The sequence below is a fragment of the Streptomyces sp. NPDC035033 genome (assembly GCF_040636735.1).
In the GTDB taxonomy this organism is placed as follows: domain Bacteria; phylum Actinomycetota; class Actinomycetes; order Streptomycetales; family Streptomycetaceae; genus Streptomyces.
Window position 1 is genome coordinate 1 of record NZ_JBEZUZ010000045.1, and the last position, 57671, is coordinate 57671.

A 57671-nucleotide genomic window follows, 5' to 3' on the forward strand; every position below is an offset into this window, starting at 1 on the left:
TATGCCATCTCGGCTGCGGTGACCGGCAGGGCCCAGAGGATGACGGGCGTCCGCGCGGGGCCGGGTGGTGCGGCGGCCGGGTCAGCCCTTCTCCGCCAGGTAGGCGGCGACAGCGGGCACCTCGGTGGCGTCCTGGACGGTCTTCAGGCCGCCCGGCACGCCCTCGGCGGGCTGCAGGACGTAGCTCTTGCGGTGCGGGGCCGCCGACGGGTCGGAGAAGTCCAGCACGCTGCCGAGGCCCTTGTCGAAGTCCTTCAGCGTCCGCAGACCCGCGGTGATGCCCTCACGGCTGAGGTCCTTCGCCTCGCAGGCCGCCTTCATCGCCTCGACGAGGACCGCCGCGTTGGTCGCCCCGATGTGGACGCCGACGTTGAGCTGCTCCTTCGGGTGCTTCTTCCGGTAGTCGGCGACCAGCTTCCGCACGCCGGGCAGCTCGCTGCTCAGGGCGGGCGTGCCGCCCGTGACGTAGAGCATCCGCAGCAGCGCCGGCTTCGCCGGCGTGTCGAGGAGCTGGGGGACGTACGCGGCGGCGTGGGCCAGGACCGGCACCTTGAGGCCGCCCGCGGCGGCCACCCCGACCAGGGAGGCGGTCTGCCCGGGTGTCCCCGCGAAGACGATGGCCTCGACCTTCGCCGCCGCGAGCGCGGTCACCTGCGCGGTCATGTCGGTCTCCGTGGGCTTCACCGTCTGGACGACGAGTTCGAGCCCGGCCTTCTTCGCGGCGAACCGCACCCCTTCGGCGGCGTTCTCCCCGAACTCGCCCGGCTGGTGGATCAGACCGACCTTCGCCTTCGGCTCGAGCCCCTTGGTCCTCACCAGCCAGTCGATGCCGTTGATCATGTCGATGTCGTAGGTGCTGTTCATGACCTGGACGTGCGGGTGGCCGAGGTTGGCGGCCGAGTTGCCGCCGACGAGGGTGAGCAGCCCGTCGCCCTCGATGCTGTCGAGCAGCGCCGCCGTCTGCGCGGAACCGACCAGCGAGCCGAGGGCCGCGACCTGCGGCTGGACCTGGGCGTAGGCGGCGACGGCCTTCTGCACGTCGTAGCCGTGGTCGCGGACGACCAGCTCCACCTTGCGGCCGCACACCCCGCCGGCCGCGTTGACCTCGTCCAGGTACAGCTGTTCGGCCTGCAGGCCGGGCTTGGCCAGCGGGGCCGCCGGGCCGGTGAGGTCGGTGATGACGCCGACCTTGATCACCGCGTCGGTGACGCCGGGGCCGGTCTTCACCCCGCCGCTGCCCTGCCCGTCCGAGGACGGTCCGGTCTTGGTGCTGCAACCCGTCAGGGCCAGGGCGAGCGAAACGGACACCGCCGTGGCGGCACCGAGCTGTCTGCGGTTCATGAGGTGTGCTCCTTGAGGGTGTTCCCGCCGGCGGTCTCGCCGGCGGAAGACTCGGGACCGGGCGGGGGCGTGCGGCGGACCGCGGCCCGCCACGCCCGCCGGATCCGCGACGGGCCGGGGCGGCGCTGTGCCAGGGAGACCAGGCCGCCGGGGAGGAAGAGCAGGGTCAGGACGAGGGCGGCGCCGTAGAGGAAGCGGGCGGCGTCCACGGACGCCAGGCCCGGCTCCGGGGAGCCCGGCGCGACCACCAGCGGCAGCTGGTCGGCGAAGTGCGTGAGCAGATGCGGGAGGACGGTGACGAAGACCGCGCCGGCGACCGCGCCGCCGACCGAGCCGAGTCCGCCGATCACCAGCATGGCCAGGAAGTCCATGGACAGGACCAGGCCGAAGGTGTCGGGGACGATCCGCTGGTACGCCAGCGCCAGCAGGGCTCCGCCGGCTCCCGCGTACATCGAGGAGACCGTGAAGGCGGCGGCGCGGAACCGGGCGGCGGGCACCCCCATCACCGCGGCGGCGACCTCGCTGTCGCGCAGCGCGCCCATCGCCCGGCCCGGACGGCCCCGCACCAGGTTGCGCGCCGCCAGCCAGGCGGCGGCCGTGAGCACCAGGCCGAGGTACCACAGCCGCTCCAGCCCCCCGAAGGGGACGCCGAGGACGACCAGGCCGTCGTCCGCGTCGGCGAACGAGAAGCCGAAGAGTTCCATCGGCGGGACGGAGCGGCCGTTGAATCCGCCGGTCACTCCGTGCGCGTTCACCAGCACGTGCTGGCCGATGAAGACCAGCGCGAGCGTCGCCACCCCCAGGTACATGCTGCGCAGGCGCCCGGAGATGGGGCTGAACAGCGCGCCGGCGAGACCGGCCAGCACCACGGCCGCGACGAGGGCGAGGACGGGAGGCAGGCCGAGCCCTGAGAGGGCCCGGTCCCCCGTGCCGCTGGGAGAGGCCGCGAACCAGGTGTACCCGTAGGCGCCGACCGCGAGGAAGAAGGCGTGGCCCAGCGAGAGCTGGCCCGCCGTCCCGGCCAGGAGGCCCAGCCCGATGGCGGCGATCACCGCGGCCATGGCGAACAGCCCCGTCTGCAGCCAGAAGGCGTCGACGTACAGCGGAGGGAGGAGCAGGAGGACGACCGCCCCGGCGGCGGTGAGGCGCCGCCGCGTCGAGCGGTCCACCGGAGACTTCCGGGCCGGCGAGGAGGCATCCGTGTCCGGGGCGGTTCCCGGCCGTTCGCGCACGAGGGAGGAGGAAGGGGCGTCAGACACGCGAGAGCTCCTTGGAACCGAGCAGGCCCTGCGGCCTGGCCATCAGGACCAGCACCATCACCAGGTACGGGACGATGTCGGCGAGTCCGCCGCCCAGCACGTCCAGGTGCTGCTGGTATCCGACGGCGGTCGCTTCGGCCATCCCCACCACGAGGCTGCCGAGCAGGGCGCCGCCGACGGAACCGAGGCCGCCGAGCACGGCCGCGGGGAAGGCGGCGAGCGCGATGTGGCCGGTGCCGCGGTCCAGTCCGGGGGTGGGGAAGGCGGCCAGGAACACGGCGGCCACCGTCGCCATCACGCCGGCCAGCGCCCAGGCGTGCGTCCGCAGCCGGTTGCCGCGCACGCCCATGAGGGCCGCCGCCTCCTCGTCGAGCGACAGGGCCCGGACGGCCAGGCCCCACCGTGACCAGCGGAACGCGGCGAGGAAGGCGCCCACCAGCACCAGGGTCACGACCAGGCAGGCGATCCGGGTCTCGGGGACGGTGATCCCCGCGAACGTGACGACGTCCGCGCCCCACGGGTCGCCGGACCGCAGCACTTCTCCGCCGATGCGGCGGGCGAGTTCGGTGAGGAGCAGGATGTCCACGCCGATCGTCAGGATCGTCGGCACGGCGGACGCCGAGCGCCGCAGCCGGCGCAGCACCAGGGCTTCGAGCACCGCCGCGGCGGCCGTACCGGCGAGGGCGACGAGCACCGCTCCGGCGAAGCCCAGGTCGTCGTGGAGGACGGTCACCAGGTAGCCGCCGAGCAGCAGGAGCGACCCGTGGGCGAAGTTGACGACGTGCGAGGCCTTGTGCACCAGGCTGAAGCCGAGGGCGATCAGCGCGTACACGCAGCCGAGGGCCAGCCCGTTGAAGAGGGTCTGCAGCAGGGTGGTCACGAGGACGCCTCTCCTTCCTCGTCGTGGTCGGAAAGGGCGGCACGCCCCTTGTCGGCGTCGTCGGCGTCGCCGGAGGTGCCGGTGCCCAGGTAGGCCCGGACGACCGCGGGGTCCTGCCGCACCCGCTCGGGTGTGCCTCCGCCGATGCGGCGGCCGAAGTCGAGGACGGTCACCTCGTCGGCGAGCTGCATGATCATCCCCATGTCGTGCTCCACGATCAGGATCGAGATGCCGAGCACGTCCCTGATCGCGGACACGGTCCGTGCCATGCCGACGCGTTCGCCGGTGTTCATGCCCGCCACCGGCTCGTCCAGGAGCAGCAGCCGGGGTTCCATGCAGAGCGCGCGGGCCAGCTCGACCCGTTTGCGGTCGCCGTACGGCAGGAGCGCCACCGGTGTGTCGAAGACGGCTCCGAGACCGGTGAACTCGGCGATCTCCCGGACGCGCTCACGGTGCCGCCGCTGCTCGCGGACGGTGCTCGGGAGGCGCAGCGCGGTGGCCGCGAAGCCGGCGCGGGTGAGGGTGTGCCGTCCCAGCATGAGGTTGTCGGCGACGGTGCCGGCGGTCAGCACGATGTTCTGGAAGGTGCGGGCCACGCCGAGCGCGGCGATCCGGTGCGGAGGGAGCGAGGTCAGCTCCGCGTCCCCGAACCGCACGCTGCCCTCGGCGGCGCGGTAGACCCCGGACAGCACGTTGAAGGCGGTGGACTTCCCCGCCCCGTTGGGGCCGATCAGGGCGTGCACGGAGCCCGGCGCCACCGAGAAGTCGAGCCCGTCCAGGGCGGTCAGTCCGGCGAAGCGCACCGTGACCCCCTCGACGGTGAGCGCCGGGGTCTTTGCCGCGTCCACCGGCGTGCGGGTGGAGCCACGGGACGTCAGGGGGCTCATCCGGCCCACCTGCTCAGGGTCCGCGGCGCGCCCGCGACCGGCTCGGTCACAGCCTCGGAGGCTTCGTCGACGGGGCGTTCGCCCAGGTACAGCCGGCGCACCTCGTCGGACCGGGAGAGCTCGTCGGCACTGCCGGACAGGCGTACCCGCCCGACCTCCAGGACGTAGGCGTCGTCGGCGAGTTCGAGGGCCAGCGCGGCGTTCTGCTCGACCAGCAGCACGCCGACGCCCTGCTCGTGGATGCGCCGGACGATGCCGGCGATCTGCTCGACCATCTGCGGGGCCAGCCCCAGGGACGGCTCGTCGAGGAGCAGCAGCCGCGGCCGGGCCATCAGGGCGCGGCCCAGGGCCAGCATCTGCTGCTCGCCCCCGGAGAGGAGCCCGGCGGCCTGGCGCCGCCGTTCGGCGAGGATCGGGAAGAGCGAGAAGACCTGCGGAAAGGCGTCCGGGGCATCGCCGCGGCGCCGCCGCGACAGACCGAGCCGGCCGGCCTTCAGGTTCTCCTCCACCGAGAGCGAGGCGAAGACCCTGCGGCCTTCCGGCACCTGCACCACACCGGCGGCGACGACGTCGGCGGCGTGCCGGCCGGTGAGGGGAGTGCCGTCGAGAACGACCGAACCCCGCTCGACCGCCCCCGAGTGCAGGGGCAGCGTTCCGGACACGGCGCGCAGCAGGGTCGACTTGCCCGCCCCGTTGGCCCCCAGCAGGGCGACGATGCCGCCGGCGGGGACCCGGAGCGAGACGCCGTCCAGGGCACGGACCGACCTCCCGTAGACCACGGTGAGGTCGTCGATCTCCAGTGCGCCGGAAGGCGGCGGAGGCTGGGGAGGGGCGGGGGAGGCGTTCATGGGCGCACACTTTCGGGTAGCGGCGGGAGCCGGGACGGCCGTTCCTCTGTTCGGGAAGGGCGGGAACTCCCGCGGACAGGGGAGGCGGGTCCCCGAAGGGCGGCGACGGCCGTACGCGGGAGGGGCGGCGGTCACGCGCGCTGCGGGGGAAGGGTTGCCGGTCCCGCCCCGTCACGGGGGCTGCCGGTGGCCTGGATTATGGAGATCCCGGAAAAGCGGAGTCCATAAGCCGTGAAGGACCAGATGACGCGGGGGACCGAGTGTGTGCCGGCGCACAGGAAAGCGCCGTCAACTCATTGACCCGGCACAGATCTGGAGGGTGCGGATCGTCCGTGGCCGGGGCGGCACGCCCCGGCCGTCACCCTGGTACGAGCGGTCACCGGCACCAACGCGTCGAGGCCCCCGAAGGGGCCTCGACGTGTCGTGCGTGCGGGGTTCGGTGGGGTCTCAGGGGACGACGTCGACGCGCGGGTCCAGCCTGACGTCGACGAGCAGGGGGCCGTCCAGGCTCCTGGTGCGCTCCCGCAGGACGTCGAGGTCCTCCGGACGGCGCACGGTCAGGCCCCGGCCCCCCATCGCCTCGGCGAGGGGGACCGGGTCGGGCCAGGCGGTCAGCGAACGGTCGGGATCCACTCCCAGACGGGCGAGCTTGACGTGCTCGGCCCCGTAGGCACCGTCGTTCAGGACCACCACCAGCAGCGGCAGCCGTTCCCGTACGGCGGTGGTGAACTCGCCCACGTTCATCATGAATCCGCCGTCCCCGACGACGAGGACGGTGAGGTCGTCGGGGCGGGCGACGGCGGCGCCGACGGCACCGGCCAGTCCCAGCCCGATCGAGCCGAAGCCGCCCATGCACAGGAAGTCGCGGGCGTCCGCGACCCGCAGGTGGGGCCAGACGCCCAGGGCGAACCGGCCGATGTCGCTGACCAGGACGCGCCGGCGGGGAAGGAGCCGGTCGAGCCGGAGGGCCGCCGTACGGACGTCGACGGTGCCGGCCGCGGCGTCCGTACGGTCCTGGTAGCCGTCGCCCGGGCGGTGGTCGCCGAGGCGGAGCCGTACTCCGGCCAGCCAGCTCTCGTCGGGGGTGTGGCCGGACTGCCACAGCGCCTCGCCCATCGCGGCGGCCACCGCCCTGGCGTCGCCGGGAACGGCCTCGTCGACCCGGGTGAACCAGCCGAACGCGCCGGGGTCGGCGTCGACCTGGACGACCTTCTTCCCCTTCAGCAGCGCGCCGTGCCCGGTCGTGTGGGCGTGGAGACCGGCGCCGAACGCGACCACGCAGTCGGCCTCGTCGATGACGGCCGCGGCGGCGCGGTGCGAGAGACCGCCGAACACGCCGAGGTCGCTCGGGTGGTCGCGGAACCAGTCCTTGGCCAGGAGGGTGGTGGCGAGGGGGGCGGCCAGCTTCTCCCCGAGCGCCACGAGCTCGTCGCGGGCGTCGGCGGCGACGGCGCCACGGCCGGCCAGGATCACCGGACGCCGGGCTTCGCTCATCAGCCGGAGCGCGGCGTCGAGCCGGTCCGACGGGGGGAGCGCCGCGGCCCGCGGTCGCGGGCGGGCCACGGACCGCGGGGCGTCGGCCTCCTGGCGGAGCAGGCCGAAGGGCAGGTCGAGGACGACGGGACGGTCCTCGGCGACCACCCGCTGCACGGCTCGGTCGAGCATCCTCACCAGGTCGCCGGGGCGGCCCACCCGCTCGTACCCCGCCCCCGCCGCGGCGGCCACCGCGGCCAGGTCGAGCCGCTGGAAGTGGGTGGGTTCCGCCGGGGTGTCGCCGGTGACGAGCAGCACCCGGCTGCGGCTGCGCACGGCTTCGGTCAGGGCGGTCATGGTGTTGGTGACGGCGGGCCCGTGGGTGACCGAGGCGACGCCGACGCGGCCGCCCGCGCGCGACCAGCCGTCCGCCATGCCCACGGCGCCGCCCTCGTGGACGGCCGGGACGAAGCGGCCCCCGCGTTCGGCGTAGTCGCAGAGGTACAGCATGTTGGCGTCGCCCATCAGCCCGAAGACGGTGTCGAACCCGTGCTCCAGCAGGGCTTCGGCGAAACGCTGGTAGACCTTCATGGAAATGTCCTCCCGGAGGTGCGCGCCGCTGCGGGCCCCGGGCGCGCGGTCACGACGGAACGCGGTGGCCCGGGGCCCGTGGAGGCGGCGCCGGTCGCGGCGCCACCGGAAGGCCGGTCGCCCGTCCCTACAGGCCGAGGTCCTTGGCGATGATGGTCTTCATGACCTCGTTGGAGCCGCCGTAGATGCGGTTGATCCGGACGTCCGTGTAGAGCCGGGCGATCGGGTACTCCAGCATGTAGCCGTAGCCGCCGTGCAGCTGGAGGCACTTGTCGACGACGCGGGCGCACACCTCGGTGGTGAACAGCTTGATCCGCGCGGCGTCGGCGGGGGTGAGTTCCCCGGTGTCCTCCAGGTCCATCGCCTTGTCGACCATGGCCTGGGCGGCCTCCACCTCCGCGGCGCACTCGGCCAGCACGAACTTGGTGTTCTGGAACGCCGCCACGGGCTGCCCGAAGACGATGCGCTCCTGGACGTACGCCTTCGCGAACGAGATCGCCGCGGCGGCGCGCGCGGTGGCGTCGACGCCGACCGCGAGCCGTTCGCGGACCAGCTTCTGCGTCAGGTACGTGAAGCCCTTGCCCTCCTCGCCGAGCAGGTTCTCGACCGGCACCTTGACGTCGGTGAACGACAGTTCGTTGGTGTCGCTGGAGCGCATGCCGATCTTCTCCAGCTTGCGGCCGAAGCCGAAGCCCTCGCTGTCGGTCGGCACCACCAGGAGGCTCAGGCCGGCCCTGCGGTTCTCGGGCGTGGCGGGGGAGGTGCGGGCGATGACGACGCAGAGTTCGGAGACCCGGGCGCCGGATATGAAGGTCTTGGCGCCGTTGAGGACGTAGTGCGTGCCGTCCTCGGAGAGCCGGGCGTGGGTGCGGGTGCCCGCGAGGTCGGAGCCGGAGCCGGGTTCGGTCATGCCGATGCACAGCATGATGTCGCCGCTCGCGATGCCGGGGAACCAGCGCTCCTTCTGCTCCTCGTTCGCCAGGTCGAGGAGGTACGGCAGGACCATGCCGGTGCTCAGCCCGTAGTGGCCCAGCATCACGCCGACCCGGGCGGCCTCCTCGGTGATGATCGCCTGGTACTTGTAGCTGGTCTCGCCGGGGCCGCCGTACTCCTCGGGGATGCCGAAGCCGGTGACGCCGAGGGCGCCGAGCTTGCGGAACAGGTCGCGGGGGACCAGGCCCTCGGCCTCCCATTGCTCGTAGTGCGGGAGGACCTCCTTGGCGATGAACTCGCGGATCATCTGCCGGAAGGCGTCCTGGTCCTGGTCGAAGACGGTGCGCTTCATGTCAGTGGTTCTCGTTTCTCTGCCGGGCGGGTGCGGGGGATCAGCCCTTGCGGGCGTCCCGCAGCTCCCGCTTGAGGATCTTGCCGACGGGGGACAGGGGCATCTCGTCGACGAACTCGACGGTGCGCGGTGCCTTGTAGCCGGCGATGAGGGTCTTCGTGTGGGCGCGGAGCTCCTCCGCCGTGGCGGTCGTGCCGGGACGCAGGACGATCACGGCGTGGACGCGCTCGCCCCAGTGCTCGTCGGGCACGCCGATCACGGCGCAGGAGGCCACCGACGGGTGGGCGGAGAGGGCGTTCTCCACCTCGGCGGAGTAGACGTTCTCCCCACCGGTGATGATCATGTCCTTCAGGCGGTCGACGACGAAGAGGTAGCCGTTCTCGTCGAGGTAGCCGCCGTCGCCGGTGTGCAGCCAGCCGCCGCGCATGGTCTCGGCGGTCAGTTCGGGCTTGCCCCAGTACCCGGCCATCACGTGGTCGCCGCGGGTCACGATCTCGCCCACCTCGCCGACCGGCAGCGGCCGGTCCTCCGGGTCGACGACCGCGATCTCGATCGCGGGCGTCGTCCGGCCCCCGGACCGGATCAGCTCCCCGCCCGCGACGTGCTCCTCGTGGGTGAGCGCGGTCAGCACGCCGGACTCGGTCTGGCCGAAGCCCTGGGTGAAGCGGGCGTTGGGGAACGCCTTCATCGCCTGGTGGAGCAGGCTCTCCGGGCTGCCGGCGCCGCCGTAGATGACCCGGTCGACACCGCTGAGGTCGTACGAGGCGAAGTCGGGGTGGTTGCAGACCATCTGCACCATGACCGGCACGAGCGTCACCGAGGTGACGCCGTGGTCCCGGACGGCCCGCAGGACGCCGTCCGGCGTGAAGGTGGGGAGGAAGACCAGGGTGCCGCCCACCAGGTTCTGGGCCTGCCAGCCCGCGACCGCGCCGAAGTGGAACAGCGGCGCCGTCACCAGCGACACGCCGCCGGGTCTCGCGGAGGAGCTGTAGAGGGCGGAACTCATCATGCCGGTGAGCAGCCCGCGGTGGGTGAGCATCACGCCCTTCGGGGTGCCGGTGGTGCCGCCGGTGTAGAGCAGGAGGCCCACGGTGTCGCCGCCGCGGCGGACGTCCGGGACCGGCTCGAAGCCGGTGACCAGCCGCTCGTAGTCGAGCATGCCGTCGGGTGCCGTTCCGTCGCCGCAGTAGACCAGCGTGTGGACGCCGGGGGCCCGTTCCCGCAGTTCGGCGGCGAGCGGGGCGAAGGCGTCGTCCACCAGGAGGACCCCGGTGCCGGAGTCGTTCAGCGCGTACGCCATCTCGGCGGGGGACCAGCGGGTGTTCACCGGGTGGGCGATGGCCCCCGTCCACCAGGAGGCGTAGAACCACTCGTGGTAGCGGTCGGAGTTCAGGGCCAGGATGCCGACGCGGTCGCCCGCCTCGACGCCGATCCCCTGGAAGGCCCCGGCCAGCCGGGCCACCCGGTCGGCCACCTGCCGGCCGGTGCGGATCCGGTCGCCGCAGATCGTCAGGGGACGGTCGGGGTACTGCTGGACGACGCGGTGCAGGAACTGGGTGAGGTACACGTCATTCTCCAAGGGGCGGGCCCGACGGCGTCGGCGGGCCAGGGCGGGGGCTCGGGAGAGGAAGTGCTCGTCGGTCGGGCGGCGGACGTCCCGACCCCCGGTGGGCGGGCCCGGGGAACCGGTGCCCGCCCGCCGGTCACTGCGCGGCGCCCTCGACCGGGACGAGCCGCTGGCGGTTCACCTGGACCGACTTGGGGAAGGAGTCGGCGCCCAGCTCGGTGGAGAGTTCCGCCACCGTCCACTGCCGGTCGGCGTCGATGCGGTGCTCGACCGACCAGCCCCCGAAGAGCCCGACGTGCCCGCCCGTCACCGAGAAGACCTGTCCCGTGAAGGGGCAGTCGGCCGAGGCGAGGTAGCCGACCAGGGGCGAGACGTTCTTCGGGTGGTAGCGGTCGAACGCCGTCTCGTCGCTCGGCGCGGCGACCGCGGCGCTGAAGCCCGGGTTGCCGGCCAGCATGGCGGTGCGGGCCATCGGCGCGACGGCGTTGGCGCGCACGCCGTAGCGGCCGAGCTCCAGGGCCGCGTTGACGGCCTGGATGGCGAGACCGGCCTTGGCGGCGGAGTAGTTCCACTGGCCGACGTTGCCGTGCAGGCCGGCGGAGGAGGTGGTGTTGACGATCGAGCGGTCGGTGGTGGTGCCGGCCTTGGCACGCTCGCGCCACAGCCGGGCCGCGGCCCGGGTCACCGAGAAGGCGCCCTTCAGGTGGACGTCGAGGACGAGGTCGAACTGCTCCTCGGTCATGTTCCACACCATGGCGTCGCGGACCACGCCCGCGTTGTTCACCACGACGTGCAGGTCGCCGAACGCCTCCACGGCGGCGGCCACCAGCCGCTCGCCGAGGGCCATGTCCGCGACGCTGCCCTCCACGGCGACGGCCTCTCCGCCGGCCTCGACGATCTCCTCGACGACGGCCTTGGGGTCGTTCAGGTCGTTCACCACGACCTTCGCGCCCTCCGCGGCGAGGAGGAGCGCGTGCTCACGGCCCAGGCCGCCGCCGGCGCCGGTGACCAGTGCCACGCGGCCTTCCAGGTGTCCCATGTGACTGCTCGCTTTCTAGCGGTGTACGAGGATTCTGTGCTGATGGGAGGGTCTGTTCCGCCCTTATCGCGGGTCGTGCCGCCGTAGTGCCGTCTCCTGGGCCACCGAGGCGACCAGCGTGCCGTCGCGCGTCCAGAAGTCACCCGTGTTGAAGCCGCGGCCGTCGCCCGCGGACGGGCTCCGCTGGGCGAAGAGCAGCCACTCGTCGGCCCTGACCGGCCGGTGGAACCAGATCGCGTGGTCGAGCGAGGCGAGGGACACCGTCGACGGGCCGGTCCGCAGGGGGTAGAGCGTTTCGAAGTCCAGCGCCGCCGTCGGTCCCAGACTGAGGTCCGAGAGGTACGTGAGGGCGCAGGCGTGCAGCAGCGGTTCGTCCGGCAGGGGCCGCAGCGCCCGGAACCACACGTTCTGCCGGGTCCCCCGCCGCCCCCCGCCGGGTGGGCCCGGTACGACGCGCATCGACACCACCTGTGCGTGCCCCGCCTCGCGGTGCTGCTCCGGGCTGCGGGCGGCCCACGCCTCGAAGGCGTCCGGCACGTCCTCGGGCGGCGGCACCACCGGCATGGCCGGAGCGCGCTCCACCCCCTCCGCGTCGGGCCGCTTGAAGGAGGCCGACAGGGTGAAGACCACCTCGCCGTTCTGGATCGCGGTGACCCGGCGGGAGCTGTACCGGCCTCCGTCGCGCAGCCGCTCGACCTCGTACGCGAGGGGGTCGCGCAGGCCGCCGGGGCGGACGAAGTACCCGTGGAGGGAGTGGACCGGCCGGCCGGCTTCGACCGTGTGCCCCGCCGCCGCCAGCGACTGGGCGACGACCTGGCCGCCGAACGCCTGCCCGGGCACGCCGGCGTGGCACCAGCCGAGGAACCGGTCGGCCTCCGTCCGCTCCAGGCGGAGGAAGTCGGCCAGATCGGGGGAGGGCGAGGGCGGCGCGGCCCCGGCGGGCGCGCGGACGTCCTCGGCGGACCTGCTTCGGTACACGGCACGAGACCCTTCGTTCGTCGGGGAGTACCTCCCGGACGCCATCAAGTTAATCGCGACTAGATCTGATGTCCATCCCTGTGTCGGCAGGGAATCTCGCCTCCGGGTGGTGGCCGTGCGGGAGGGCGGGCTGTGCGGGCCGGGTGCCGCCCAAGGTGGGAAAGGTAGGGAAAACCGCAGGTGGAATGGGGTTCGCCGAGGATTCGATCATCCCCGGGAGGGCGGCCTCGCCGGTGGTGCGCCACTTCGCCGCCGGTGGAGGCCGCTTGCCTCGATGTTCCGCCGGTGGTGCGTACGGAGGGTCGGCGCCGGCCTGTCGCGGAGCCGCCCGGTGGCTGCTCCCTAGGCTTCGAGTTGCCTGATCAACCCCGTGATCACGGGGATCTGCGGTGTCGCGGGGCGGCGCGCCCGGCGGATCGGGGTGGCGGTGCGCGACGTTCGGGGAGCCTGGACAGTGTGGCTAATTTAAATTAACTTCACTTCGCCCAGGCCCGTTCGCCGGGCCGCGAGAAAGGACGACGGACGTGCGTCGCACCGTGTTCAGCAAGGACCACGAGGCCTTCCGCGGCATGCTCCGCGACTTCATCGCCAAGGAGGTCGTCCCGCACTACCCCGACTGGGAACGTGACGGCCGCGTGCCCCGCGAGCTCTACCGCAAGCTGGGCGACCTCGGCGTCCTGGGCATCCAGGTCCCCGAGGAGTACGGCGGCGGAGGGGTGACCGACTTCCGGTACGAGGCGGTGCTCCGCGAGGAGATCGCCCGGGCCGGCGTCACCTTCGGCGCGCACGCGGTGCACACCTGCCTGGTCCTGCCCTACCTGCTGGAGTTCGGCAGCGAGGAGCAGAAGCGGCGCTGGCTGCCCGGCTTCATGTCCGGCGAGATGATGACCGCCATCGCCATGACCGAGCCGGGCACCGGCTCCGACCTGGCCGCCATCAGGACCACGGCCCGGCTCACCGACGACGGCACCCACTACGTCCTCAACGGCGCCAAGACCTTCATCACCGGCGGCGCCCAGGCCGACCTGGTCCTGGTGGTGGCCCGTACGTCCCCGTACGACCCCGAGGACCGCCGGGCGGGCCTGTCCATCCTGTGCGTGGACGCCTCGTCCCCCGGTTACGCGGTCGGCCGCAAGCTGGAGAAGATCGGCCTGCGCAGCCAGGACACCGCCGAGCTGTCCTTCACCGACGTCCTGGTCCCGGCCGGGAACCTGCTCGGGACGGAGGGCGAGGGCTTCGCCTACCTCACCCACAACCTCGCCGTCGAGCGGCTCGGCGCGGCCCTCGGCGGCTGCGCCACCGCCGCGGCGGCGGTGGACTTCGCGACGGAGTACGTCCGGGAGCGCACCGTCTTCGGACAGCCGGTGGCGGCGTTCCAGAACACGAAGTTCGTCCTGGCCGAGTGCGCCGCCGAGGTCGAGGCCGCCCGCGCGATGGCCGACCGGGCCCTCGAACTGCACGCCTCCGGGGGCCTGACGGCCGCCGACGCGGCCAAGGTCAAGCTCTTCTGCACCGAGACGGCCGGCCGCGTGATCGACCGGTGCCTCCAGCTGCACGGCGGCTACGGCTACATGCTGGAGTACCCCGTCGCCCGTCTCTACGCGGACACCCGCGTCACCCGCATCTACGCCGGGACCAGCGAGGTCCTGAAGACCATCATCGCCAAGGACCTCGGCCTGTAGGTCCCCGCACACGTCAAGCAAGGAGTAGCCATGCGCGACGCAGTCATCGTCGACGCCGTCCGTACCGCGGTCGGCAAGCGCAACGGATCGCTGTCGAGGCTGCACTCGGCCTCCGTCTCCGCCCACGTCCTCAAGGCCCTCGCCGAGCGCACCGGCCTCGACCCGGCCCTCGTCGACGACGTCATCTGGGGCTGCGCCGCCCCGGTGGGCATGCAGACCGGGTGCATCGGCCGGTCCGCGGTGCTCGCGGCCGGCTGGCCCGAGTCCGTCCCCGGCGTCACCATCGACCGGCAGTGCGGCTCGTCCCAGCAGGCCGTCCACTTCGCCGCCATGGGCGTCGTCTCCGGCCAGTACGACGTCGCCGTCGCCGGCGGCATCGAGATGATGAGCGCCGTCCCGCCGAGCCTCACCGGCCTCGGCGGCGAGTACGGCGAGCCGCACGGCCCCGACGTCTGGGACCGCTACGACGGCGTCCGCTTCCACCAGGGCATGGGCGCGCAGATGATCGCCGACGAGTACGGCATCACCCGTACCGAGATGGACCGGCACGGCCTGGACTCCCACGAGCGGGCCGCCCGGGCGATCGACGAGGGCCGTTTCAAGGGCCAGATCACGCCGCTCACGGTCACCGGCGAGGACGGGGCGGAGTACGTCTTCGACACCGACGAGGGCGTCCGGCGCGGTTCCACCCCGGAGAAGATGGCCGCGCTGAAGCCCGCCTTCGGCGAGGGCGGCTCCATCACGGCCGGCAACGCCTCCCAGATCTCCGACGGCGCCGGAGCGCTGCTGATCACGACGAGCGAGTTCGCCCGGGCGCAGGGATGGGTCCCGATGGCCCGCATCCACACCGCCGTCGTCGCGGGCACCGACCCCGTCACCATGCTGAAGGGGCCCATCCCCGCCACGGCCAAGGCGCTGAAGAAGGCCGGACTGACCCTGGACGACATCGGCGTCTACGAGATCAACGAGGCGTTCGCCTCGGTGACCCTGGCCTGGCTCCGGGAGACCGGCGCCGACTACGCGCGGATGAACCCCAACGGCGGCGCCATGGCGATCGGCCACCCGATCGGCGGCTCCGGCGCCCGCATCATGACCACCCTCGTCCACCACATGCGCGACCAGGGCATCCGCTACGGCCTCCAGTCGATGTGCGAGGGCGGCGGCATGGCCAACGCCACCATCCTCGAACTGCTGTAGCCGACGGTCCCCCCCCGAGCCCGAAGCCCCCGTCCATCGACGGGGGCTTGCGCGTACCGGCCCGAGGGGACGCGAAGGCGCCCCGCCGGCCTCCTCGGAGCGGCCGGCGGGGCGCCTTCGCAGATCAGCGGCTGCCCGCGTCCACGGTCAGCACCTGGCCCGAGACGTAATCGGAGTCCCGCGTGCAGAAGAGGTACACGGCGCCGGCGGCCTCGGCCGGGGTGCCCGGGCGCCCCAACGGGTTCGTCCGCTTGACGGCATCCATCGCGGCCTGGCTGACGCCCACCTTGATCCGGCGTCCCTCGATCTCCACCGTGGTGTCGCCGTCGGTCGCGACGGCCTCGGTCATCCGCGTGATGATGAACCCGAAGGCCACGGCGTTGACGTTGACCTTGTAGCGGCCCCACTCCTTGGCCAGGGTCTTGGTCATGCCGATGACGCCCGCCTTCGCCGAGGCGTAGTTGACCTGGCCGGCGTTGCCGTAGACGCCGGACACCGAGGACACGTTGACCACCTTGCGGTGGTACGGGGTCGGGTTGGCCCTGATGTAGGGCTGCGCGGCGCGCAGGATCCGGAACGGCGCCTTGAGGTGGACGTCGAGGATGGCGTCCCACTGCTCGTCGGTCATCTTCTGGATGACGGTGTCCCAGGTGTAGCCGGCGTTGTTGACGATGATGTCGAGCCCGCCGAAGGCGTCGACGGCGGTGCTCACGAACCGCTCGGCGAAGCCCTCGTCCACGACCGAGCCCACGCAGGCGACGGCCTGGCCGCCGGCGGCGGTGATGTCGGCGACGGTCCCGTCGGCGGGCTCCTTGTCGAGGTCGTTGACGACCACGCGGGCGCCTTCGGAGGCGAGCTTGAGGGCGATCTCGCGGCCGATGCCGCGGCCGGAGCCGGAGACGAGGGCGACCTTGCCGTCCAGGGTTCCCATGCTTCTTTCCTTACGGGTGTCAGTGGGCGGTGACGACCGCGGAGCCCTGGAGGGTCACGGTGCCGTCGGGGAGGGTGACCGCGAGGTCGAGGTGGGCGAGGCCGTCCTCGACCCGGGCGACCGCGCCGGTGCAGGTGGGGCGGCTGTTGACGGGTGTGATCGCGGAGAAGCGCACCTCGTAGGACTTCAGCCGCTCCTGGGGGAACCGGTCGGTGAGGAGCCGGCCCAGGTAGGCCATGGAGAGCATGCCGTGGGCGAAGACGTCGGGGATGCCGACGGCCTTGCAGGCGTCGATGTCGATGTGCACCGGGTTGTGGTCGCCGGAGGCTCCCGCGTACAGGGCGAGCGTGGTGCGGGTGATCTTCGGGCACTCGAGGGTGAGGGTGTCGCCCGGGTTCAGGGTGGTCGGCATTACTGGCCCGCCTTCGGGTCGCGCACGACGATGGTGCTGGTGAGGGTGGCGATCGGGGTCTCGCCGCGGGAGACGTGGGTGGCGCGGACGATGAACTCCAGCGCGCCGCCCTTCTTGCTGTAGACGTCCTCGACCTCGGTCCAGTACGTCAGCGTGTCCCCGGCGTAGGCCGGGCTGTGGTACTCGAACTTCTGTCCGCCGTGCAGGATCGTGCGGATGTCGATGCCCAGATCGGTGATCCAGGCGCTGCGCGCGGGGTTGTCCATCTCCAGGCAGAAGAAGAACGTGGGCGGCACCGGCAGGTCGCGGTGGCCGGCGGCCTTCGCGGCCTCGACGTCCGTGTAGACCGGGTCGTTCTGACCGGTGGCCTGGGCGAAGAAGCGGAGCCGGCCGCGTTCGGCCTGGGTGGTGAACTCCGCGGTGCGGGTGCCGATGAGGGCGGGGTCGACGGGCATGTTCAGGAGACCTTCTCGAAGAGGGTGACGACGCCGGCGGTGCCGAGGCCCAGGTTGTGCTGGAGGCCGAGGGTCACGCCCTCGACCTGACGGGCCCCGGCCTCGCCGCGCAGCTGCCAGGTGAGCTCGGCGGTCTGGGCCAGGCCGGTGGCGCCGAGCGGGTGGCCCTTGGAGAGCAGGCCGCCCGAGGGGTTGGTGACGACGCGGCCGCCGTAGGTGTTGTCGCCGTCGAGGACGAACTTCTCGGCGCCGCCCTCCTCGCACAGCCCGAGGCCCTCGTAGGAGAGGACCTCGTTGACGGTGAAGCAGTCGTGCAGTTCGACGACCCCGATGTCGCGGGGGTCGACGCCGGCCTTCTCGTAGACCTCGGCCGCCGCGGCCCGGGTGACGTCCGTGCCCACGAGCGACATGGCGCTACCCCGGTCGAAGACGTCGTCCGCGTCGGACCGCAGCGTCTGGGCGGCGATCGCCACCCGGGGCGCGATGCCGTGGGCGCGGGCGAAGTCCTCCGAGCAGACGATCGCCGCCGCCGCGCCGCAGGTCGGCGGGCAGCACTGCAGCCTGGTCAGGACGCCGGCCACCGTCGGCGAGCCGAGGACGTCGTCCACGCCGATGGGGTCGCGGAAGACCGCGTACGGGTTGTTCGCGGCGTGCGCGCGGGCCTTGACGGAGACCAGGGCGAGGGTCTCCGCCTTCATCCCGTACGCCGCCATGTACTCGGCTCCGGCGGCGGCGAAGTACTGGGGCGTCATCGGCAGCCCGGGGTGCACGGCGTAGACGTCCTTGAGCGCCGTGGCGAAGTCGGTGAGCGGGGTCGGCCGGTCGGTCCACTTGGCCCCGAGGGCCCCGGGAGGCATCTGCTCGAAGCCGACCGCCAGCGCGCAGTCGGTGGCGCCGCTCTCGACCGCCTGGCGCGCCAGCCACAGCGCGGACGAGCCGGAGGCGCAGTTGTTGTTGACGTTGATCACCGGAACGCGCGTCTTGCCGAACCCGTACACGACGCGCTGCCCACAGGTCGAATCGCCGTACACATAGCCCGCGTAGACCTGCTGGACCCGATCGTAGGGGAGGTCGGCGTCGGCCAGGGCCGATCTGACCGCCTCCGCCCCCATGACGTCGTATGTCTGAGCGGCGCTGGGTTTCGCGAAGGGGACCATGCCCACCCCTGCCACCAGCACTCTGCGGCTCATGAAGCCTCCTCTGTCGTGGCTAATCGCCATTCACTTTCGGCCTCGACCGGGAGCCGCGTCAAGGTCTGGGGGGTGATGAGGTGGCGAGCGTGCCCTGAAAGGTCTATGTGATCGATGATTAGGGCTGCCAAGAAGGTCTGTGGCAGGCAAAACCTCCGCACAGCCTTGACAGGATCGGCAAGAAGTTAACTATGGTTTGAATCGAAGAAGCGATCGGATGGGGCGGCGGCGCCTCACCCGTGCATCCAGGGAGAACCCATGGCCGACAGCACCGCAGCGCCCTCGTTCCCGATGGAACGGGCCGCCAGATGCCCCTTCGACCCGCCGCCGGCCCTGCGCGAGCGGCAGCGCACGGAGCCGATCGGCCGGGTGCGCATCTGGGACGGCAGCGAGCCCTGGCTGGTCACCCGGCACGAGGACATCCGTGCCGTGCTCAGCCACCCGGCGATCAGCTCCGACACCGACAACCCGGGCTACCCGCACCAGTCGGCCGCCATCCAGGCCCGCCGCAAGCGCGCCAAGAGCTTCTTCACCAGCGACGGCTCCGTGGAGCACGACGAGCCGCGCCGCGTCCTCGCCCGCGACTTCACCGCCAAGCGCACCCAGGCCCTCAAGGGCCACATCCAGGAGGTCGTCGACCGGCTCATCGACGACATGCTGGCCGGTCCGAAGCCCGTCGACCTGGTGGAGGCGTTCGCCCTGCCGGTTCCCTCGCTGATGATCTGCGAACTGCTCGGCGTGCCCTACGCCGAACAGGAGAGCTTCCACGGCCTCACCAAGGCCTTCGTCGACCGGGCGTCCACCCCCGAGGACACCCTGGCCGCCGCCGACACGATGCTCGCCCTGCTCGGCGACCTCATCGAGAAGAAGGTCACCGAACCCGCGGACGACCTCCTCAGCCGGCTCGCCCAGGAGCAGCTGAAGCCCGGCGTCCGGACCCGGGACGAACTGGCGAAGATGGCGCTGCTCCTGCTCACCGCCGGACACGAGACCTCGGCCAACATGATCGCCCTGGGCACGGCGGCCCTGCTCACCCACCCCGAGCAGCTCGCGAAGGTCCGCGACGGGGACGCCGCGCTGGTCGCCGGCGCCGTCGAGGAACTGCTCCGCTACCTCACCGTCGTCCACAGCGGTCTGCGCCGCGTGGCCGGCGAGGACATGGAGATCGGCGGGCAGCTCATCCGCAAGGGCGAGGGGATCATCCTCTCCGCCGACGCGGGCAACCGCGACCCGGACGCCTTCGAGACCGCGTCCACGCTGCCCGCCGACGAACTGGACGTCACCCGGCCCGCCCGCCACCACCTGGCGTTCAGCTTCGGCGTCCACCAGTGCCTGGGACAGCAGCTCGCCCGCGTCGAGCTCCAGGTCGTCTTCGGCACGCTCTTCCGCCGCATCCCCACCCTGGCCCTCGCCCAGCCCCTGGACGAGGTGCCCTTCAAGCACGACATGTCGATCTACGGAGCCCACTCGCTCCTGGTGACCTGGTAAGACCGAGAGGACTCCCACCCATGAAGATCCACATCGACGAGGCCAAGTGCGTCGGCGGCGGGCAGTGCGTGGTCGCCGCACCCGACGTCTTCGACCAGCGCGACGAGGACGGCGTGGCCTTCCTGCTGATCGAGGACCCCGGGCCGGAGCAGCACGCCGCGGTCCGCGAGGCCGCCCTGCTCTGTCCCGCCCTGGCCATCGAGGTGGACGAGCGATGACCTCGCCGACGCCCTCCCGGATCGTGGTCGTCGGCGCCTCGGCGGCCGGCCTGACCGCGGCCGAGACCCTGCGCCGCGAGGGCTTCACCGGCCGCCTCACGCTCGTCGGCGAGGAGCGGCACGCGCCGTACGACCGGCCCCCGCTCTCCAAGCAGGTCCTCAAGGGCGACTGGGAACCCGACCGCCTCGCCCTCCGCCCCCCGCGGGCGACCGAGGCCCTGGACGCCGCGTGGCTGCTCGGCCGCAGGGCCGTCGCCCTGGACGTGGGGGGCCGCGGCGTGGAGCTGTCGGACGGCACGCGGCTCCCGTACGACGGACTGGTCATCGCCACCGGCGTACGCCCGCGCCGCCTGCCGTTCGCGCACGAGCTCTCCGGCGTGCACGTGCTGCGGGACCTGGAGGACGCCCTGGCGCTCCGCGACGCCCTGTCGTCCACTCCGTCCGTGGTCGTCGTGGGCGCGGGCTTCCTCGGGGCCGAGGCCGCCGCGGTGGCCCGGGAGCTCGGCTGCGCCGTCACCCTCGTCGACCCGCTCGACGCCCCGATGGTCCGCCAGCTGGGCCCCGTCGTCGCCGCCCGGGTCGCGGCGCTGCACCGGGAGCACGGCGTCGACCTGCGCTGCGGGACCGGCGTGGCGGGCTTCACCGACGACCGCGGCAGGGTCGCCGGGGTGCGCCTGTCCGACGGGACCGAGGTCCGCGCCGAGGTCGTCCTCGTCGCGATCGGCTCCGCGCCCGCCGTCGACTGGCTCGCCGGCAGCGGACTCCCGCTCGGCGACGGCGTCCTCTGCGACGAGTTCTGCCAGGCCGCGCCCGGCGTCGTCGCCGCCGGCGACGTCGCCTCCTGGCTCCACCCGGTCCACGGCCGGATCCGCGTGGAGCACCGGATGAACGCCACGGAACAGGGCATGGCCGCCGCGCGGACCCTGCTCGGGCAGCGGGTGCCGTTCGCACCCGTGCCGTACTTCTGGACCGACCAGTACGACGTCAAGATCCAGGCGTACGGCCGCCCCTCCCAGGACGCCGACTTCGCCGTGACCACCGGCGACCCCGCCGAGGGTCCCTTCGCCGGCGTCTACGGCGAGGACGGCCGGACCACGGCCGCGGTCACCTGGAACATGCCGCGCGAGGCCCGCGCCCTGCGCGCCCGGGTCGTCGAGCGCGCCCCGTGGCCGCTCCCCGCCGCGGCGACGCGGGGCTGAACGCCCGCCGCCCGTCCGCCCCACGCCCTCCGAGCAGAAGGACACCCCATGACGGACACCGTCGTCTTCACCGTGGCCGATGGCGTCGCCACCATCGCGATGAACCGCCCCGAGCGCCGCAACTCCTTCACGGTCGAGATGGCCGACGGCCTGCTCGACTCCCTGGAGCGGGCCGAGAACGACCCGGCGGTGCGCGCCGTCGTCCTCACCAGCACCGGCGCCCACTGGGGCGTCGGCCGGGACAACGCCGACACCGCCCCGCCGCCGTACCCGCCGGGCGACCACCTCAAGGGCCGCACCTCCCTGCTGCGCTACACCCGCCTGGTCCACTTCCTGTACGACATGAACACGCCGACCATCGCGGAGCTCCGCGGCGGCATCGCCGGAGCGCACATGTCCTTCGCGATGGGCTGCGACTTCCGGTACGCCGACACCACCGCCGTGCTCAGCACCGCCTTCGTCAAGGTCGCCTTCGCCGGCGACCTCGGGTCCTGCTGGCACCTCACCCGGCTGGTGGGCCCCGCGAAGGCCAAGGAACTGATGCTGCTCTCGCCCAAGCTGAGGGGCCGTGAGATCGCCGACTGGGGGCTGGTCAACGCGGTGCTGCCGCCGGACGAGCTCTCGGCGGCGGTCCGCGACACGGCGGAGCGGCTCGCCGCCCTCTCCCCGAACGCCGTCGCGCTCACCCGGCGCAACCTCCAGGCCGCGCAGACCCTCTCGCTCGGCGACTACCTCCCCCTGGAGGCGGAGACCTACGCGCAGTGCGCCGCGTCCCCCGACGCCGAGGAGGCGCGCCGGGCGTTCGTCGAGAAGCGCGCCCCCCGCTTCGGCGCGACCGCCTGACCACCGGCCCCCCGCCCGACGCCGTCCCGGCCGGGCGCGGGGCCGGACCCCACCGGAACGAGGAACCCCACCATGAACCCCCCGACCCCGGCCCTCGACACCGACGGCCCGCTGACCGGCGTACGCGTCCTGGAACTGGGCGGCATCGGCCCCGGCCCGTACGCGGCCATGCTCCTCGGCGACCTCGGCGCGGACGTCATCCGCGTCGACCGCCCGCAGGACGACGGGCAGGACAACCCCGCCCCCGTCCTGCACCGCGGGCGCCGCTCCCTCACCCTCGACCTCAAGCACCCGGACAGCACCGCGATCGTGCTCGACCTCGCCGCCGAGTCGGACGTGGTCGTCGAGGGGTTCCGGCCCGGCGTCGCCGAACGGCTCGGCGTCGGCCCGGACACCCTGCTGGCCCGCAACCCGGCCCTCGTCTACGGCCGGATGACCGGCTGGGGCCAGGACGGCCCGCTGGCGAAGGAGCCGGGCCACGACATCAACTTCATCGCCCTCACCGGCGCCCTGCACGCCATCGGCCCGGCGGACACCCCGACCGTCCCGCTCAACCTCGTCGGCGACATGGGCGGCGGCCTGCTCCTCGCCTTCGGCGCGGTCAGCGCCCTGCTCAACGCCCGCGCCACCGGCCGCGGCCAGGTCGTCGACGCCGCCATGACCGACGCCTCGGCCTCGCTCCTCGCCATGGTGCACGGCTTCCTCGTCCAGGGCCGCTGGCAGGACGCCCGCGCCTCCAACAACATCGACGGAAGCCGCCCCTGGTACGGCGTCTACCGCTGCGCCGACGACCGCCACGTCGCCCTGGGCGTCGGCGACCGGCGGTCGTACGCCGCCCTCCTGGAGGGGCTCGGGCTCGCGGACGACCCCCTCTTCGCCGACCGGCACGACCGCACGGCCTGGCCGGCGATGCGCGCCGCCCTCGCCGCGGCCTTCGCGGGGCGTGAACGCGACGAGTGGGCCTCTGTCTTCGAGGGGCGGGGCGCCTGCGTCACCCCCGTCCTCTCCCTCGGCGAGGCCCCGCACCACCCGCACAACGCGGCCCGCGGCACCTTCCGCACGGGCGCGCACGGAGGGATCGAGCCCGCCCCCGTCCCCCGCTTCTCCGCCACCCCCGCCGCCGCACCGGAGCCCGCCCCGGTCGTCGGCGCCCACACCGACGAGGTCCTCGCCCAGATCGGCCTCGGTCCCGAGGCGATCACCGCCCTGCGCGCCGGGGGCGTCGTCGGCTGACGGGCCCGGCGCACCCGCCGTACCCCCCATCCACCCATGTCGGGAGACCCCATGCAGGAGACCCAGCACCCCCGCAGGACGGCCCTGGTGACCGGCGCCGCGCGCGGCATCGGCAGGGCGATCGCCCTGGAACTCGCCCGCGACGGGCACGACGTGGCCGTCGTCGACCTCGACTTCGACGGCTTCCGCGCCTTCGAGGACGACCAGACGGAGACCGTCGTCGCCGAACTGGAGGCCGCGGGCGCGCGGGTCGTCGCCGCCCGGGCGTCCACCACCGACGCCGCCGCGATGGCGGACGTCGTCGCCCGCGTCACCGAGGAGTGGGGCGCGCTCAACGCCCTGGTCTGCAACGCCGGCGGCGGCTCCGGCCCCCTGGACGGCAACCGCGGTTCCGCCGTCGACCTGGACCAGCTCGACGAGGTCATGCGGCGCAACCTCTACGGCACCGTCACCACGGTGCAGGCCGCCCTGCCCGCTCTGATCGGCGCCGACCGGCCGTCCATCGTGACGATGGGCTCGGTGACCGGCGTCAAGCCCAACGAGACGGGCACCTACGCCCACTACGGCATCAGCAAGGCCGCCGTCATGCACTACACCCGCTACCTCGCCGCCGACCTCGCGCCCCGCGGCGTCCGCGCCAACTGCGTCGCGCCCGGCCCCGTCGCCACCGGCCGCCTGCGGATGCGGGCCCGGGAGATCGGGGAGCGCGACGCCCGCCGCGCCGAGGCCCTCATGGCGAGCGTCGGCAGCGAGACCGACGTGGCCCGCGCCGTCCGCTACCTCGCCTCGCCCGAGTCGCAGTCCATGTCCGGGCACGTCCTCCACCTGTACCGCTGAGCGGCCGCGTCCGGCCCGGCCGCCGGAAGACGGGCCGGGCCGATACGATGCGAGCTTCGACGTGAGGGAAGAGAAGAGTGGAGAAGGCGACCGCGATGACCGAAGCCCGGCCCAGGACCACGCGCCCCCGGGACCGGAAGCAGCAGATCATCGCTGCCGCCTCCGAGCAGTTCCGCGCGTCCGGGTTCCACAACGTCGGGATCTCCGACATCGCCGAGGCGGTCGGCATCTCGGGACCGGCCCTCTACCGGCACTTCCGGGGCAAGCAGGAGCTCCTCTACGCCACCCTGGTCGACGCGATCGACAAGAACACCGCCGCCTTCCAGGGCGACCACGGCGACCTGTCCGGCATGCTCGACGCCGTCGCCGCGCCCATGCTGGAGCGGCGGCACGCCGGCGTGCTGTGGGAGCGCGAGCTCACGCACCTGCCGCGGGAACAGCGCCGCGAGCTGCGCGCCCGGTACGTCGCCACCATAGAGCCGCTGCGGGCCGCGATCGCCGCCTCCCGGCCGGACCTCCCGCCCGTCGGCGTGGAACTGCTGCTCAGGGCGGTCATCGCCGTCTTCGCGACGATGAGCCAGCACGTCGGGAAGGTCGAGCCCGCGCGGGTCAGGCGGCTGATGACGGACGTCGCCGCGGCCGTCTGCGGCTTCGACGGGCTGGCGGCACTCGTCGCGGACACGGGGGCGGAGGGCACGCGGCCGGTGGCACGCGGCCGGCTCCTGCCGGTGTCGCGGCGGGAGGCGGTCCTCACCGTCGCCACCCGGCTCTTCGCCGAGCGCGGCTACGAGGCCGTCGGCATGGAGGACATCGCCACCGCCGCCGCCGGCATGGCGGGTCCGAGCCTCTACCACCACTTCGCCGGCAAGTCGGCGATCCTCGTCGCGGCGCTCACGCGCTGCCTGGAGGCGATGCTCTTCGACCTGTCGGCGGCGCTGGAGTACGCGGAGGAGCCGGGGGAGGCGCTGGACGCGGCGCTGGGCTCCTTCGTGCGGATCAGCCTCCAGCACGGCGACGCCATGCGGGCGCTCCTCCACGAGATCGTCAACGTCCCCGCCGAAGAGCGCCAGAACGTCCGCAGGATGCAGCACGACTACGTGGCGGAGTGGACGGCCCTGGTCACCGGGCACCGGCCGGAGCTCTCCGCGCCGGAGGCGGAGCTGCTGGTGCACGCCGCGCACAGCCTCGTGAACACGCTGAGCCGCGACGGCGAGATCTGGACGAGGGCGGCCCGGCGCGACGAGATCGTCGCCCTGGGACGCGTCGTGCTGGGTCTGCCCTCCGGCGGGTCGCCCGCCGTCTGACACGCCTGCCCGACGAGAGGGCCGCCTTCCTCGACGGAGGCGGCCCTCTCGCGCATGCCCGCCTCCGGAGTGTGAAGTGATCGGCGATTCGCCCGATACCAGTGAAATGGCGTGGTGAGCGGATCTAAGTGAATCGTGGATAGACGTAAGCCTTGTGTCGGGGAAATTCAGGTGGTTCACTCCTGCCCAGCGGCGGACCTGTGACGCGCATCTCAGCGAGGGTCCCGAGCCGCGCTTCCCGCCTGGGCGCACCGGCCCACGGCACCCACCCCGCTCCCGTGAGGAAGGCCGCCCATGGCTGTCGACCGCATGACCTCCCCGCCGCCCGTCGGCACCCCCCGCCCCCCGTCCGCGCGCCGGGCCTGGCTCGTCGTGGCGGCGCTCTTCGTGTTCATGCTCCTGAACTACGCCGACAAGGCCGTCGTCGGCCTCGTGGGCGTCGACCTGCTCCGCGACCTCGACATCGACGAGAGCGAGTTCGGCCTGGTGCAGAGCGCCTTCTTCTGGCCCTACGCGGCCGGCGCCGTCATCGGCAGCCTGCTCGTCGGCCGGGTCCGGGCCCGCTGGCTGCTCAGCGGCGTCGCCGCCCTGTGGGTCCTGAGCCTCCTCCCCATGGTGTGGAGCTCCAGCTTCACCGTCCTGCTGGTCTCCCGGGTCCTCCTCGGCTTCGCCGAGGGGCCGGCCGTGGCGATGGCCTTCAGCGTCGCCCACAGCTGGTTCCCCGCCGAACGGCGCGCGCTGCCGTCCTCGTTCATCGCCTCCGGCGCCTCGGCGGGCCCGCTGGTCGCGGCCCCGGTCATCACCGCGGTGGTCTCCCGCTCCGACTGGCACGCCGCCTTCGCGGTGACGGCGCTCGCCGGCCTCGTCTGGGTGGCGTGCTGGCTGCTGATCGGGCGTGACGGCCCCGAGGAGGTCGGCCACGAGGGGACACCGGCCGCGCGGCTGCCCGAGCACGTCCCGTACCGCCGCCTGCTGACCTCGCCCACGATCGTGGGGCTCACCGTGCTCTTCCTCGTCGCCTACGCCAGCGCCGCCGTGAAGATCACCTGGCTCCCGCTGGCCCTGCGGCAGGGCCTCGGCTACGACGCCGGGGACGCCGGCTGGGTGATCTCGCTGACGTACCTCGCCACCGCCGTGCTGATGGTCGTCTCCGGCTTCGTCTCGCGGACGCTCACCCGGCGGGGTGCGAGCCTGCGCGTCGCCCGCGGTCTGCTCTCCTGCGGACTGGTGGCGGTCGGCGGCCTGTTCGTCATGGCGTGGCCACAGCTCGGCCGCGGGCCGGCGCAGATCGCCGCGCTCGCCGTCGGGACGTCGCTGGTCGTCGCGGCACAGGGCGCGTCCTTCGCGATGGTCTCGGACGTCGTGCCGGCCCGGCAGCGCGGCACCGTGCTCGGCGTGATGACCGGCTGCTACAGCCTGGGCGGCGTGCTGGCCCCGCTGGCCCTGGGGCGCCTGGTCGACGGCGCGGAGAGTCCCCTCGCCGGCTACCGGACCGGGTTCGCCGTCCTCGGCGTCGTCCTGCTCCTCGGCGCGGCCGTCGCCGCCTGGCTCATCCGGCCCGAGCGGGACGTCGCGGCGTTCGCCGCGGCCGCCCCGAAGAAGTCCTCCATTGACGGCTAGGTTAATCACCATTAGCCTCGATGGAGAGATAGAGACCCTCAAAGTCGAGCCTGATCCCGCAGTAAGTTTACGATGAATCGGTCGTCGCCACGGTTGATCGGCTCGGCGCAGCTTCTGGAAGAGGACTGCATGAACGCCACCGAGCGCTACTCCGGATACGAGCACCTGAGGTTCCACCACGAGGGCCACGTCCTCACCGTGCAGCTCCACCGCCCGGAGAACTACAACGCGGTCAACCTCGCGCTCCACGCCGAACTGGCCCGCGTCTTCGCGGAGATCCGCAAGGACGACGCCGTGCGGGCCGTGGTCCTCACCGGGGCCGGGAAGGCGTTCTCCGCGGGCGGCAACGTCCTCAAGGGCGAGCGGCCCAAGGCCGGCCCCGTCCTCGACGCCTTCTTCAAGGACGCCCGCAAGATCGTCACCGACCTCCTCGAAGTCCCCCAGCCGGTCATCGCCGCCGTCAACGGCCCCGCCGTCGGCCTGGGCGCCACCCTCACCCTGCTCTGCGACATCACCCTCATGTCCAGCACCGCGATCATCTCCGACCCGCACGTCACCGTCGGCGTCGTCGCCGGTGACGGCGGACTGATCGCCTGGCCCTGGCTGGTGGGCATGGGCCGGGCCAAGGAGTACCTGCTGACCGGCGACAAGCTCACGGCCGCCGAGGCCGAGCGGATCGGCCTGGTGAACCGCGTCGTCGAGCACGACCGGCTCCTGGAGGAGGCCCAGGCGCTGGCGGCGCGCATCGCCGCCGGCCCGGTCCGCGCCGTCCAGGGCACCAAGCAGGCGCTCAACCGGATCTGGCTCGACACCGCCAACCTCACGCTCGACGCGGCCCTCGCCGCCGAGAAGGAGTGCTTCGCGTCCGGCGACCACGCCCGCGCCGTGGAGGACTTCCGGAAGGCGTACGAGGAAGCGAAGGCGGCCAAGGCCGCGCAGGCCGCGGTCGGCGCGTCCGCCTGACGCGCCCCGCGCACCCACGCAGAGGAAGAACTCACGTGCCCGACTTGATGACCCCCGAACAGGTCGCGGAGGCGAACAGCCTCTGCGAGGTCTTCCAGGCCACGGTCGCCGCCGGCCCCGAAGCGATCGCGCTGCGCTCCTCGGACGGCTCCGTCTCCCTGACCTGGCGACAGTACGACGACAGGGTGCGCCGCATCGCCGCGGGACTCGCCGCCCTGGGCGTCGGCCGCGGCGACACCGTGGCGCTCATGCTCACCAACCGTCCCGAGTTCCACCTGGTCGACGCCGCCGTGATGCACCTCGGAGCCGCGTCGTTCTCCGTCTACAACACCTACCCGGCCGACCAGATCGCCCATCTGTTCTCCGTCGCCGGGAACGGCGTCGTCGTCACCGAGGAGCAGTTCCTCGACCGGGTCCGCGAGGCCGGCGAGCGGACCGGCGTCACCACCGTCGTCTGCGTCGACGCGGCCCCGGAGGGCACCCTCGGCCTCCCCGGCCTCGAAGGCCGCGCCGCGCCGGACTTCGACTTCGACGCCGCCTGGCGGGCCGTCACCCGCGACGACCTGCTCACCCTCATCTTCACCTCCGGCACCACCGGCGCGCCCAAGGGCGTCGAACTGGCCCACCGCAACATCCTGTTCTCGCTGAGCAGCAACATGACCTCCCTCACGGAGATCTCCGGCGGAACCGACCTGCGCGGCGCCATGCTGTCGTACCTGCCGGACGCCAACCTCGCCAACCGCTGGTCCGCCCACTACGGGCCGATCGCGACCGGGTCGACCGTCACGACCGTCCGCGACGGCAAGCAGGTCCTCGACGTCATGCGGCAGGTGCGCCCCACCGGCTTCATGGGCGTCCCCATGATCTGGTACAAGCTCAAGGCCCGGATCGAACAGGACCTCGCCGAGCGGCCCGCGGGGGAGCGCGACCAGGTGGCCCACGCGCTGCGCCTCGGCACCGCCCGGGCCCGCGCCGAGGCGACCGGCGCCATCCTCCCGCCGACCGCGCTCCGGGAGTGGGAGGAGGCCGACCGGACGGTCCTCCTGCCGGTCCGCGAACGGTTCGGCCTCGACCGCATGATCGTCACCACCTCCGGCGGCGCGCCCATCGCCCCCGAGGCCCTGGAGTTCTTCATGGCCCTCGGCGCGCCCCTCTGCGAGGTCTGGGGCATGACCGAGACCGCAGCGGCCGGCCTCGCGAACACGCCGGGCGAACGCCGCCCCGGCACCGTGGGCCGCGCACGGGCCGGCGTCGAGATCCGGATCGCCGACGACGGCGAACTGCTGCTCCGCAGCCCCGGCGTGATGCGCGGCTACCGCGACGACCCCGAGAAGACCGCCGAGGCCGTCGACGCCGACGGCTGGCTGCACACCGGCGACGTCGCCACCCTCGACGCCGACGGCTACGTGCGGATCGTCGACCGCAAGAAGGACGTGATCATCAACTCGTCCGGCAAGAACATGTCGCCGTCCCACATCGAGAACGCCGTGAAGCTGGAATGCCCGCTGATCGGCTCGATCGTCGCCATCGGCGACACCCGACCCCACGTCACGGCGCTGATCACCCTCGACCCGGAGGAGGCCCGCGCCTTCGCCGCCGAGCACGGACTCGCCGGCGCGGGACCGGAGGTCCTGGCGACCCACCCCGGCGTGCTGGCCGCCGTCGAGGAGGGCGTGGCCCGGGGCAACGCCCGGCTGGCCCGGGTGGAGCACGTCCGCGCCTTCACCCTCCTCCCGGTGTACTGGGAGGCCAACGGCGACGAGCTCACCGCCACCATGAAGGTGCGGCGCAAGGTGGTCACCGAGAAGTACGCCCGGGAGATCGAGGCGCTGTACGCCCGCCCGCGGGCCCGGACCCCCTGACCCGGGACTCCGCCCGCAGGCCCGGTCCCCGCACCCCGGCGCTCCGCCCGCGAGCCCGACCCCGCAACCCCGCAACCCCGCACGCCGCGCGCGGCCGGGACCGCACCCCGGCCGCGGGCGCCCGCACCGCACCCGCCCGCACCCCGCCCCGCCGCCCCCTCGCGGACCGGCACCGCCGTCCGCCGGGCGCCCGCGCAAGGAGACACCCACCCATGGCAGAGCAGACACCCGAGGCCACCCGCCTCGTCACCGAGGTCGCCGACGGAGTGATGCGGCTGACCCTCGACGGGCCGCACCGCCGCAACGCCCTCGGCAGGCCGCTCTTCGGCGAACTGGCCGACGCCGTCCACCGCGCCCGCACCGACGACGCCGTCCGCGCCGTCCTCGTCACCGGCTCCGGCGGCTACTTCTGCTCCGGCGCCGACCTCAGCGGCTCGGCAGGCGTCACCGGCGGAGCCGCCGCCGGCTCCGGCGACCTCATGGGCACCGCCCACACCATGCTCGACGCGCTGCGCCGGCTCCCCAAGCCCACCATCGCCGCCGTCGAGGGCGGCGCGGTCGGCATCGGCTGGTCCCTCGCCCTCGCCTGCGACCTCACCGTCGCCACCGAGAGCAGCTACTTCCTGGCGCCCTTCACCGAGCGCGGCCTCCTCCCGGACGGCGGCTGCGCCTGGTTCCTCGTCCAGGCGGTCGGCTCCCGGCTCGCGGCCCGCCTGACGATGCTGCCCGAGCGGCTCCCGGCCCGCCGCGCCGAGGCGCTCGGTCTCGTCACCGACATCACCCCCGACGGCGAGGCCCAGAAGCACGCCCTCGACCTGGCGAAGCGCCTGGCCGACGGCCCGTCGCACACCCTGCCCCTGCTGAAGCGGATGCTCTCCGCGGCCGAACGCAGCACCGACTACCGCGAGTTCCTCGACTTCGAGTGGTTCGCCGCCACGTACAACCTCACCACCCCCGACCCGCGCGAGGGCCTGACCGCCTTCCGCGAGCGGCGCAAGCCCGACTTCCGCCGCAGCGCGGCCGGCTGACCGTTCCGGGCCACGGCACGCCCCGGCCGGACCGCGGACGGGGCGCGCCGCACGACGACGAGGAGAACCCATGCCCGCACCCCACGGGCGGGAGGCCGGACCGGATCCGGACGACCGCACCGACTTCGCCGACGCCACCCGCGGCCTGATCGACCGGTACACGCCCTGCGTGATCCGCAACGAACGGGGCCGCGCGGTCTGGGACAACGAACGCTGGTCCTTCCTGGAGCAGGAGCCGCCGGACACCGTCCACCCCAGCCTGTGGAGGATCGGCCGGCTCAACGCCCTCCAGGGACTGTTCGAGGTGGTCCCCGGCGTCTACCAGGTGCGCGGCCTCGACGGCTCCAACATGACCGTGATCGAGGGCGACGACGGCGTGGTGGTGGTCGACCCGCTCTGCTCCGAGGAGTCGGCCGCGGCGGCCTGGCACCTGTACCGGCGCAACCGCGGCGACCGGCCCGTCCGCGCCGTCGTCTACTCCCACAGCCACGGAGACCACTTCGGCGGCGTGCACGGCGTCACCGGCCCCGAGGCGGTCGCCGCGGGGGAGTGCGCGATCGTCGCCCCGGCCGGATTCCTGGAGCACGCGGTCAGCGAGAACGTCTTCGCCGGCCCCGCCATGCGCCGCCGCGCCGCCTACATGTACGGCGCGAAGCTCCCCGCCGGACCCGACGGCACGGTCGGCTTCGGACTCGCCCAGGCCATGTCCGCCGGCCGTTTCGGCCTCATCCCCCCGACGGTCACCGTGGAGACCACCGGGCAGGAACTCCTGCTCGCCGGAGTCCGGTTCGTCTTCCAGCTCACGCCCGACACCGAGGCGCCGAGCGAGATGAACTTCTTCCTGCCCGACCAGGACGTCCTGCTGATCGCGGAGAACGCCACCCACACCCTCCACAACGTCCTCACCCTCCGGGGCGCGCTGGTCCGCGACGCCCACGCCTGGGCCTCGTACCTCACCGAGTCGCTCCAGCTCTTCCCGGACGCCGGCGTGCTGATCGGCTCCCACCACTGGCCGACCTGGGGACGCGACCGCGTGCGCGCCTTCCTCACGGAACAGCGCGACGCGTACGCCTACCTCCACGACCAGACCGTGCGGCTGATGAACCGCGGCCTCACCGGACCGGAGATCGCCGAGGAACTCGCCGCGTTCCCCGGCGACCTGGGCCGCGCCTGGAGCGTGCGCGGCTACTACGGCTCCCTCAGCCACAACGTCAAGGCGGTCTACCAGCGGTACATGGGCTGGTTCGACGGCAACCCCGCCCACCTGTGGCAGCACCCGCCCGCCGAACAGGCCCGCCGCTACGTCGACTTCATGGGCGGCGCCGACGCCGTCCTCGCCAAGGCGCGCGTCTCGTACGAGGAGGGCGACCTGCGCTGGGTCGCCGAGGTGGTCGACCGCGTGGTCTTCGCCGACCCGGCGAACACCGAGGCGCGCGAACTCCTCGCCACCACCTACGAGCGGCTCGGCCACGCCCAGGAGAACGGCACCTGGCGCAACTTCTACCTCACCGGAGCCCAGGAGCTGCGCGCCCCGGACGACCACCGGCCCCCGCGGCGCCCCGGCTTCTCCCTCGGCGGCGTCGACATGGTCGGCGCGCTCACCACACGCCAGGTCTTCGAGAGCCTCGCCGTCTGCCTGGACGGCCCCCGCGCCGCCGCCCACCGGCTGCTGCTGCGCTGGGAGTTCACCGACGCGTCCGAGGTGTGGACGCTGCTGCTCGGCAACGGGGTCCTCACCCCGCTGCGCGGCGACGCGCCCGGCGGGGAGAAGCCCCACGTCACCCTCCGTCTGGAACGCGCCGCGCTCGACCGGGTCCTGTCCGGCCGCTCCTCCCTCACCGACGCCGTGGCCGCCGGGGCGATCGAGGCGGACGGCGACACCGACGCGCTGGCCACCCTCCAGTCGCTCCTGGAGCAGCCGAACCCCGACTTCCCGGTCGTCCTCCCGTGACGACCTCCCGTTCCCGCCCCGCCCGAGGAGCCCTGCCGACCCATGGCCGAGATCACGCAGTACGACCGACTCTTCATCGGCGGCCGGTGGGCCGCTCCCGCCGGCTCCGACGTCATCGACGTCGTGTCACCCGTCACCCAGCAGGTCGTCGGCCGGGTGCCGCACGCCGGACCGCAGGACGTCGACCGGGCGGTGGCCGCCGCCCGCGACGCCTTCGACCACGGCCCCTGGCCCCGTATGGCGGTCGCCGAACGGGCCGAGGTCGTCACCCGGATCAAGGACGCCCTGCTGGCCCGCCACCGCGAGATGGCGGAACTCATCACCCTGCAGAACGGCTCGCCCCTGGCCTTCTCGCTCCGCGGCCAGGCCCTCGCCCCCGTCGGCATCTTCACCGCCGCGCTCGCCGCCGCCGCGCGGGTGCCGCTGGAGGAGGAGCGCCAGGGACTCACCGGCCCCGTCCTCGTCCGACGGCATCCGGTCGGGGTCGTCGCCGCCATCACCCCGTGGAACGTGCCGCAGTTCACCATCGCGGGCAAGCTGGCGCCCGCCCTGCTCGCCGGCTGCACCGTGGTCCTGAAGCCGTCCCCCGAGACCCCGCTCGACGCCTTCCTCCTGGCGGAGATCTGCGAGGAGGCCGGACTGCCCGAAGGCGTGCTCTCCGTGCTGCCGGCCGACCGGGAGGCGAGCGCCTACCTCGCCGCCCACCCCGGCGTCGACAAGGTCGCCTTCACCGGCTCGGTCGACGCGGGCAGAGCCGTCATGGCCGCCGCCGCGCGAAACCTCACCCGCGTCTCCCTCGAACTCGGCGGCAAGTCCGCCGCCGTCCTCCTGGACGACGCCGACCTCGCGGCGGCCCTGCCCGTCATCGTGGGCGCGACCTGCGGCGCCAACAGCGGCCAGGCGTGCGTCGCCCTCACCCGCGTCCTCGTCCCCGCCTCCCGCTACGACGAGGTCGCCGCCGCGCTCACCGCGGCCTTCGAGGCGCTGAAGGTCGGGGACCCCGCGGACCCGGCGACCGTCGTCGGCCCGATGGTCACCAGGACCCACCGCGAGCGGGTCCTGGACCACATCCGGATCGGGCGCGAGGAGGGCGCCGAGGTGCTCACCGGCGGGGGGACCCCCGCCGACCGGGAGACCGGCTGGTACGTGGAGCCGACCCTGTTCGGAGAGGTCACCAACGACATGCGGATCGCCCGGGAGGAGATCTTCGGCCCCGTCGTGTGCCTGATCCGGTACGAGGACGAGGAGGACGCCCTGCGCCTCGCGAACGACTCCGAGTACGGCCTCTCCGGCGCCGTCTTCACCGCCGACGAGGAACGCGGCCTGCGCTTCGCCCGCCGGATCCGCACCGGCACCTGTTCCGTCAACGGCTTCCGCATCGATCCCGCCGCCCCCTTCGGCGGCTTCAAGAACTCCGGCATCGGCCGCGAGTTCGGCCCCGAAGGACTGGCCGGCTACGTCGAGTACCAGACCGTCCACCTCCCCGTCCCGCCCCGCCAGAGCTGAACCGAGCCCCGAGCCCCCGAGGAGAACCCACCCATGCGCGCTGCCGTCCTCCGGCACACCGGTGCCGAGAGCCTGGACGTCGTCGACGCCGAGGCCGTGTCCTTCGGCCCGGGCCGTGTCCGCGTACGGATGCGGAACGCCGGCCTGTGCCACTCCGACCTGTCCGTCATGAGCGGCCTGCTGCCCCATCCCACCCCCTGCGTCCTCGGCCACGAAGGGGCCGGCGAGGTCGTCGAGACCGGCGAGGGCGTGACCCACGTCAAGGCCGGCGACCGCGTCATCGTCTGCTGGATGCCCCCGTGCGACGCCTGCCCGTCCTGCCGGGCCGGCGACGGACACCTGTGCCGCAGCGGATACCGCAACCTCGCCACCCCGAACTTCCGCGTCGAGGGCGCCCTCGTACCCGGCATGTTCGGCGGCGGTCTCTTCTCCGAGGAGGTCGTCGTCGCCGCCAACGCGGCGATCCCGGTCCCCGACGACCTGCCGTACGACATCGCCGCGCTCATCGGCTGCGGTGTCACCACCGGCGTCGGTGCCGCCCTCAACACGGCCCGGGTCCGGCCCGGCTCCTCCGTCGCCGTCATCGGGCTCGGTGGCGTGGGCATGAGCATCGTCCAGGGCGCGAAGGTCGCCGGCGCCGCTCAGATCCTCGCCGTCGACCCCACGCCCAACCGGCGCGAGTGGGCGCTGAAGTTCGGCGCCACCGAAGCGATCGCCCCCGAGGACCTCAAGCAGGCCGCCAAGCGTCTCACCGGCGGGTTCGGCTTCGACCACGCCTTCGAGGCCGTGGGACGGTCCGCCACCCTCCGCTCCGCCTACGACGCCACGCGCAACGGCGGCTCCGTGTGCCTCGTCGGCGTCGGCGGGCACCAGGACCTCACCGACATCGGCCTGGGCGAGCTCGTCGGCAACGAGAAGAGCATCCTGCCCTCCTTCTACGGAGGGACCGACTTCCGCCGCACCTTCGCGACGATCATCGACCTGTGGCGGGCCGGCCGCCTCGACCTCGCCTCGATGATCACCCACCGGGTGCCGCTCGACGGGATCGGCGAGGCCCTGCGCCAGATGCGCACCGGCGAGGCCCTGCGGACGGTCATCGACATCGCGTGACACCCCGCCGCGGGGAAGGCCCCCGACCACCGCACCGGTGGTCGGGGGCCTTCCGTCGTGCCGCGCCGCCCGGGGTCAGGAGACGGCGGCGCGGGTGCGCTCGAAGTTGGAGTAGAGGTACAGCATGGCCACGTGGTCGACGCAGCCGACCCAGATGTTGTTCGCGCCGTCGAGCCGCGCGCTGGAGTCCGGGTTGACGAAGGTGTCACAGTTCGACCAGAGGGTCGTGTAGGTGGTGGGGCCGGGGGTCTCGTCGCCCGAGTTCAGGGTCGTGACGAAGGGGCTGTAGACGGCGGCGTCCTGGCAGGACGGCTGCAGACCGCAGCCCTCGGCGCCGATGGTGCCGTGGTTGACGCCGGCGATGCCGACGAAGTCGTCGACGTACTGGGAGCCGCCGAGGAACTTGATGTACCAGCGGGCGACGAGGTTGCCGAGGGAGTGGGCGACGATGTCGACCTTGTCCGCGCCGGTCCTGGCGCGCAGCTCGGCGACCTCCTGGACGAGTTCGGCGGCACTCGTCTCCAGGTCCTGGACCGTGTTGTAGCTCATGAGCTGCAGGGAGTCGCGGTCCCAGCCCGCCCGCTCGAAGTCGGCGGCCATGTCCGACCACGCCAGGGGCCCGTCCATGTAGATGCCGTGGACGAACAGGACCGGGTCGTGGGTGTCGGCCTGGGCGGGTGCCGCGGGCAGGACGAGGGCGGCGAGGGCGCAGACGACCGCCACGACGGCGGCGCGGGCCCGGGTGGTGACTCTTCGCATGGGGAGGCTCTTCTCGACGAGGGTGTGTGAGTGGGCGGAAAGCTCCGCCTTTCGATGCACAGCGCGGGCGAGCACCCGGTTTTCGGGCCGCTCTCGTCGGTGGCAGGGGAGAGCGTGCAACGTCGGCCGGTGCGAATCCATAGCCGGCGTCAAAGCCTCTTGCCTCCGCCGGACGATCTGTGCGTGGGCATGGCGTCCACCGCCCGCACACTGTGGTCCGGCACATTGCGACGCGGCACCGGTCGTGGTTCCCCGGTTCCGGAGACGCCGCCGACCCGGCCCCGGACAGTGCGAGGGCCGCCCGCCCACAAAGGACGGACGGCCCGGGGCCGAACGAGGACGGAGCCGCTGGGTCAGCGGGCGCCCCCGTTGATGTAGAGCGTCTGGCCGCTGACGTACGAGGCGTCGTCGGAGGCGAGGAAGGCGACGACGGACGCGACCTCCTCGGGCCTTCCGACGCGGCGCAGGGGCGTGCGCTCGGCGGCGAGCCGCTGGTGGTCCTCGACCGTGGCGCCCACGCGCTCGGCGGTGGCCGCGGTCATGGCGGTCGCGATGTAGCCGGGCGCGACGGCGTTGACGTTGATGTCGAACGGGCCGAGTTCGATGGCGAGGGTGGCCGTGAGGCCCTGGATGCCGGCCTTGGCGGCGGCGTAGTTGGCCTGGCCGCGGTTGCCCAGGGCGGAGCGGGAGCTCAGCGACACGATCTTCCCGTACTTCTGGGCGACCATGTACCTCTGGGCGGCCTGGGCGCAGTTGTAGACGCTCGTGAGATTGGCCCCGATGACCTCGTCCCAGTCGTTCCTCGGCATCTTGAAGAAGAGGTTGTCGCGGGTGACGCCCGCGTTGTTGACCAGGACGTGCACCGTGCCGAGGTCGGACCCGATCCGCCGGAAGACGCCGTCCACCGCGTCGAAGTCGGCGACGTCGCAGGCATAGGCGCGGGCGGCGCCGCCCTTGGCGGTGATGGCGTCGACGGTGGCCCGTGCCCCGTCCTCGTTCAGGTCGAGGACGGCGACGGTCGCGCCCTCCTCGGCGAGGCGGTGCGCGGTGGCGGCGCCGATGCCCTGGGCGGCGCCGGTGACCACGGCGACCTTGTCGGTGAAACGGCTCATCTGCGGTTCTCCTGGAGGGAAGGTGCGGGGCGGGTGCGGGGAGGGGTCAGTCGCGGTCGACGAGGACGGCGGTGCCCTGGCCGACGCCGACGCACATGGTGGCGAGGCCGTGGCGGTCGCCGGTGCGGCGCATGCGGTGGAGGAGGGTGGTGAGGAGGCGGGCGCCGGATCCGCCGAGGGGGTGGCCGAGGGCGATGGCGCCGCCCTGGGGGTTGACCCGCTCGGGGTCGATGCCGAGTTCGCGGACGCAGGCGAGCGCCTGGGCGGCGAAGGCCTCGTTGAACTCGGCGGTGTCGATGGCGTCCAGGGCGCGCTTGTTCCTGGTGAGGACGCGCTGGACGGCGGGGACGGGGCCGATGCCCATGACGTCGGGGTGGACTCCGGCGCTGGCGCCCGCGACGTACCGGCCCAGCGGCTCCAGGTCCAGCTCGCGCAGGACCTCCTCGCTGACGAGGAGGAGGGCGGCGGCGCCGTCGTTCATGGGGGAGGCGTTGCCGGCGGTGACGGTGCCGCCGGGGCGGAAGACCGGCTTGAGGGCGGCCAGCTTCTCGGCGGTGGTGTCGGGGCGGATGGACTCGTCCCGGGTGACGACGGTGCCGTCGGCGAGGGTGACGGGCACGATCTCGGCGTCGAAGAGGCCGTCGTCGCGCGCCGCCGCGGCGAGCCGGTGGCTGCGCAGGGCGAAGGCGTCCTGGTCCTCGCGGCTGACGCCGTACCGGGCGGCGACCTCCTCGGCGGTCTCGCCCATGGAGAGCACGCCGTGCAGTTCCTTCATGCGCGGGTGGGTCAGCCGCCAGCCGAGCTTGGTGTCGAAGATCTCCTGGCCGTGCGGGAGCGCCTGGTCGGGCCGGGGGAGGACGAACGGCGCGCGGCTCATGGACTCGGAGCCGCCGGCCAGGACGATGTCGGCCTCGCCGGAGGCGATGGCGCGGGCGGCGGTGGTGACGGCTTCGAGGCCGGAGGCGCAGAGGCGGTTGAGGGTGGCGCCGGGGACGGTGTCGGGCAGTCCCGCGAGCAGGACGGCCATCCGGGCGACGTTGCGGTTGTCCTCGCCCGCCTGGTTGGCGGCGCCCCAGTAGACGTCGTCGATCCGGGCGGGATCGAGGGCGGGCACGGCGTCGAGGGCGGCGCGGACGGCGGTGGCGGCGAGGTCGTCGGGGCGTACGGAGGACAGCGCGCCGCGCAGGCGGCCGATGGGGGTGCGCCGGGCGGCGGCGAAGTACACGGGTCGCATGGACTCGGCTCCAGGGAGGGTGAAGGTGGTCAGAACGCGTTGACGCCGGTCAGGGCGCGGCCGATGAGCAGCTTCTGGATCTGGCTGGTGCCCTCGTAGAGGGTCATCACGCGGGCGTCGCGGACGTACTTGCCGACGGGGTACTCGTCGATGAAGCCGTAGCCGCCGAAGACCTGGAGGGCGGTGTTGGCGGCCTTGACCGCGGCCTCGGAGGCGTACAGCTTGGCGACGGACGACTCCGTCTGGAAGGGCTGCCCGCGGTCGATGAGGTCGGCCACCCGCCACACCAGCAGCCGGGCGGCGTCCAGCTCGACCTTGATGTCGGCGAGCATCTCCTGGACCAGCTGGTGCGAGGCGATCGGCTTGCCGAACTGCTCGCGCTGCCCGGCGTACTCCACCGCCGCGTCGAGGGACGCCTGGACGATGCCGACGCAGCCGGCCGCCACCGACATCCGGCCCTTGGCCAGCGCCGACATCGCCACCGCGAAGCCCTTCCCCTCCGGGCCCAGCATCGCCGAGGCCGGCACGCGGACGCCCTCGAAGGCCAGCTCGGCCGTGGGCTGCCCGCGCAGACCCAGCTTCCCGTGCACCGTCGTACGGGTCAGGCCGGGCGTGTCGGTGGGCACCAGGAAGGCGCTCACGCCCCGGTGCCCGGGCTCGCCGGTGCGGGCGAAGACCAGGGCGACCTCGGCCCAGGTGCCGTTGGTGATGAACATCTTGCTGCCGTCGATGACGTACTCGTCGCCGTCGCGGACCGCGCGGGTGGTGAGGTTGCCGGCGTCGGAGCCGGTGCCGGGCTCGGTCAGGGCGAAGCAGCCGAGCGCCTCGCCGGAGGTCAGTCGGGGCAGCCACCGCTGCTTCTGCTCCTCGGTGCCCCAGTGGTTGATCGACTTGGCGACGAGTCCGAGGGAGACGGAGACCAGTCCGCGTACGGAGGAGTCGCCCCGCCCCAGCTCCTCGGTGACGAGGCAGTACGCGAGGTGGTCGCCGCCGGAGCCGCCGTACTCCTCGGGGATGGTCAGGCCGAGGAAGCCCAGCGCGCCCAGCTTCTTCACGACGTCCGGGTCGACCTGCTCGGCGCGGTCCCACGCGGTGGCGTGAGGGACGATCTCGCGGTTGACGAAGTCCGCGGCGAGGGCGCGGACGGCGGTCTGCTCTTCGGAGAGTTCGAGGTTCACGATCGATGGCCCCTAAAACTAGCAGTGCAAGTTTTAAGGACTCTGCCGCGCGCGGACTCCGCCGGTCAAGCCCCGCCGGGAGTGCCGTGCGACACGCGTGCCGGGAGCCCGGGCGGGCGGCGACGTGCGGGCCGGTATGCCCGGTGATGAGATGGTTCACGGCTGATCCACTCCTCCAGCGGATCGGAGCACGAGCGCATGAGCGACTCCCTGCCCTCCTTCGACGACACCCGGGACTTCGCGGACGCCGACCGGGGATTCATCGCCGCCCTCGCGCCCGGAGTCGTTGAAGCCGCCGACGGCCGCGTGATCTGGGACAACGACGCCTACCGCTTCCTGGAGGCCGACTGCCCCGACACCGCCCACCCCAGCCTGTGGCGCCAGGGCCGCCTCGCCGCCCGCCAGGGCCTGTACGAGGTGACCGAGGGCGCCTACCAGGTGCGCGGCCTGGACATCTCCAACATGACGATCGCCGAGGGGGACCGAGGGGTGATCGTCATCGACCCCCTCATCTCCGCCGAGACGGCCGCCGCCGCCCTGGCCCTCTACAAGGAGCACCGGGGCGACCGCCCGGTCACGGGCCTGGTCTACACCCACTCGCACGGCGACCACTTCGGCGGCGCGCGCGGCGTCCTTGCGCACGGCACCGAGGAGGGCGTCCCCGTCATCGTCCCTGCGGGCTTCCTGGAACACGCCGTGAGCGAGAACGTGTACGCCGGCGGGGCGATGGGGCGCCGGGGCAGCTACATGTACGGGGTGATGCTCCCGAAGTCGCCGGAAGGCCAGATCGGCGTCGGCCTCGGCCAGGCCACCTCCACGGGCACCTTCTCCCTCGTGCCGCCCACTCTGGACATCACCCGGACGGGTCGGGAGGAGACCGTCGACGGCGTACGGATGGTCTTCCAGCTCACCCCCGGCACCGAGGCGCCCGCCGAGATGAACTTCCTCTTTCCCGACCACCGCGCCCTGTGCCTCGCCGAGAACGCCACGCACACCCTGCACAACGTGCTCACGCTCCGCGGCGCCCTGGTCCGCGACGCGCGGATCTGGGCCCGCTACCTGGACGAGGCGATCGAGTACTTCCACGGCCGGTACGACGTCGCGTTCGCCTCGCACCACTGGCCCACCTGGGGCCACGACGACGTGGTCCGCTTCCTCTCCGAGCAGCGCGACGTCTACGCCTACCTCCACGACCAGACCCTGCGCATGCTCAACGAGGGTCTCACCGGCGCCGAGATCGCCGAGACGATCCAGCTGCCCCCGGCCCTGGAGAAGGCGTGGCACGCCCGCGGGTACTACGGGTCCCTCAGCCACAACGCCAAGGCCGTGTACCAGCGTTACCTCGGCTGGTTCGACAGCAACCCGGCCCACCTGTGGGAGCACCCGCCCGTCGAACTCGCACGGCGCTACGTGGACGTGGCCGGCGGCCCCGTGGAGGCGGTCGCCAAGGCACGGAAGTACGCCGACGCGGGAGATCCGCGCTTCGCCGCCACCCTCCTGAACCACGTGGTCTTCGCCGACCCCGACGACCAGGAGGCCCGGCACGCCCTCGCCGAGGTCTACACCCGCCTCGGCCAGGGAGCCGAGAACGCCACCTGGCGCAACTTCTACCTCACGGGTGCGAAGGAACTCCGCGACGGCCCCCGGGCCGAGATCGTCGACCTCGCGAGCCCCGAGATGCTCATGGCCCTCACCGTCCCCATGCTGCTCGACTCGCTCGCCATCCGGATCGACGGCCCCCGGGCCTGGGACGACGACCTGACGATCGACCTCGTCGTCACCGAGCCGGAGGCCGAGCGGGCCCGCCACCGCCTCACCCTCCACCACGGCGCCCTCACCCACCGCGAGATCACCGCCCCCCGCACTCCGCCCGGCCTCGTCCTCACCCTCACCAAGCGGCAGCTGCTGGGAGTTCTCGCGGGACAGGGCGCGGGCGGGATCGCCACCGAGGGCGACCCCGCCCTGCTGGAGCGGCTGTTCTCCTTCCTGACGAAACCCGATCCGAACTTCCCGATCGTCACGCCCTGAGCCCGGCGTGCGGCCGGCCCGGGCTACGTCAGCGCGTAGGCGCGGATGACCGTCTGCTCCGTGCGGTTCCCGGCGCCGTCCCAGGCGGCGACCCGCAGGGAGACGAAGCCGTCGGTCGCGGTGGCCTCGGGATGGCGGACCGCCACGTCGGCCGAACCGTCCTTCCGGAGGGTCACCTTCTCGGCGTCCGACCAGGTCGAGCCGGAGTCGTACGACACCTGGACGGTCGTCCCGGAGACCGGCGGGCCGGTGTGGCCGGGCTGCCGCCGGGTGTCGACCGTGAAGGAGAAGCGCCGCCCCGCCGGGGCCCGGTTGCGGTGGTCGAGCGGCACGTCGTACCCGGTCAGGATCAGCGGCAGTACGGCGCAGGCGCCGGCGTCCGGGAAGACCTCGGCGCAGCCCGGTGCGCTGCCCGCCGCCGGGGCCTCGGAGCGGAACGTCCACGAGGTGCTGACCGTGGACCCCGACGTCTCCAGGGCGTTGGTGCTGCGCTGGACGGTGTGGTCGATCCGGTACTCGGCCCGCTCCGGGACGAGGAGGTCGTCGTAGTCGGCGACCGGGGCGCCGTCGCGGTGGTAGGCGCGGCCAGGCTCGTACACGGTGGGCGCGTCCTGGGTGAGCGTGCCGGCCAGCAGAGAGGCGCGGACGCTCTGCTGGTACCTCACGCCGTCGGCGAGGACGTGGTCGGTGCGGCTGCCGGGGGCCCAGTGGTAGGTGGCGGTGCGCGCGTGGCTCCGCTGCCACGGGTGCCAGGAGTAGATCACGTCGTAGGCCGGTCGGCGCCGCCGGCGTGGAAGTCGTTCACCAGCGTGGCGTAGTCGTCCTTACGGGTGGTCAGCACCGGGCTCTCCGGGATCGCTCCGGCGAAGTCCATCGGGACGGTGTAGGTGAAGCGGCTGTCCCGGCGGTTGTCGAGGGCCACCGTGACGGGCTGGTCGGCGAGCGCCGCGAGCAGCACCCGCCCGGCCTCGTGCGGTGCGGCGACGACCGGCACCTCGGCCGAGGCGGCACCCTGGATCACCGTCGTGCCGGGCGTGGGCCGGGTGACCAGCACGGCGGCGGCGCCGTGCGCCTCGGCGGTGGCCACCAGCGGGCTCACCACGGCGCGGGTGGTGCTGACGACGACGAGCTTGCCGGTGACGTCCCGGCCCGCGTAGTCGCTGTCGGCGCCCGCCCCGACGGAGACCGCCGGCAGCCGGAGCGAGGAGTCGGACCGGGGTGCCTGCACCGGGCTGAGGAGCGGCAGCGGGGTGGTGCGGCCTCCGGCCGTCCAGGAGCCGGTCAGGTACGGGTCGCGCAGTTGGTGGTCGGCGGCCAGGTGGAAGGCGCCGTGCTCCGCGGTGGTGGCCGACGGGATCACGCCGAAGGCGGTGTCCCGGTCGCCGAGGGTGGCCAGGTCGTCGGTGCCGATGCCCAGCCCGTCGGCCCGCGTCCGGACGAGGTCCACTGACAGGGAGCCGTCCTCCAGGGCCCGGTCCTCGTCGACGACCAGGGGCCGCAGCGGCCTCGCCCGCCGGGCGTCCAGCTCCAGCGTCCGGTCGGAGCCGAGGACGACCTCCGGCTCCGCGAAGTAGTCGGTGGCCCGGGCGTTCCGTTCGCCGTCGTAGGTGATGACGCGCGCCTGCACCGCGTACCGGCCCTCGGGCAGGGGCAGCGCGAACTCCGGTTCGTCCAGCGCGGTGACGGAGCGGTAGGTCACCGCGTCGGTGACCAGGTCGAGGACTGGAGGTCGACCTGGCCGGCGGCCTCGCCGTCCCGGCCCGTCAGCCGGAACGTGACGGTGCGCCGCGGCGGCGCCTTGACGTAGTTGACCGCGGTGGTCAGCGCGGCTCCGTCACCGGTGGCGGTCAGGAACCCCTCGTACCGGCCGAGCCCACCGGCGGTGGGGTCGACGGTGACGGTCACGGGGGCGGCGCCGCCCGCCGGGACCACGACGCGGGACGCGGACAGCGACACGGCGCCGTCCGGGACCGCCTCGCCGCGGTCCCTCACCAGGTCGAGGTCGAGCGTCACGTCCTCGGCGCCGGTGTTGGTGTAGGTGACCGTCCGGGTGAGCGGTCCCTGGCCGGCGGCGACGGAGGCGAAGTCGGCGGTCCCGGTGGCGAGCACGGCCGCCGCCGGCGCCCGGTCCACCGCCAGCCGTCCGGCGCCCTGCTCGTGGACCGAGTGGTCCGGCGCCGTCTCGGCGGTGGACACCAGGGCGTCCTTGAGCCGGTCGGGCTTCCACTCCGGATGCTGCTGGATCAGCAGCGCGGCGGCTCCGGCCACGTGCGGCGTGGCCATCGACGTGCCGTTCAGCGCGGTGTACGAGCCGTCGACGGGCCGCCCGAGGGAGGTGCCGGCGGCGCGCGCGGCGACGACGGCCACACCGGGGGCGGTGATCTCCGGCTTGAGGGACCCGTCGGCGGTGGGGCCCCGGCGTCGTCGTAGCCGTCGGCGACCAGGCGCGTGACGTTGAACAGGTCCCGGTCCAGCCGCCCCGACGCCAGAGCGGCGCCGACGGTGTCCGGATAGACGTAGGTGTCGCCGGCGGGCGAGGTCTCGGTGCGGAACACCGGCGAGGTGCCGGGAGCGGGAACGGCGGTCACCCCGGTCCGGCCGTCGGAACCGGTGGACACGGTGACCTGGTCCCCGGTGACCAGGGTGACGGTGGCGGTACGGGGCGGGCGCGGCGCGGCCGGGGGTACCGGTTCCGATGGGCTCCGGTCCCGGCGGGGCGCCCGAGGCGACGGCCGCGGGCGGCAGCAGGGCCAGGGCCAGGGCCGAGGTGACGAGGGCGAGGCCGGCTCTCCGGCCCCGCGTGGGGGTACGCATACGGGCTCCTCTTCGTCCGGTCGACCGCCGCCACCGCCGGAAGCGGTGACAGCGGGCTCGACCGGACGCTAGGAGGCCCCTGTTACCGAGGAGTTCTCACGTGGACATCCCCGGGCCGGGCTTCCCCGCCCCCCGGGTCGCCGTGCCCTCAGCCCCGGAGAGCGGCCCGCCAGCCGCCGTGCGCGGTGATCTCACGGGCGCCGTCGAGGGCTTCGGGCTCGCACAGGAAGCCGGGTACGGAGGTGCCGTCCGCGAGCTCCACGCTGCCGAGGGCCATCGGGCGGGGGAGCGAGGCCACCAGGGCCCCCAGCCCCTCGGCGGGCAGCCGCCACACCTCCGCCTCGATCGCCGCGCCGCCCTCGCGGGCCCGTACCAGACCGGGCTTCGGGGGTGTGGTGTCCAGCGCGTACAGCCGGTACGCGGGCGCCGTCGTGGTCGTGCGGACGAACCGGCCGCCGAGAGACAGCAGCTGACCGTTGAGCGGCTGCCCGGTGAGGTGCGCGCCCACCACGGCCAGACGCAGGGGCGGCGCGGTGAGCAGGGCGGCGACGCGGGCGAGGCGTTCGTCGGTGCGGGCCGGGCCGATCAGCATGACGCCGAACGGGCGCCCGGCCACCTCGCCCGCCGGGACGGCGACCGCCGCGAGGCCGAACAGATTGGTGGAGTTGGTGAACCGGCCGAGCCGGGCGTTCGTGCCCAGCGGGTCGGCCGCGACCTCCGCGAGGGTGGGATGACCCGGTGTCGTCGGCAGGAGCAGGGCGTCCGCGTCGCCGAGCGAGGCCAGGGCCCGGGTGCGGAGGGCGGCCAGCCTCTCCCGGTCCGCGTACAGGCGGTGGGCCGGGATGTCACGGGCCCTGGAGACGATCCCGGTGACTGTCGGGTCGAGGTCCGGCGATCCGGCGTGCGCGTCGACGAAGGCGCCGACGGCCGCGTAGCGCTCGGCGACGAACGCCCCCTCGTACAGCATCGCCGCCGCCTCGGTGAACGGCTCCAGGTCCACGGGCAGCAGCTCGGCGCCCGCGTCGGCCAGCCGGGCCGCGGCCTCCTCGAACGCCTCCGCCCACCCCTTGTCCAGCTCGCCGAGCTGCCGTACGTCCGGGACCGCGATGCGCCACGGCCCGGGACGGCGCGGCGGCACGGCCGCGGGTTCCGTCGGCGTCGCCATGAAGGACAGGGCCCGTTCGGCCTCCGGGAGCGTGCGGGCGAAGACCGTGACGCAGTCGAGCGACGCGCAGGCGGGGACGACGCCCTCGGTCGACACCAGGCCGGGGGTGGGCTTGAGGCCGACGATCCCGTTGAAGGCCGCCGGCACCCGGCCCGAGCCCGCCGTGTCCGTACCCAGCGCGAGGTCCACGAGGCCGAGGGCGACCGCGACCGCCGAGCCGGACGAGGACCCGCCGGAGACGTACGCCGGGTCGACGGCGTTGCGGACCGCCCCGTACGGGCTGCGCGTGCCGACCAGGCCGGTGGCGAACTGGTCCAGGTTGGTGGTGCCGAGGAGCACGGCCCCCGCCGCCCGCAGCCGCGCCACCGCCGGAGCGTCGGCCTCGGGAAGGTACGCGTACGAGGGGCAGCCGGCGGTGGTCGGAAGCCCGGCGACGTCGATGTTCCCCTTCACGGCGAGGACCGTCCCGGCCAGCGGCAGCCGCTCCCCGGCGGCCGTCCGCGCGTCGATCGCGGCGGCCTCCGCCTCCGCGTCCTCCTGGGGGCGGAGGTCGATCCACACCTCCGGGCGGTTCACCTGCGCGATGCGGGCGTACGCGGCCCGCACCCGTTCCAGCGCGGTGCTCACACCGTCACCTCCACCGTCTCGACGGGGGCCAGGACGACGAGGGCGGTGCCCGCCTCCACCTGGCTTCCCGGCTTGATCAGGATCTCCGCGACGACGCCCTCGGCGGGGGCCGTCACGGGGGACTCCATCTTCATCGCCTCCAGGGCGACGAGCTGCTGACCCGCCGACACCCGGTCGCCGACCTCCACGTTGACCTGCCAGACGCAGGCGGTGAAGTCGGCCTCGACCAGCCGGCCGCCCTCGGGCGGCTCGACATCGGTGGCCGGCGGGACGGTCTCGGCCGCCGCCTCGGCGCGGGCGAACTCGCCGGCCGCCTCCCAGGCGTCGCGCTCGGCCTGGAAGGCCGCGCTCTGCCTGGCCCGGAAATCGGCGATCGAGGCGGCGTTCGCGTCGAGGAAGTCCCGGTACGCGGCGAGGGAGAAGGTGCCCTCCTCGGTCCTCGGCACGAACCGGCCCGAGACGATGTCGGCGCGCAGCTCCAGGAGCTCGTCGGCGCCGACCGGGTACCACTTGATCCGGTCGAAGAAGCGCATCAGCCAGGGCCTGCCCGCCTCGAAGGCGCCGCGCTGGCGCCACGGCGACCACACCTGCGTCGTGCGGCCGACGAACTGGTAGCCGCCGGGGCCCTCCATGCCGTAGATGCAGAGATAGGCGCCGCCGATGCCGACCGAGTTCTCCGCCGTCCAGGTGCGGGCCGGGTTGTACTTGGTGGTCACCAGCCGGTGCCGGGGGTCCAGCGGGGTGGCGACGGGCGCGCCGAGATAGACGTCGCCGAGGCCGAGGACCAGGTACTCGGCGTCGAAGACGGTCCGGTACACGTCGTCGGCCGTGGCCAGGCCGTTGACGCGGCGGATGAACTCGATGTTCGACGGGCACCAGGGGGCGTCGTCGCGCACGCCCGCGACGTACCGTTCGATGGCCTCGCGGGTCGCCGGGTCGTCCCAGGAGAGCGGCAGGTGCACGGTCCGGCTGGGGACCACCAGGTCGTCGGTGGCGGGCAGTTCCTCTTCCACGCGCAGGACGACGTCGAGCAGGTCGTGCTGCGGCAGCACGTCCGGGTCGGTCTGGATCTGGAGCGAGCGGATGCCCGGGGTCAGGTCGAGGACGCCGGGGAGCCCGCGCGCGGCCAGCGCCTCCGCGAGCGCGTGGACGCGCATCCGCAGCGCCAGGTCCAGCTGCATCGGCCCGTACTCGACCAGGAGGTTGTCGTCGCCGCTGCGCCGGTACGTCACGGAAGGCCGCGCCGGTGTCTCCGGCAGGCGGGCCAGGACGCCTCCGTCGCGCAGGGCAGGCCGGTCGGCACGTGGCTCCGCCGCCGGTGCGCGGCGCAGGGCGGCGGCCGTCTCGGGGGTCACCGGCACGAAGCGGACGGTGTCGCCGGGGCGGAGCTGGCCGAGCTTCCAGCGCTGTCCCGTGACCACCGTCGCCGGGCAGACGAACCCGCCGAGGGAGGGGCCGTCGGGGCCGAGGAGGACGGGCATGTCGCCGGTGTAGTCGACGGCGCCGACCGAGTACGGCGTGTCGTGGATGTTGGAGGGGTGCAGGCCCGCCTCGCCGCCGTCCGCGCGGGCCCAGCGCGGCTTGGGGCCGACGAGGCGGACGCCGGTGCGGGCCGAGTTGAAGTGGACCTTCCAGTCCGCCGCGTAGAAGTCGCGTACGTCGTCCTCGGTGAAGAACTCGGGCGCGGCGTGCGGCCCCTCGACCGCGCCGACGTGCCAGACGGCGCCGAAGGCCGGCCGCTCGTCGAGGGGGACGACGGAGGTGTCCGTACGGGCTTCGCCGCCGTGCAGGACGTCGCCCGGGCGCAGGGCGCGGCCGCCGTGCCCGCCGAACCGGCCGAGGGTGAAGGTGGCGGCGCTGCCCAGGAACTCGGGCACGTCCAGACCACCGGCGAACAGGATGTACGTGCGCAGGCCGTGCGCGGCGGGCGCGTCGACGGTGAGGGTCTGTCCGGCGTCGACGGTGACCGGCTCCCACTGCGGCACGGCGGTGCCGTCGACCGTCACCCGGGCCGGGGCGCCGGTGACGCAGACGGTCGTGGGGTGGGTGAACCGCAGGGAGGGGCCCTGGAGGGTGCATTCGAGGCCGGGGGCGCCCTCGTCGTTGCCGAGGGCGGTGTTGCCGAGCCGGAAGGACAGGTCGTCCATCGGCCCGCCCGGCGGGACGCCGACCTGCCAGTAGCCGGTGCGGCCCGGCCAGTCCTGGACGGTGGTCAGGGTGCCGGCCGCGACGACCTCGACGCGCGGGGTCGGGTCGGTGACCGTGGCGAGCGTGGCGGTGGAGTGCGCGGCGGCGCGGACGCCGGCGTCCCGCAGAGCCGCGCGCACCAGACCCAGATTGGTCTCGATGCCGTCGACGCGGGTCGCGGCGAGCGCGGCGTCGAGCCGGTCGAGGGCCTCGGCGCGGTCGGAGCCGTGGGCGATCACCTTGGCGAGCATGGGGTCGTAGGAGGTGGTGACCTCGGTGCCGGTCTCCACCCAGGCGTCCACCCGGACGTCCTCGGGGAAGGCGACGCGGGTCAGCAGGCCGGCGCTCGGGCGGTGGTCGCGGGAGGGGTCCTCCGCGTATAGCCGGGCCTCGACGGCGTGTCCCCGGGGCGCCGGGGGCTCGGTGACGACGGCGGTGTCGCCCTGGGCGAGGCGCAGCATCCAGGCGACGAGGTCGACGCCGTAGACGGCTTCGGTGACCGGGTGCTCGACCTGGAGGCGGGTGTTGACCTCCAGGAAGTACGCCTCCTCCCGGGCGGCGTCGTACACGAACTCGACCGTGCCGGCGGAGCGGTAGTCCACCGACGCGCACAGGTCGCGGGCGGCCTCGGCGAGCCGGCGCCGGACGTGGTCCGGCAGGCCGGGCGCCGGGGCCTCCTCCAGGACCTTCTGGTTGCGGCGCTGGAGCGAGCAGTCGCGGTCGCCGAAGGTGACGACCTTGCCCCGGCCGTCGCCGAAGACCTGCACCTCGACGTGGCGGGCCCGTTCCACGAGCCGCTCCAGGAAGACCCCGGCGGAGGAGAAGGAGGCGGCGGCCACGCGCTGCACCCGGTCCCAGGCGTCGGCGAGTTCGGCCGGGTCGTGACAGGCCTGCATGCCGATGCCGCCGCCACCACCGGTCGCCTTGAGCATCACCGGATAGCCGATCCCGTCGGCGGCGGCGAGCGCCGCGGTCACGTCGGCGAGGAGGCCGGTGCCGGGGGCGAGCGGGACGCCCGCCGCCTCGGCGGCGGCCCGGGCGGTGTGCTTGGCGCCGAAGAGCTCCAGCTGTTCGGGGGTGGGGCCGACGAAGACGATGCCGGCGTCGGCGCAGCGGCGCGCGAAGCCGGCGTCCTCGGAGAGGAAGCCGTAACCGGGGTGGATCGCGCCCGCGCCGGTGTCCTTGGCGGCCTTCAGGACCAGGTCGGCGTCGAGGTACGACTCCTTGGCCGGGGCGGGGCCGAGCCGGACGGCCTCGTCGGCCAGACGCACGTGCTCGGTGCCCCGGTCGGGGTCGGAGTACACGGCGACGGTCCGCAGCCCGAGCGTCCGGGCGGTGCGGGTGATCCGGGCTGCGATCTCGCCGCGGTTGGCGACCAGCAGGGTGTCGAAGGTCATCGGGTGCCGTCCTCGTCGCGCGTGCCGGGCTCGGTGATCGTCATGCGCACGGCCGTCGGGTCGAAGCCGTTGCAGGGGTTGTTGATCTGGGGGCAGTTGGAGAGCAGGGCGAGGACGTCGGTCTCGGCGCGGAGCACGACCTTCAGGCCGGGGGCCGAGATGCCGTCGACGATGCCGAGGGTGCCGTCCTTCTCGACGGAGACGTTCATGAACCAGTTGATGTTGGGGACGAGGTCGCGCTTGCCGAGCCCGTGCCGGGCGCCCTCGGCGAGGAAGTTCTCCACGCAGGCGTGCTGCGACCAGGTGTGGTGGCCGTAGCGCAGGGTGTTGGACTCCTTGGAGCAGGCCCCGCCGAGGGTGTCGTGCCGGCCGCAGGTGTCCTCCACGACGGTCATGAGCGGGGTGTGCTCGGTGGAGAGCAGGACCGAGCCGGTGGTCAGGAAGACGGTGCCCTGGGCCTGGATGGTGTCGGGGGCGCTGTAGCGGACGGCGGTGTCGTGGGCGTCGTAGAGGAGGAAGTCGGCGGCCTGGTTGCCGTGCAGATCGGTGACGGTCAGCAGCTGCCCCTTGCGGACGATCGCGGACCAGGCGGCGCGGGCGGGCACGGTGTCGTCGGAGACGACGCGGCCGGGCAGAAAGGTGGCGGTCATGCGAGCCCCCGGGCGGTGAGGTGGTCGACGGTGTTGAGGAAGGCCCGGCGGCCCTCGGGGGTGACGTCCCACAGGGCGTCGCCCGGGGCGGTCGGGCGGGACCGGTACGCCACGACCTGGAGGTGCCCGCAGGTGTACTCCGGGCGCGGGTCCAGCGGGTGCGGCACGTTGGCGAGGAGGACGGTGACGTCCTGTTCGGCGCGGAGCGTGACGGACGCGCCGGGGCCCGCCGAGCCGGTGAACTCGGTGGTGCCGTCCTCGGCGATCCGTACGCCCTGGAAGAAGGAGACGGACGGCGGGAGGTCGCGCGGGGCGAGGCCGTTCTTGAGCGCGGCGAGCTTGAACAGCTCCCGCCCCGCCGGCGAGGCGGACTGCGGGGCGCCGTCGCCGTACCGGGCGGTGTTGCGCGCCAAGGTCGAGGTGCCGGTGAGGGCGTCGTGCCGGCCGGAGGTGTCCTCGACGACGGAGGCGAGCACCCGGCCCTGGTCGGAGAGGAGCAGGTGTCCCTCGCCGAGGTAGGCGTTCCACAGCACCTTGACGGTGTCGGCCGTGTTCAGCCGCTCCCAGGGGCGGTCGGCGCTGTGGAGGAGGAGGTGCGCGCAGGCGTCGCCGGTGAGGTCGGTCAGCCGCAGCTCGGTGCCCCGGGCGAGGACCTTGTGGGTGTAGTTGCCGGCCGCCACGGTCTCGGCCCAGACGACGTCGTCCGCTGCGACGCCCGGCGGAGGCTCCGGCCAGTCGCTCGCCGGGACGACCGGCATGGCGTCGGCCGTCGTGCCCTCCTGGGCACGGGCGTGTTCGCGCGCGCCGTACGTCGATGCGGTCGTGGGCGAGGGAGCTGAGGGTGTCCCCATGGCGTCGGCCTCCGGTCCGGGAGCAATTTCTGTCGCTCGACAGAAATTAGGCAGCGGGCGCTTCGCTCCCATTGCCCGGGCGTTTCCGGCCGGTTACCGGGAACTCACCCCGCCGGCCCGGTCCGGTGGGAGCCGCCGACGCTGTGCGAGGATCACGGAGTGAGCACGCCGAAGACGCCCGCCGGCAGGAGAGTCGGCCGCCCACGGGCCCAGGAGCGCCCGGCAGGCGGCGCCGAGCCGCGCGACGAAGTCCTCGCGGTGGCCGGTGAGTTGTTCACCACCCACGGCTACACCGCGACCTCCACCCGGGCCATCGCCGAGCGCGCCGGGCTGCGGCAGGCTTCCCTGTACCACTACTTCGACGGCAAGGAAGCGATCCTCGCGGAACTGCTGGAAGGGACCGTGCGCCCCTCGCTGGAGGTGGCCGCCGGGCTCGTCTCCCGTACGGAGGCGTCCCCGGAGGCGCGCCTGTGGGCGCTGTGCCACTCCGACGCCGCCCTGCTGTGCGAAGGTCCCCACAACCTCGGCGCCCTCTACCTGCTGCCCGAGGTCGGGACGGAGCGCTTCGCCGGATTCCACCGGCTCAGGGACGAACTCAAGTCCTCTTATACGGGGTTGCTCGCCGCCACCGCGCCCGGTGCGGACCTCGCTCCCGAGGAGCTGGCGCTCCGCGGCGACCTTCTCTTCGGTCTCACCGAGAGCGTGATCCTCATCCGCCGCACCGGACCCGGCCACGACCCCGGGGCCCTCGCGGGGGCGACGGCCGACGCGGCGCTCCGGGTGGCCGGCGTGCCGCCGCGCTCGCTGGCACGGCTGCGCCGCGAGGGGCTGGGGCTCCTCGCGGCGCGGGACTGATCCTTTTCGGGGGCCTCGGTCTCAGGCGCGTACGGGCTCCGGCTCCGGCCGCGCGGGGGTTCCCCGCCCCGGGGCGTCCCGACGCCGGCGGTACCCGCGGTATGCCGCCCCCGCCGCGACCGTCGCCGCGAGGACCAGGACGGTGAACCACCGGAAGTACCAGTGGCCGCCCTCGGGGTCGTACACCTCGGCGCGCGGCCACGCGAGGTTCACCGTCATGAAGAGGCCGTAGACGAGCGCGAGCGCGTTGACCGGAAGTCCCCAGCGGCCCAGGGAGAACAGCGGCCGGCCCAGCTCGTCCCGCTCGCCGTCGGCCGGAGGCGGCCACTCGCCCCGCACCCTTCGGGCCAGCATCGGCCCGGTGACCATGGCGTACGCCAGGTACACCATCGCGATGCACGTCGTGCCGATGGCGAGGAACGCCTGCGGGGAGGCGAGGTTGAGCAGGAGCAGCAGGGCCGCGCCGACGCCGACCACCACGGCGGCCGTGCCGGGCATCCCGGTCCGGCGCGGTACCCGCGCCAGCGCCGTCGACCGGGGGAGGACGCCGTCGCGTGCCATGGAGAAGAGCATGCGGGTGGCGGAGGTCTGGATGGCGAGGGTCGCCGCGCAGATGGCGAGGGCCACGTCGGCGAGCAGGACCCTGCCGAGCCCGTCCCCGAGGGTGCTGGTGAGCACGTAGCCGAGCCCTTCCGTCGCCAGCCGGCCGTCGGTGAGGCTGGGCGCGGCGAGCAGGCCCCCGAGGAGCAGCAGCCCGCCGCAGACGCCGGAGGTGGTGAGGGCGGTGAGGGTCGTGCGGGGCGCGGTACGGCGGGGGTTGACGGTCTCCTCGCTCATCTCGCTCGCGCTCTCGAAACCGATCAGCACGTACGCGGCGGTGAACGATCCGACCAGGAGCGCCGTGATCGGCCCGCCCTGCCCGCCCGTGTGCAGGGTGATGCCGGGATCGCGCTCGGCGTGGGTGGCCAGCAGGGTGACGATCAGCACGACGCCGCCGATCTCGGCGGTGACCCCGATCGTGTTGACGGCCGACAGCGCTCGGTTGTCCAGGACGTTGAGCAGGGTGGTGAGCGCCAGCAGGACGAGGCCGAGGAGGGCGGCGTTCGCCGCGCCGCTGGTCGTCGTGGGCGACGGGTCGCCGCCGACGATCTGGAAGCCGGGCCAGACGGCGGGCAGGACGACCTGGAGGGCGAGCGCGGCGGCGGCCACCACCACGATCCGCCCGGTCACCATGATCCACCCCGCGTACCAGCCGAAGGCCGGGGTGCCGAGCCGGCTCGCCCACTGGTAGATCGCCCCGGCGATGGGCAGGCGGGCGGCGAGCTCGGCGAAGCAGGCGGCGACGAGGAGCTGCCCGACCAGGACGGCGGGCCAGGTCCAGAAGAAGAGCGGCCCGCCGAAGGAGTAGCCGAGGGCGAAGAACTGGAAGACCGTGGTCAGCACGGAGATGAAGGAGAACCCGGCGGCGAAGGAGGCGTACCGCCCCATCCGCCGCCGCAGCTCCTGGGAATAGCCGAACGAGGCGAGCGCGTCGCCGTCCCCGGGCGGGGAAGATGCCGGTGGTGTGGGATCGGTGGTCACGGTCATGGCGGGCCCCTGTCGCGGAGGTGAGGGTCGTCCCTGCGAATTCCTGTCGGTTGACAGAAATTAGGGACGACCCGTTTCCGCCGCGTGTCGCGGCCGTGTCCCGCCCGTTAGTGACTGCTCTCCTGACGGCCCGCCGGGAGTCCGGCTCAGCCGGAGGTCTCGCGGACCGCTTCCTCGATGAGGTCGGCGACGGCCTGGGGCTGGGAGGCGAGGGAGGCGTGGCTGGCGTCGAGTTCGATGACCTTGCGGGGGTTCATGCGCTGGGCCATGCGGCGCTCGTTATCGGGGTGGATCATGCGGTCCTGGGTGGAGACCTGGTACCAGACGGGCTTGTTGCGCCAGGCGGGGGCGGTGACGTTGTCGCCGAAGGTGGAGCCGACGGGGGCCTTCTGGGTGACGGCCATGACGAGGGCCTCGTCCTCGCTCAGGTCCTGGGCGAAGCTCTCGTGGAACTTGTCCTGCTTGATCCAGAGGTAGCCGTCGGAGTCGGGGGCGATGTTGTCGAACGCGGCGGGCGGGTTCTCCTGGCTGATCTGGCCGGGGCTCTCGCCGGCGTCGGGGGCGAAGGCGGCGATGTAGACGAGGGCCTTCACGTTCGGCAGGTCGCCGGCCTCGGTGATGACGGCGCCGCCGTAGGAGTGGCCGACGAGGACGACGGGGCCGTCGACCTGCTTGACCATCTTGCGGGTGCGCTCGGCGTCGTCGGCGAGCGAGGTGAGCGGGTTCTCGACGGCGCGGATCTTGTCGTAGCCGCGCTTGTTCAGCTCGACGATGACGTTGGCCCAGTGGGCGGCGCCGCCCCAGAAGCCGTGGACGAGGACGATGGTGGGCTTGTCGGCCATGGTGGGTGTCTTTCTGCTCGGTGCGGGTGTCAGCAGGTGGTCTCGGCGGCCTCGTCGATCAGGCCGACGACGGTCTCGGGGTGGGACATCATGGCGACGTGCGAGGAGTCGATCTCGACGGTGCGCGAGCCGGCCCGCTCGGCCTCGAAGCGCTCCAGGTCCGGGGCGATGGCCTTGTCCTGGCGGGCGACGAGGAACCAGGACGGGATCGACTTCCAGGCGGCGGCCTTGGCCTTCTCGGCGAAGCCGGCGGCGGTGATCGGGCGCTGCTCCACCGCCATCAGCCGGGTCTGCTTCTCGGGGAGGTCGGCCGCGAAGACGCTGTGGAACTTGTCGTTCTGGATGTACAGGTCGGTGCCGCTGCCGGAGGCGTCGGTGTACGGGACGGGGCGCAGCGCGGTGCCGAGGTCGCTGCCGGGGAACTTGGTGGACAGCTCGGCGGGGGACTCGCCCTTGTCGGGCATGAACGCGGCGACGTAGACGAGCGCCTTGACGTTCGGGTTGCCGGCCGCGGCGCCGCTGATGACCGCGCCGCCGTAGGAGTGGCCGACCAGAATGACGGGGCCCTTGATGCTCTTGAGGACGCCGGCGGTGTAGGTGGAGTCGTTGCCGAGGCCGCGCAGCGGGTTGGCGGGGGCGACGACCTCGTAGCCCCGGTGCTGGAGGCGTTTCGCCACCTCGTTCCAGCCGGACGCGTCGGCGAAGGCGCCGTGGACGAGGACGACGGTCGGCTTCGCCTTGCCGGCGGTCCGGCCGTCACCGTCGGTGGCGGTCGCGGGAGCGGCCGACGCGGCGGCGGCGACCAGCAGGGCGAGGCCGAGGACGGTGCGGCGCCGGGTGGGCGCGCCGAGGGAGGGCAGAGGCATGCGGGCTCCTGGGAGGGGGGTGAGGACTACCGAGGGTGAGTCTCGTGGGCGCGGGAGCCGGGGGCGCGCCAAGGCGTCCAAGGGGGTGAGCGCACTGGGCCGAGAGGTGCATCGGGCGGCGGCCGACGGCGCGGCTGTGCCCGGGCCCTGGGAAGGGCCCGGGCACGACGGCGGGGGGAGCGGGATCAGAGGTAGGGGACGAAGGCGCGGCAGGAGGGCGCCCTGGTGTGGGCCGGGTCGAGGGCGTGCAGGGTCCAGCCGACGACGTTCGGGTCGAAGGCCAGGTTGACGTGGTCGGAGAAGTCGCTCCAGCAGTGGTCCTGGAGGACCACCCTGGTGGCGTTGGGGGCGGTGATCAGGGTGTTGTCCAGGGGCCAGGCGACGGTGTCGTACCGGGAGGCGATCGTCGTGTACCACGGACCGGGGGACCGCGCACAGGCCCGTCGTTCGGGCCCACCGGTTCGGCTCCGCTCCGGGCCCGTGGCTGGAGAAGGAGGCGAGGCCGTCGGACTTGTCGACCGCGCCGACGGTCAGGGCCGCGTCGGGAGTGCCGATGCTGCTCTCCCTCGGACCGGCGTCGGCGGCGGCGATCACGAACAGGGTGCCGGTGGTGGCGGAGAGCCGGTCTACGGTCTCCGTGACCGGATCGTCCGGCGCGGTCGCGGTACCGTCGAGGCTCATGCCGACGATGTCGGCGCCCTGAGCGGCGGCCCTCCCTGGAGTTCGACGCGCTCGTCCCGGCCGTCTGACGCCGGTCGATGAGACGTGAGGCCGACAGTCCTCGACAAAGACTGTCGGCCTCACGCGTCTGCTCATCCATGGCGATCCGATCCGTGCCCGAATGCCCGAGTTCAACGCTCTGTAGTCAGCACCGAACCAGCACGGGAGCGGTGGGCAGGGGTGCTGACGTGGGGTTTCAGGTCAGCACCAAACCAGCACCGTAGTGAGAACCCCGTTGTCAAACTGGGACAGAAATAGCCATATCTGACGCCCTCTTGCGGCGGGTGCAAACCGTTGTCCGGAAGGTGGTCGACCGCCTCGGAGGGCCTCCGCATGGTGGCCGCCCGCACCCTCGCCCGCCGAACTATGGTGTGCAACCACATACACGCGTGACCAGCGGGTTTCTACGGTGTGGCGACACGAACACGTCCCCGTCACTCGCTCGGAAGTGGTGCACATGGCCGCCGCAAGACCCACTGCCACGTCCCCCGGATCCATCAAGCGCATCGTCGCCGCCAGCCTCATCGGCACCACCATCGAGTGGTACGACTTCTTCCTCTACGGCTCCGCCGCCGCGCTCGTCTTCAACACGCTGTTCTTCCCCAGCGCCGACCCCCTGGTGGGCACGCTGATCGCCTTCATCACGTACGCCATCGGGTTCGCCGCCCGCCCCCTCGGCGGCATCGTCTTCGGCCACTTCGGGGACAAGGTCGGGCGCAAGAAGCTCCTGGTGCTCAGCCTCCTCATGATGGGCGGCGCCACCTTCGCGATGGGCCTGCTGCCCACGTACGGGACGATCGGCGTCTGGGCGCCGATCCTGCTGACGGTGCTCCGCCTCGTCCAGGGCTTCGCCCTCGGCGGCGAGTGGGGCGGCGCTGTCCTCATCGTCTCCGAGCACGGAGGGGAGAAGCACCGGGGCTTCTGGGCCTCGTGGCCGCAGGCCGGCGCCCCGGGCGGCAACCTGCTCGCCACCGGCGTCCTGGCACTGCTCGCCGCCGTCCAGTCGGACGCCGCCTTCCAGTCCTGGGGCTGGCGCGTCCCGTTCCTGCTCTCCGGCCTGCTCGTCATGATCGGCCTGTGGATCCGCGTCTCGGTCTCCGAGTCCCCGGTCTTCCTGGAGGCGCAGGCCAAGGCCGAGGCCGCCGCCGCGGCGGGCGCCAAGGAGGAGGCCCCGGTCGTCGAGGTCTTCCGGCGCAGCTGGCGCGAGGTGCTGTCCGCCATCGGCACCCGCTTCGGCGAGAACATCTCGTACTACATCCTCACCTCCTTCCTCCTCGTCTACGTCACCACCCACCTGGGCCTGCCGAAGAGCACCGCCCTGAACGCCGTCCTCATCGGCTCGGCCGTCCACTTCGTCACCATCCCGCTGTGGGGCGCGCTCTCCGACCGCGTCGGCCGGCGCCCGGTCACGCTCATCGGCTCCGTCGGCATGGCGGTCTGGGCCTTCGTCTTCTTCGGCCTCGTCGACTCCGAGTCGTTCGCGGTCATCACCCTGGCCGTCACCGCCGGCCTGCTGCTGCACGGCGCGATGTACGGCCCGCAGGCCGCGTTCATCTCCGAGATGTTCGACACCAAGGTCCGCTACTCCGGCGCCTCCATGGGCTCCCAGCTCGCCTCGATCC

General features: G+C 73.3%; 48 protein-coding genes (1 of these 48 running past the window's edge). 19 read left to right on the top strand and 29 right to left on the bottom strand.

Features of this window, described 5'->3' with window-relative positions; all coding sequences use genetic code 11:
- Positions 1–81: 81 nt before the first annotated feature.
- The 10 genes from AB0E83_RS19565 to AB0E83_RS19610 form a co-directional block, all read right to left on the bottom strand.
- The gene (locus AB0E83_RS19565) at positions 82–1341 is read right to left on the bottom strand and encodes an ABC transporter substrate-binding protein (RefSeq protein WP_362112933.1); all 1260 of its coding nucleotides are present in this window, start codon (positions 1339–1341) and stop codon (positions 82–84) included.
- The gene (locus tag AB0E83_RS19570) at positions 1338–2510 is read right to left on the bottom strand and encodes a branched-chain amino acid ABC transporter permease (RefSeq protein ID WP_362113072.1); all 1173 of its coding nucleotides are present in this window, start codon (positions 2508–2510) and stop codon (positions 1338–1340) included. Before AB0E83_RS19570 ends, AB0E83_RS19565 begins: the two co-directional genes overlap by 4 nt.
- Before the next feature lie 82 nt (positions 2511–2592).
- A complete protein-coding gene (locus AB0E83_RS19575) occupies positions 2593–3480 on the bottom strand; it encodes a branched-chain amino acid ABC transporter permease (protein WP_362112936.1) in 888 nt (295 codons plus the stop codon).
- Positions 3477–4367 carry an ABC transporter ATP-binding protein gene (locus AB0E83_RS19580; RefSeq protein ID WP_362112939.1) on the bottom strand — a complete coding sequence of 297 codons (891 nt, stop codon included), beginning with the start codon at positions 4365–4367 and terminating at the stop codon, positions 3477–3479. The genes AB0E83_RS19575 and AB0E83_RS19580 overlap by 4 nt, the downstream gene beginning before the upstream one ends.
- Positions 4364–5215 (bottom strand): ABC transporter ATP-binding protein, encoded by an 852-nt coding sequence (locus AB0E83_RS19585; protein ID WP_362112942.1) that lies wholly within the window; start codon positions 5213–5215, stop codon positions 4364–4366. The genes AB0E83_RS19580 and AB0E83_RS19585 overlap by 4 nt, the downstream gene beginning before the upstream one ends.
- Positions 5216–5662: 447 nt before the next feature.
- Positions 5663–7279 (bottom strand): thiamine pyrophosphate-binding protein, encoded by a 1617-nt coding sequence (locus AB0E83_RS19590; protein ID WP_362112945.1) that lies wholly within the window; start codon positions 7277–7279, stop codon positions 5663–5665.
- A gap of 127 nt (positions 7280–7406) precedes the next feature.
- Positions 7407–8564 (bottom strand): acyl-CoA dehydrogenase family protein, encoded by a 1158-nt coding sequence (locus AB0E83_RS19595; protein ID WP_362112948.1) that lies wholly within the window; start codon positions 8562–8564, stop codon positions 7407–7409.
- 40 nt (positions 8565–8604) lie between these two features.
- Positions 8605–10131 (bottom strand): long-chain fatty acid--CoA ligase, encoded by a 1527-nt coding sequence (locus AB0E83_RS19600; protein ID WP_362112951.1) that lies wholly within the window; start codon positions 10129–10131, stop codon positions 8605–8607.
- A gap of 136 nt (positions 10132–10267) precedes the next feature.
- Entirely contained in the window at positions 10268–11170 is a 903-nt protein-coding gene (locus AB0E83_RS19605; RefSeq protein ID WP_362112954.1) for an SDR family oxidoreductase, read from the bottom strand.
- 63 nt (positions 11171–11233) lie between these two features.
- Positions 11234–12148 carry an acyl-CoA thioesterase domain-containing protein gene (locus AB0E83_RS19610; RefSeq protein ID WP_362112957.1) on the bottom strand — a complete coding sequence of 305 codons (915 nt, stop codon included), beginning with the start codon at positions 12146–12148 and terminating at the stop codon, positions 11234–11236.
- 524 nt (positions 12149–12672) lie between these two features.
- Here AB0E83_RS19610 and AB0E83_RS19615 point away from each other — a divergent pair.
- Entirely contained in the window at positions 12673–13830 is a 1158-nt protein-coding gene (locus AB0E83_RS19615) for an acyl-CoA dehydrogenase family protein (RefSeq protein WP_362112960.1), read from the top strand.
- Between the two features lie 30 nt (positions 13831–13860).
- Positions 13861–15027 carry a thiolase family protein gene (locus tag AB0E83_RS19620; RefSeq protein WP_362112963.1) on the top strand — a complete coding sequence of 389 codons (1167 nt, stop codon included), beginning with the start codon at positions 13861–13863 and terminating at the stop codon, positions 15025–15027.
- Between the two features lie 124 nt (positions 15028–15151).
- Here AB0E83_RS19620 and AB0E83_RS19625 read toward each other — a convergent pair whose 3' ends face one another.
- From AB0E83_RS19625 to AB0E83_RS19640, 4 genes are read right to left on the bottom strand one after another with little or no spacing between them, the layout of a single operon-like run.
- Positions 15152–15958 carry an SDR family oxidoreductase gene (locus tag AB0E83_RS19625; protein WP_362112965.1) on the bottom strand — a complete coding sequence of 269 codons (807 nt, stop codon included), beginning with the start codon at positions 15956–15958 and terminating at the stop codon, positions 15152–15154.
- A gap of 19 nt (positions 15959–15977) precedes the next feature.
- Positions 15978–16370 (bottom strand): MaoC/PaaZ C-terminal domain-containing protein, encoded by a 393-nt coding sequence (locus AB0E83_RS19630; protein WP_362112968.1) that lies wholly within the window; start codon positions 16368–16370, stop codon positions 15978–15980.
- A complete protein-coding gene (locus tag AB0E83_RS19635) occupies positions 16370–16825 on the bottom strand; it encodes a MaoC family dehydratase N-terminal domain-containing protein (RefSeq protein ID WP_362112971.1) in 456 nt (151 codons plus the stop codon). The genes AB0E83_RS19630 and AB0E83_RS19635 overlap by 1 nt, the downstream gene beginning before the upstream one ends.
- Before the next feature lie 2 nt (positions 16826–16827).
- Positions 16828–18015 carry a lipid-transfer protein gene (locus AB0E83_RS19640; RefSeq protein ID WP_362112974.1) on the bottom strand — a complete coding sequence of 396 codons (1188 nt, stop codon included), beginning with the start codon at positions 18013–18015 and terminating at the stop codon, positions 16828–16830.
- A 258-nt stretch (positions 18016–18273) separates the two neighbouring features.
- Here AB0E83_RS19640 and AB0E83_RS19645 point away from each other — a divergent pair, with 258 nt between their 5' ends.
- From AB0E83_RS19645 to AB0E83_RS19710, 14 genes are all read left to right on the top strand, one after another.
- Entirely contained in the window at positions 18274–19503 is a 1230-nt protein-coding gene (locus tag AB0E83_RS19645) for a cytochrome P450 (protein ID WP_362112977.1), read from the top strand.
- Positions 19504–19523: 20 nt separating this feature from the next.
- Positions 19524–19721: a ferredoxin gene (locus tag AB0E83_RS19650; protein WP_362112980.1), complete on the top strand. Its 198-nt coding sequence runs from the start codon at positions 19524–19526 to the stop codon at positions 19719–19721.
- Positions 19718–20920, top strand: a complete 1203-nt coding sequence (locus tag AB0E83_RS19655; protein WP_362112983.1) for an FAD-dependent oxidoreductase — start codon at positions 19718–19720, stop codon at positions 20918–20920. The genes AB0E83_RS19650 and AB0E83_RS19655 overlap by 4 nt, the downstream gene beginning before the upstream one ends.
- A 48-nt stretch (positions 20921–20968) precedes the next feature.
- A complete protein-coding gene (locus AB0E83_RS19660; protein ID WP_362112986.1) occupies positions 20969–21763 on the top strand; it encodes an enoyl-CoA hydratase-related protein in 795 nt (264 codons plus the stop codon).
- A 72-nt stretch (positions 21764–21835) separates the two neighbouring features.
- The gene (locus tag AB0E83_RS19665) at positions 21836–22996 is read left to right on the top strand and encodes a CaiB/BaiF CoA-transferase family protein (protein WP_362112989.1); all 1161 of its coding nucleotides are present in this window, start codon (positions 21836–21838) and stop codon (positions 22994–22996) included.
- Between the two features lie 51 nt (positions 22997–23047).
- Entirely contained in the window at positions 23048–23833 is a 786-nt protein-coding gene (locus AB0E83_RS19670) for an SDR family oxidoreductase (protein ID WP_362112992.1), read from the top strand.
- Positions 23834–23928: 95 nt separating this feature from the next.
- Entirely contained in the window at positions 23929–25137 is a 1209-nt protein-coding gene (locus AB0E83_RS19675; RefSeq protein ID WP_362112995.1) for a TetR/AcrR family transcriptional regulator, read from the top strand.
- Positions 25138–25431: 294 nt separating this feature from the next.
- Complete coding sequence (locus AB0E83_RS19680; protein WP_362112998.1) at positions 25432–26757, top strand: MFS transporter; 1326 nt, start codon at positions 25432–25434, stop codon at positions 26755–26757.
- Between the two features lie 129 nt (positions 26758–26886).
- A complete protein-coding gene (locus AB0E83_RS19685; protein ID WP_362113001.1) occupies positions 26887–27720 on the top strand; it encodes an enoyl-CoA hydratase-related protein in 834 nt (277 codons plus the stop codon).
- A gap of 35 nt (positions 27721–27755) precedes the next feature.
- Positions 27756–29582, top strand: a complete 1827-nt coding sequence (locus AB0E83_RS19690) for a long-chain fatty acid--CoA ligase (RefSeq protein ID WP_362113004.1) — start codon at positions 27756–27758, stop codon at positions 29580–29582.
- 212 nt (positions 29583–29794) lie between these two features.
- Positions 29795–30610, top strand: a complete 816-nt coding sequence (locus AB0E83_RS19695; protein WP_362113007.1) for an enoyl-CoA hydratase-related protein — start codon at positions 29795–29797, stop codon at positions 30608–30610.
- A 70-nt stretch (positions 30611–30680) separates the two neighbouring features.
- Positions 30681–32561 (top strand): alkyl sulfatase dimerization domain-containing protein, encoded by a 1881-nt coding sequence (locus AB0E83_RS19700; protein WP_362113010.1) that lies wholly within the window; start codon positions 30681–30683, stop codon positions 32559–32561.
- 42 nt (positions 32562–32603) lie between these two features.
- Complete coding sequence (locus AB0E83_RS19705; RefSeq protein ID WP_362113013.1) at positions 32604–34067, top strand: aldehyde dehydrogenase; 1464 nt, start codon at positions 32604–32606, stop codon at positions 34065–34067.
- A gap of 33 nt (positions 34068–34100) precedes the next feature.
- Positions 34101–35177 carry a Zn-dependent alcohol dehydrogenase gene (locus tag AB0E83_RS19710; RefSeq protein ID WP_362113016.1) on the top strand — a complete coding sequence of 359 codons (1077 nt, stop codon included), beginning with the start codon at positions 34101–34103 and terminating at the stop codon, positions 35175–35177.
- A gap of 75 nt (positions 35178–35252) precedes the next feature.
- On the opposite strand, the gene AB0E83_RS19715 is transcribed toward AB0E83_RS19710, so the two are convergent.
- From AB0E83_RS19715 to AB0E83_RS19730, 4 genes are all read right to left on the bottom strand, one after another.
- A complete protein-coding gene (locus tag AB0E83_RS19715; protein WP_362113019.1) occupies positions 35253–35936 on the bottom strand; it encodes a lipase in 684 nt (227 codons plus the stop codon).
- Between the two features lie 353 nt (positions 35937–36289).
- Positions 36290–37048, bottom strand: coding sequence for a 3-oxoacyl-ACP reductase FabG (gene fabG / locus AB0E83_RS19720; RefSeq protein WP_362113022.1), 759 nt, complete (start codon positions 37046–37048; stop codon positions 36290–36292).
- Positions 37049–37094: 46 nt separating this feature from the next.
- Positions 37095–38282 (bottom strand): acetyl-CoA C-acyltransferase, encoded by a 1188-nt coding sequence (locus AB0E83_RS19725; RefSeq protein WP_362113025.1) that lies wholly within the window; start codon positions 38280–38282, stop codon positions 37095–37097.
- Between the two features lie 29 nt (positions 38283–38311).
- On the bottom strand, positions 38312–39460 hold the full coding sequence (locus AB0E83_RS19730; protein WP_362113028.1) for an acyl-CoA dehydrogenase family protein: 1149 nt from the start codon (positions 39458–39460) through the stop codon (positions 38312–38314).
- Positions 39461–39658: 198 nt separating this feature from the next.
- Here AB0E83_RS19730 and AB0E83_RS19735 point away from each other — a divergent pair, with 198 nt between their 5' ends.
- On the top strand, positions 39659–41488 hold the full coding sequence (locus AB0E83_RS19735; RefSeq protein ID WP_362113031.1) for an alkyl sulfatase dimerization domain-containing protein: 1830 nt from the start codon (positions 39659–39661) through the stop codon (positions 41486–41488).
- A 23-nt stretch (positions 41489–41511) separates the two neighbouring features.
- Here AB0E83_RS19735 and AB0E83_RS19740 read toward each other — a convergent pair whose 3' ends face one another.
- The 7 genes from AB0E83_RS19740 to AB0E83_RS19770 form a co-directional block, all read right to left on the bottom strand.
- Complete coding sequence (locus tag AB0E83_RS19740; protein ID WP_362113034.1) at positions 41512–42252, bottom strand: hypothetical protein; 741 nt, start codon at positions 42250–42252, stop codon at positions 41512–41514.
- Positions 42249–43187 carry a PA domain-containing protein gene (locus tag AB0E83_RS19745; RefSeq protein ID WP_362113037.1) on the bottom strand — a complete coding sequence of 313 codons (939 nt, stop codon included), beginning with the start codon at positions 43185–43187 and terminating at the stop codon, positions 42249–42251. Before AB0E83_RS19745 ends, AB0E83_RS19740 begins: the two co-directional genes overlap by 4 nt.
- Positions 43184–44302, bottom strand: coding sequence for a S8 family serine peptidase (locus tag AB0E83_RS19750; RefSeq protein WP_362113040.1), 1119 nt, complete (start codon positions 44300–44302; stop codon positions 43184–43186). Before AB0E83_RS19750 ends, AB0E83_RS19745 begins: the two co-directional genes overlap by 4 nt.
- Before the next feature lie 148 nt (positions 44303–44450).
- On the bottom strand, positions 44451–46094 hold the full coding sequence (atzF, locus tag AB0E83_RS19755; protein ID WP_362113043.1) for an allophanate hydrolase: 1644 nt from the start codon (positions 46092–46094) through the stop codon (positions 44451–44453).
- The gene (uca, locus tag AB0E83_RS19760; protein WP_362113046.1) at positions 46091–49678 is read right to left on the bottom strand and encodes an urea carboxylase; all 3588 of its coding nucleotides are present in this window, start codon (positions 49676–49678) and stop codon (positions 46091–46093) included. The genes atzF and uca overlap by 4 nt, the downstream gene beginning before the upstream one ends.
- Complete coding sequence (locus AB0E83_RS19765) at positions 49675–50328, bottom strand: urea amidolyase associated protein UAAP2 (RefSeq protein WP_362113049.1); 654 nt, start codon at positions 50326–50328, stop codon at positions 49675–49677. The genes uca and AB0E83_RS19765 overlap by 4 nt, the downstream gene beginning before the upstream one ends.
- Entirely contained in the window at positions 50325–51179 is an 855-nt protein-coding gene (locus tag AB0E83_RS19770; RefSeq protein ID WP_362113052.1) for an urea amidolyase associated protein UAAP1, read from the bottom strand. The genes AB0E83_RS19765 and AB0E83_RS19770 overlap by 4 nt, the downstream gene beginning before the upstream one ends.
- Before the next feature lie 159 nt (positions 51180–51338).
- Here AB0E83_RS19770 and AB0E83_RS19775 point away from each other — a divergent pair, with 159 nt between their 5' ends.
- On the top strand, positions 51339–52034 hold the full coding sequence (locus tag AB0E83_RS19775) for a TetR/AcrR family transcriptional regulator (protein WP_362113055.1): 696 nt from the start codon (positions 51339–51341) through the stop codon (positions 52032–52034).
- Between the two features lie 21 nt (positions 52035–52055).
- Here AB0E83_RS19775 and AB0E83_RS19780 read toward each other — a convergent pair whose 3' ends face one another.
- The 4 genes from AB0E83_RS19780 to AB0E83_RS19795 all read right to left on the bottom strand — a co-directional run bounded on the left by AB0E83_RS19780 (position 52056) and on the right by AB0E83_RS19795 (position 55661).
- Positions 52056–53621 (bottom strand): amino acid permease, encoded by a 1566-nt coding sequence (locus AB0E83_RS19780; protein WP_362113057.1) that lies wholly within the window; start codon positions 53619–53621, stop codon positions 52056–52058.
- A gap of 146 nt (positions 53622–53767) precedes the next feature.
- On the bottom strand, positions 53768–54463 hold the full coding sequence (locus AB0E83_RS19785; RefSeq protein ID WP_362113060.1) for an alpha/beta hydrolase: 696 nt from the start codon (positions 54461–54463) through the stop codon (positions 53768–53770).
- Between the two features lie 29 nt (positions 54464–54492).
- Positions 54493–55329: an alpha/beta hydrolase gene (locus AB0E83_RS19790; RefSeq protein WP_362113063.1), complete on the bottom strand. Its 837-nt coding sequence runs from the start codon at positions 55327–55329 to the stop codon at positions 54493–54495.
- Between the two features lie 185 nt (positions 55330–55514).
- The gene (locus tag AB0E83_RS19795; protein ID WP_362113066.1) at positions 55515–55661 is read right to left on the bottom strand and encodes a hypothetical protein; all 147 of its coding nucleotides are present in this window, start codon (positions 55659–55661) and stop codon (positions 55515–55517) included.
- Positions 55662–56506: 845 nt separating this feature from the next.
- On the opposite strand from AB0E83_RS19795, the gene AB0E83_RS19800 reads away from it, so the two are divergent.
- On the top strand, positions 56507–57671 hold part of the coding region annotated (locus AB0E83_RS19800) for an MFS transporter (protein ID WP_362113069.1) (this coding region is incomplete at its 3' end). Its footprint extends 288 nt past the window's final position; 1165 of 1453 annotated nt are visible.

What these genes read in the sequence shown, in the direction of transcription:
- AB0E83_RS19565 (WP_362112933.1), bottom strand. Translation starts at nt 1,341, where the DNA reads ATGAACCGCAGACAGCTCGGTGCCGCCACGGCGGTGTCCGTTTCGCTC.
- AB0E83_RS19580 (WP_362112939.1), bottom strand. Translation starts at nt 4,367, where the DNA reads ATGAGCCCCCTGACGTCCCGTGGCTCCACCCGCACGCCGGTGGACGCG.
- AB0E83_RS19585 (WP_362112942.1), bottom strand. Translation starts at nt 5,215, where the DNA reads ATGAACGCCTCCCCCGCCCCTCCCCAGCCTCCGCCGCCTTCCGGCGCA.
- AB0E83_RS19590 (WP_362112945.1), bottom strand. Translation starts at nt 7,279, where the DNA reads ATGAAGGTCTACCAGCGTTTCGCCGAAGCCCTGCTGGAGCACGGGTTC.
- AB0E83_RS19595 (WP_362112948.1), bottom strand. Translation starts at nt 8,564, where the DNA reads ATGAAGCGCACCGTCTTCGACCAGGACCAGGACGCCTTCCGGCAGATG.
- AB0E83_RS19605 (WP_362112954.1), bottom strand. Translation starts at nt 11,170, where the DNA reads ATGGGACACCTGGAAGGCCGCGTGGCACTGGTCACCGGCGCCGGCGGC.
- AB0E83_RS19620 (WP_362112963.1), top strand. Translation starts at nt 13,861, where the DNA reads ATGCGCGACGCAGTCATCGTCGACGCCGTCCGTACCGCGGTCGGCAAG.
- AB0E83_RS19625 (WP_362112965.1), bottom strand. Translation starts at nt 15,958, where the DNA reads ATGGGAACCCTGGACGGCAAGGTCGCCCTCGTCTCCGGCTCCGGCCGC.
- AB0E83_RS19630 (WP_362112968.1), bottom strand. Translation starts at nt 16,370, where the DNA reads ATGCCGACCACCCTGAACCCGGGCGACACCCTCACCCTCGAGTGCCCG.
- AB0E83_RS19635 (WP_362112971.1), bottom strand. Translation starts at nt 16,825, where the DNA reads ATGCCCGTCGACCCCGCCCTCATCGGCACCCGCACCGCGGAGTTCACC.
- AB0E83_RS19640 (WP_362112974.1), bottom strand. Translation starts at nt 18,015, where the DNA reads ATGAGCCGCAGAGTGCTGGTGGCAGGGGTGGGCATGGTCCCCTTCGCG.
- AB0E83_RS19645 (WP_362112977.1), top strand. Translation starts at nt 18,274, where the DNA reads ATGGCCGACAGCACCGCAGCGCCCTCGTTCCCGATGGAACGGGCCGCC.
- AB0E83_RS19650 (WP_362112980.1), top strand. Translation starts at nt 19,524, where the DNA reads ATGAAGATCCACATCGACGAGGCCAAGTGCGTCGGCGGCGGGCAGTGC.
- AB0E83_RS19655 (WP_362112983.1), top strand. Translation starts at nt 19,718, where the DNA reads ATGACCTCGCCGACGCCCTCCCGGATCGTGGTCGTCGGCGCCTCGGCG.
- AB0E83_RS19660 (WP_362112986.1), top strand. Translation starts at nt 20,969, where the DNA reads ATGACGGACACCGTCGTCTTCACCGTGGCCGATGGCGTCGCCACCATC.
- AB0E83_RS19665 (WP_362112989.1), top strand. Translation starts at nt 21,836, where the DNA reads ATGAACCCCCCGACCCCGGCCCTCGACACCGACGGCCCGCTGACCGGC.
- AB0E83_RS19670 (WP_362112992.1), top strand. Translation starts at nt 23,048, where the DNA reads ATGCAGGAGACCCAGCACCCCCGCAGGACGGCCCTGGTGACCGGCGCC.
- AB0E83_RS19675 (WP_362112995.1), top strand. Translation starts at nt 23,929, where the DNA reads ATGACCGAAGCCCGGCCCAGGACCACGCGCCCCCGGGACCGGAAGCAG.
- AB0E83_RS19680 (WP_362112998.1), top strand. Translation starts at nt 25,432, where the DNA reads ATGGCTGTCGACCGCATGACCTCCCCGCCGCCCGTCGGCACCCCCCGC.
- AB0E83_RS19685 (WP_362113001.1), top strand. Translation starts at nt 26,887, where the DNA reads ATGAACGCCACCGAGCGCTACTCCGGATACGAGCACCTGAGGTTCCAC.
- AB0E83_RS19695 (WP_362113007.1), top strand. Translation starts at nt 29,795, where the DNA reads ATGGCAGAGCAGACACCCGAGGCCACCCGCCTCGTCACCGAGGTCGCC.
- AB0E83_RS19700 (WP_362113010.1), top strand. Translation starts at nt 30,681, where the DNA reads ATGCCCGCACCCCACGGGCGGGAGGCCGGACCGGATCCGGACGACCGC.
- AB0E83_RS19705 (WP_362113013.1), top strand. Translation starts at nt 32,604, where the DNA reads ATGGCCGAGATCACGCAGTACGACCGACTCTTCATCGGCGGCCGGTGG.
- AB0E83_RS19710 (WP_362113016.1), top strand. Translation starts at nt 34,101, where the DNA reads ATGCGCGCTGCCGTCCTCCGGCACACCGGTGCCGAGAGCCTGGACGTC.
- AB0E83_RS19715 (WP_362113019.1), bottom strand. Translation starts at nt 35,936, where the DNA reads ATGCGAAGAGTCACCACCCGGGCCCGCGCCGCCGTCGTGGCGGTCGTC.
- fabG (WP_362113022.1), bottom strand. Translation starts at nt 37,048, where the DNA reads ATGAGCCGTTTCACCGACAAGGTCGCCGTGGTCACCGGCGCCGCCCAG.
- AB0E83_RS19725 (WP_362113025.1), bottom strand. Translation starts at nt 38,282, where the DNA reads ATGCGACCCGTGTACTTCGCCGCCGCCCGGCGCACCCCCATCGGCCGC.
- AB0E83_RS19735 (WP_362113031.1), top strand. Translation starts at nt 39,659, where the DNA reads ATGAGCGACTCCCTGCCCTCCTTCGACGACACCCGGGACTTCGCGGAC.
- AB0E83_RS19750 (WP_362113040.1), bottom strand. Translation starts at nt 44,302, where the DNA reads ATGCGTACCCCCACGCGGGGCCGGAGAGCCGGCCTCGCCCTCGTCACC.
- uca (WP_362113046.1), bottom strand. Translation starts at nt 49,678, where the DNA reads ATGACCTTCGACACCCTGCTGGTCGCCAACCGCGGCGAGATCGCAGCC.
- AB0E83_RS19765 (WP_362113049.1), bottom strand. Translation starts at nt 50,328, where the DNA reads ATGACCGCCACCTTTCTGCCCGGCCGCGTCGTCTCCGACGACACCGTG.
- AB0E83_RS19770 (WP_362113052.1), bottom strand. Translation starts at nt 51,179, where the DNA reads ATGGGGACACCCTCAGCTCCCTCGCCCACGACCGCATCGACGTACGGC.
- AB0E83_RS19780 (WP_362113057.1), bottom strand. Translation starts at nt 53,621, where the DNA reads ATGACCGTGACCACCGATCCCACACCACCGGCATCTTCCCCGCCCGGG.
- AB0E83_RS19785 (WP_362113060.1), bottom strand. Translation starts at nt 54,463, where the DNA reads ATGGCCGACAAGCCCACCATCGTCCTCGTCCACGGCTTCTGGGGCGGC.
- AB0E83_RS19790 (WP_362113063.1), bottom strand. Translation starts at nt 55,329, where the DNA reads ATGCCTCTGCCCTCCCTCGGCGCGCCCACCCGGCGCCGCACCGTCCTC.